This is a genomic window from Streptomyces sp. NPDC056738, from assembly GCF_042790435.1.
Lineage (GTDB): Bacteria > Actinomycetota > Actinomycetes > Streptomycetales > Streptomycetaceae > Streptomyces.
Window position 1 is genome coordinate 112,236 of record NZ_JBHTZF010000005.1, and the last position, 54,833, is coordinate 167,068.

The 54,833-nt window shown below is 71.5% G+C and carries 55 protein-coding genes and 1 tRNA gene (2 of these 56 cut by a window edge); 35 read left to right on the forward strand and 21 right to left on the reverse strand.

What is annotated here, in order from left to right:
- Window positions 1-85: the 3' portion of a maleylpyruvate isomerase family mycothiol-dependent enzyme gene (locus ACFRIC_RS14560; protein ID WP_382784560.1), read on the forward strand. Its footprint begins 707 nt before the window's first position; only the last 85 of its 792 coding nucleotides appear in the window; its start codon lies off the left edge, out of view; its stop codon occupies window positions 83-85.
- A 133-nt stretch (window positions 86-218) separates the two neighbouring features.
- The gene (locus ACFRIC_RS14565; RefSeq protein WP_382784562.1) at window positions 219-785 is read left to right on the forward strand and encodes a hypothetical protein; all 567 of its coding nucleotides are present in this window, start codon (window positions 219-221) and stop codon (window positions 783-785) included.
- A gap of 136 nt (window positions 786-921) precedes the next feature.
- On the opposite strand, the gene ACFRIC_RS14570 is transcribed toward ACFRIC_RS14565, so the two are convergent.
- From ACFRIC_RS14570 to ACFRIC_RS14580, 3 genes are all read right to left on the reverse strand, one after another.
- Window positions 922-2,133, reverse strand: coding sequence for a low temperature requirement protein A (locus ACFRIC_RS14570; RefSeq protein ID WP_382784565.1), 1,212 nt, complete (start codon window positions 2,131-2,133; stop codon window positions 922-924).
- A gap of 142 nt (window positions 2,134-2,275) precedes the next feature.
- On the reverse strand, window positions 2,276-3,016 hold the full coding sequence (locus tag ACFRIC_RS14575; protein WP_382784567.1) for a VOC family protein: 741 nt from the start codon (window positions 3,014-3,016) through the stop codon (window positions 2,276-2,278).
- A 10-nt stretch (window positions 3,017-3,026) separates the two neighbouring features.
- Window positions 3,027-3,356, reverse strand: a complete 330-nt coding sequence (locus ACFRIC_RS14580) for a DUF6191 domain-containing protein (RefSeq protein ID WP_382784571.1) — start codon at window positions 3,354-3,356, stop codon at window positions 3,027-3,029.
- A gap of 357 nt (window positions 3,357-3,713) precedes the next feature.
- Between ACFRIC_RS14580 and ACFRIC_RS14585 the strand changes: the two genes are divergently transcribed.
- Window positions 3,714-4,037 carry a hypothetical protein gene (locus ACFRIC_RS14585; protein ID WP_382784574.1) on the forward strand — a complete coding sequence of 108 codons (324 nt, stop codon included), beginning with the start codon at window positions 3,714-3,716 and terminating at the stop codon, window positions 4,035-4,037.
- A 175-nt stretch (window positions 4,038-4,212) separates the two neighbouring features.
- Here the strand turns inward: ACFRIC_RS14585 and ACFRIC_RS14590 are convergent, their stop codons facing one another.
- A complete protein-coding gene (locus ACFRIC_RS14590) occupies window positions 4,213-4,605 on the reverse strand; it encodes a winged helix-turn-helix transcriptional regulator (protein ID WP_382784577.1) in 393 nt (130 codons plus the stop codon).
- 148 nt (window positions 4,606-4,753) lie between these two features.
- On the opposite strand from ACFRIC_RS14590, the gene ACFRIC_RS14595 reads away from it, so the two are divergent.
- Complete coding sequence (locus ACFRIC_RS14595) at window positions 4,754-5,599, forward strand: NAD(P)H-binding protein (RefSeq protein ID WP_382784579.1); 846 nt, start codon at window positions 4,754-4,756, stop codon at window positions 5,597-5,599.
- Between the two features lie 40 nt (window positions 5,600-5,639).
- Window positions 5,640-6,281 carry an alpha-ketoglutarate-dependent dioxygenase AlkB gene (locus ACFRIC_RS14600; RefSeq protein ID WP_382784582.1) on the forward strand — a complete coding sequence of 214 codons (642 nt, stop codon included), beginning with the start codon at window positions 5,640-5,642 and terminating at the stop codon, window positions 6,279-6,281.
- 47 nt (window positions 6,282-6,328) lie between these two features.
- Here the strand turns inward: ACFRIC_RS14600 and ACFRIC_RS14605 are convergent, their stop codons facing one another.
- A complete protein-coding gene (locus ACFRIC_RS14605; protein WP_382784584.1) occupies window positions 6,329-6,949 on the reverse strand; it encodes a hypothetical protein in 621 nt (206 codons plus the stop codon).
- Window positions 6,950-7,253: 304 nt separating this feature from the next.
- Window positions 7,254-7,979 (reverse strand): siderophore-interacting protein, encoded by a 726-nt coding sequence (locus ACFRIC_RS14610; protein ID WP_382784586.1) that lies wholly within the window; start codon window positions 7,977-7,979, stop codon window positions 7,254-7,256.
- Between the two features lie 134 nt (window positions 7,980-8,113).
- Here ACFRIC_RS14610 and ACFRIC_RS14615 point away from each other — a divergent pair, with 134 nt between their 5' ends.
- On the forward strand, window positions 8,114-8,743 hold the full coding sequence (locus ACFRIC_RS14615; protein ID WP_382784589.1) for a GNAT family N-acetyltransferase: 630 nt from the start codon (window positions 8,114-8,116) through the stop codon (window positions 8,741-8,743).
- A 93-nt stretch (window positions 8,744-8,836) separates the two neighbouring features.
- Window positions 8,837-10,222, forward strand: a complete 1,386-nt coding sequence (locus ACFRIC_RS14620) for a DUF3500 domain-containing protein (RefSeq protein ID WP_382784592.1) — start codon at window positions 8,837-8,839, stop codon at window positions 10,220-10,222.
- A 109-nt stretch (window positions 10,223-10,331) separates the two neighbouring features.
- Here ACFRIC_RS14620 and ACFRIC_RS14625 read toward each other — a convergent pair whose 3' ends face one another.
- On the reverse strand, window positions 10,332-11,648 hold the full coding sequence (locus ACFRIC_RS14625) for a cytochrome P450 (protein WP_382784595.1): 1,317 nt from the start codon (window positions 11,646-11,648) through the stop codon (window positions 10,332-10,334).
- A 30-nt stretch (window positions 11,649-11,678) separates the two neighbouring features.
- Window positions 11,679-13,034, reverse strand: a complete 1,356-nt coding sequence (locus ACFRIC_RS14630) for a glutamine synthetase family protein (RefSeq protein ID WP_382784598.1) — start codon at window positions 13,032-13,034, stop codon at window positions 11,679-11,681.
- A 364-nt stretch (window positions 13,035-13,398) separates the two neighbouring features.
- Between ACFRIC_RS14630 and ACFRIC_RS14635 the strand changes: the two genes are divergently transcribed.
- The 8 genes from ACFRIC_RS14635 to ACFRIC_RS14670 all read left to right on the forward strand — a co-directional run bounded on the left by ACFRIC_RS14635 (window position 13,399) and on the right by ACFRIC_RS14670 (window position 21,374).
- Window positions 13,399-13,587, forward strand: a complete 189-nt coding sequence (locus ACFRIC_RS14635) for a ferredoxin (RefSeq protein WP_326783586.1) — start codon at window positions 13,399-13,401, stop codon at window positions 13,585-13,587.
- A 5-nt stretch (window positions 13,588-13,592) separates the two neighbouring features.
- Window positions 13,593-14,801 carry an NAD(P)/FAD-dependent oxidoreductase gene (locus ACFRIC_RS14640; protein ID WP_382784601.1) on the forward strand — a complete coding sequence of 403 codons (1,209 nt, stop codon included), beginning with the start codon at window positions 13,593-13,595 and terminating at the stop codon, window positions 14,799-14,801.
- Between the two features lie 22 nt (window positions 14,802-14,823).
- Complete coding sequence (locus ACFRIC_RS14645) at window positions 14,824-15,630, forward strand: acetoacetate decarboxylase family protein (protein ID WP_382784603.1); 807 nt, start codon at window positions 14,824-14,826, stop codon at window positions 15,628-15,630.
- A gap of 40 nt (window positions 15,631-15,670) precedes the next feature.
- Window positions 15,671-17,134, forward strand: a complete 1,464-nt coding sequence (locus tag ACFRIC_RS14650) for an aldehyde dehydrogenase (RefSeq protein WP_382784606.1) — start codon at window positions 15,671-15,673, stop codon at window positions 17,132-17,134.
- On the forward strand, window positions 17,127-18,062 hold the full coding sequence (locus ACFRIC_RS14655; RefSeq protein WP_382784609.1) for a 3,4-dihydroxyphenylacetate 2,3-dioxygenase: 936 nt from the start codon (window positions 17,127-17,129) through the stop codon (window positions 18,060-18,062). Before ACFRIC_RS14650 ends, ACFRIC_RS14655 begins: the two co-directional genes overlap by 8 nt.
- 9 nt (window positions 18,063-18,071) lie before the next feature.
- Window positions 18,072-18,917: a fumarylacetoacetate hydrolase family protein gene (locus ACFRIC_RS14660; RefSeq protein WP_382784612.1), complete on the forward strand. Its 846-nt coding sequence runs from the start codon at window positions 18,072-18,074 to the stop codon at window positions 18,915-18,917.
- A gap of 202 nt (window positions 18,918-19,119) precedes the next feature.
- Complete coding sequence (locus ACFRIC_RS14665; protein ID WP_382784615.1) at window positions 19,120-19,743, forward strand: TetR/AcrR family transcriptional regulator; 624 nt, start codon at window positions 19,120-19,122, stop codon at window positions 19,741-19,743.
- 170 nt (window positions 19,744-19,913) lie between these two features.
- Window positions 19,914-21,374 carry an APC family permease gene (locus ACFRIC_RS14670; RefSeq protein ID WP_382784617.1) on the forward strand — a complete coding sequence of 487 codons (1,461 nt, stop codon included), beginning with the start codon at window positions 19,914-19,916 and terminating at the stop codon, window positions 21,372-21,374.
- Between the two features lie 117 nt (window positions 21,375-21,491).
- Here ACFRIC_RS14670 and ACFRIC_RS14675 read toward each other — a convergent pair whose 3' ends face one another.
- Window positions 21,492-22,202 (reverse strand): type 1 glutamine amidotransferase, encoded by a 711-nt coding sequence (locus ACFRIC_RS14675; RefSeq protein WP_382784620.1) that lies wholly within the window; start codon window positions 22,200-22,202, stop codon window positions 21,492-21,494.
- A gap of 118 nt (window positions 22,203-22,320) precedes the next feature.
- On the opposite strand from ACFRIC_RS14675, the gene ACFRIC_RS14680 reads away from it, so the two are divergent.
- Window positions 22,321-23,811, forward strand: a complete 1,491-nt coding sequence (locus tag ACFRIC_RS14680) for an aldehyde dehydrogenase (RefSeq protein ID WP_382784623.1) — start codon at window positions 22,321-22,323, stop codon at window positions 23,809-23,811.
- Window positions 23,808-24,518, forward strand: coding sequence for a gamma-glutamyl-gamma-aminobutyrate hydrolase family protein (locus ACFRIC_RS14685; RefSeq protein WP_382784625.1), 711 nt, complete (start codon window positions 23,808-23,810; stop codon window positions 24,516-24,518). The genes ACFRIC_RS14680 and ACFRIC_RS14685 overlap by 4 nt, the downstream gene beginning before the upstream one ends.
- Window positions 24,519-24,673: 155 nt before the next feature.
- Here ACFRIC_RS14685 and ACFRIC_RS14690 read toward each other — a convergent pair whose 3' ends face one another.
- Window positions 24,674-25,246: a MarR family winged helix-turn-helix transcriptional regulator gene (locus ACFRIC_RS14690; RefSeq protein WP_382784628.1), complete on the reverse strand. Its 573-nt coding sequence runs from the start codon at window positions 25,244-25,246 to the stop codon at window positions 24,674-24,676.
- Window positions 25,247-25,365: 119 nt separating this feature from the next.
- Here ACFRIC_RS14690 and ACFRIC_RS14695 point away from each other — a divergent pair.
- The 4 genes from ACFRIC_RS14695 (at window position 25,366) to ACFRIC_RS14710 (ending at window position 28,233) form a co-directional block, all read left to right on the forward strand.
- A tRNA-Trp gene (locus tag ACFRIC_RS14695) sits at window positions 25,366-25,438 on the forward strand.
- Window positions 25,439-25,543: 105 nt separating this feature from the next.
- On the forward strand, window positions 25,544-25,945 hold the full coding sequence (locus ACFRIC_RS14700; RefSeq protein WP_382784631.1) for a YciI family protein: 402 nt from the start codon (window positions 25,544-25,546) through the stop codon (window positions 25,943-25,945).
- Window positions 25,942-27,219 (forward strand): RNA polymerase sigma factor, encoded by a 1,278-nt coding sequence (locus ACFRIC_RS14705; RefSeq protein WP_382784634.1) that lies wholly within the window; start codon window positions 25,942-25,944, stop codon window positions 27,217-27,219. Before ACFRIC_RS14700 ends, ACFRIC_RS14705 begins: the two co-directional genes overlap by 4 nt.
- A gap of 93 nt (window positions 27,220-27,312) precedes the next feature.
- Complete coding sequence (locus tag ACFRIC_RS14710; protein WP_382784636.1) at window positions 27,313-28,233, forward strand: phytoene/squalene synthase family protein; 921 nt, start codon at window positions 27,313-27,315, stop codon at window positions 28,231-28,233.
- A 33-nt stretch (window positions 28,234-28,266) separates the two neighbouring features.
- Here the strand turns inward: ACFRIC_RS14710 and ACFRIC_RS14715 are convergent, their stop codons facing one another.
- Window positions 28,267-28,836, reverse strand: coding sequence for a DUF6817 domain-containing protein (locus ACFRIC_RS14715; protein ID WP_382784639.1), 570 nt, complete (start codon window positions 28,834-28,836; stop codon window positions 28,267-28,269).
- Between the two features lie 123 nt (window positions 28,837-28,959).
- Between ACFRIC_RS14715 and ACFRIC_RS14720 the strand changes: the two genes are divergently transcribed.
- The 4 genes from ACFRIC_RS14720 to ACFRIC_RS14735 all read left to right on the forward strand — a co-directional run bounded on the left by ACFRIC_RS14720 (window position 28,960) and on the right by ACFRIC_RS14735 (window position 33,629).
- Window positions 28,960-29,538, forward strand: a complete 579-nt coding sequence (locus tag ACFRIC_RS14720) for a DUF4240 domain-containing protein (protein ID WP_382784641.1) — start codon at window positions 28,960-28,962, stop codon at window positions 29,536-29,538.
- A 192-nt stretch (window positions 29,539-29,730) separates the two neighbouring features.
- The gene (locus tag ACFRIC_RS14725; protein ID WP_382784643.1) at window positions 29,731-30,777 is read left to right on the forward strand and encodes a hypothetical protein; all 1,047 of its coding nucleotides are present in this window, start codon (window positions 29,731-29,733) and stop codon (window positions 30,775-30,777) included.
- A 148-nt stretch (window positions 30,778-30,925) separates the two neighbouring features.
- Window positions 30,926-31,996 carry a hypothetical protein gene (locus tag ACFRIC_RS14730; protein WP_382784645.1) on the forward strand — a complete coding sequence of 357 codons (1,071 nt, stop codon included), beginning with the start codon at window positions 30,926-30,928 and terminating at the stop codon, window positions 31,994-31,996.
- Window positions 31,997-32,267: 271 nt separating this feature from the next.
- Entirely contained in the window at window positions 32,268-33,629 is a 1,362-nt protein-coding gene (locus tag ACFRIC_RS14735) for a beta-1,3-glucanase family protein (RefSeq protein WP_382784648.1), read from the forward strand.
- 58 nt (window positions 33,630-33,687) lie between these two features.
- Here the strand turns inward: ACFRIC_RS14735 and ACFRIC_RS14740 are convergent, their stop codons facing one another.
- Entirely contained in the window at window positions 33,688-35,295 is a 1,608-nt protein-coding gene (locus tag ACFRIC_RS14740) for an FAD-binding oxidoreductase (RefSeq protein ID WP_382784651.1), read from the reverse strand.
- A 70-nt stretch (window positions 35,296-35,365) separates the two neighbouring features.
- Between ACFRIC_RS14740 and ACFRIC_RS14745 the strand changes: the two genes are divergently transcribed.
- From ACFRIC_RS14745 to ACFRIC_RS14760, 4 genes are all read left to right on the forward strand, one after another.
- Window positions 35,366-36,022, forward strand: coding sequence for a TetR/AcrR family transcriptional regulator (locus ACFRIC_RS14745; RefSeq protein WP_382784654.1), 657 nt, complete (start codon window positions 35,366-35,368; stop codon window positions 36,020-36,022).
- Between the two features lie 416 nt (window positions 36,023-36,438).
- A complete protein-coding gene (locus ACFRIC_RS14750) occupies window positions 36,439-37,740 on the forward strand; it encodes a PHB depolymerase family esterase (protein WP_382785897.1) in 1,302 nt (433 codons plus the stop codon).
- 186 nt (window positions 37,741-37,926) lie between these two features.
- Entirely contained in the window at window positions 37,927-39,372 is a 1,446-nt protein-coding gene (locus ACFRIC_RS14755) for a 3-hydroxybutyrate oligomer hydrolase family protein (RefSeq protein ID WP_382784657.1), read from the forward strand.
- A 129-nt stretch (window positions 39,373-39,501) separates the two neighbouring features.
- A complete protein-coding gene (locus tag ACFRIC_RS14760; RefSeq protein WP_382784660.1) occupies window positions 39,502-41,013 on the forward strand; it encodes a protein kinase in 1,512 nt (503 codons plus the stop codon).
- Between the two features lie 12 nt (window positions 41,014-41,025).
- On the opposite strand, the gene ACFRIC_RS14765 is transcribed toward ACFRIC_RS14760, so the two are convergent.
- Complete coding sequence (locus ACFRIC_RS14765) at window positions 41,026-42,270, reverse strand: MFS transporter (RefSeq protein ID WP_382784663.1); 1,245 nt, start codon at window positions 42,268-42,270, stop codon at window positions 41,026-41,028.
- Between the two features lie 160 nt (window positions 42,271-42,430).
- On the opposite strand from ACFRIC_RS14765, the gene ACFRIC_RS14770 reads away from it, so the two are divergent.
- Window positions 42,431-43,393, forward strand: a complete 963-nt coding sequence (locus tag ACFRIC_RS14770) for a LysR family transcriptional regulator (RefSeq protein ID WP_382784666.1) — start codon at window positions 42,431-42,433, stop codon at window positions 43,391-43,393.
- A gap of 20 nt (window positions 43,394-43,413) precedes the next feature.
- Here ACFRIC_RS14770 and ACFRIC_RS14775 read toward each other — a convergent pair whose 3' ends face one another.
- Together ACFRIC_RS14775 and ACFRIC_RS14780 are read right to left on the reverse strand one after the other, a co-directional pair.
- Window positions 43,414-44,283: an SDR family oxidoreductase gene (locus ACFRIC_RS14775; RefSeq protein ID WP_382784669.1), complete on the reverse strand. Its 870-nt coding sequence runs from the start codon at window positions 44,281-44,283 to the stop codon at window positions 43,414-43,416.
- Window positions 44,284-44,427: 144 nt separating this feature from the next.
- On the reverse strand, window positions 44,428-44,958 hold the full coding sequence (locus ACFRIC_RS14780; protein ID WP_382784672.1) for a hypothetical protein: 531 nt from the start codon (window positions 44,956-44,958) through the stop codon (window positions 44,428-44,430).
- Window positions 44,959-45,102: 144 nt separating this feature from the next.
- On the opposite strand from ACFRIC_RS14780, the gene ACFRIC_RS14785 reads away from it, so the two are divergent.
- Entirely contained in the window at window positions 45,103-45,624 is a 522-nt protein-coding gene (locus ACFRIC_RS14785; RefSeq protein WP_382784675.1) for a hypothetical protein, read from the forward strand.
- Window positions 45,625-45,771: 147 nt separating this feature from the next.
- Here the strand turns inward: ACFRIC_RS14785 and rph are convergent, their stop codons facing one another.
- Both rph and ACFRIC_RS14795 read right to left on the reverse strand, forming a co-directional pair.
- The gene (rph, locus tag ACFRIC_RS14790) at window positions 45,772-48,408 is read right to left on the reverse strand and encodes a rifamycin-inactivating phosphotransferase (protein ID WP_382784677.1); all 2,637 of its coding nucleotides are present in this window, start codon (window positions 48,406-48,408) and stop codon (window positions 45,772-45,774) included.
- A 298-nt stretch (window positions 48,409-48,706) separates the two neighbouring features.
- The gene (locus ACFRIC_RS14795) at window positions 48,707-49,834 is read right to left on the reverse strand and encodes a MerR family transcriptional regulator (protein WP_382784682.1); all 1,128 of its coding nucleotides are present in this window, start codon (window positions 49,832-49,834) and stop codon (window positions 48,707-48,709) included.
- Window positions 49,835-50,055: 221 nt separating this feature from the next.
- On the opposite strand from ACFRIC_RS14795, the gene ACFRIC_RS14800 reads away from it, so the two are divergent.
- Window positions 50,056-50,496, forward strand: a complete 441-nt coding sequence (locus ACFRIC_RS14800; RefSeq protein ID WP_382784685.1) for a hypothetical protein — start codon at window positions 50,056-50,058, stop codon at window positions 50,494-50,496.
- A 28-nt stretch (window positions 50,497-50,524) separates the two neighbouring features.
- Window positions 50,525-51,028 carry a hypothetical protein gene (locus tag ACFRIC_RS14805; protein WP_382784687.1) on the forward strand — a complete coding sequence of 168 codons (504 nt, stop codon included), beginning with the start codon at window positions 50,525-50,527 and terminating at the stop codon, window positions 51,026-51,028.
- A 40-nt stretch (window positions 51,029-51,068) separates the two neighbouring features.
- Here ACFRIC_RS14805 and ACFRIC_RS14810 read toward each other — a convergent pair whose 3' ends face one another.
- The 3 genes from ACFRIC_RS14810 to ACFRIC_RS14820 are packed head-to-tail and all read right to left on the reverse strand — an operon-like array spanning window position 51,069 to window position 52,706.
- The gene (locus ACFRIC_RS14810; protein WP_382784689.1) at window positions 51,069-51,374 is read right to left on the reverse strand and encodes a hypothetical protein; all 306 of its coding nucleotides are present in this window, start codon (window positions 51,372-51,374) and stop codon (window positions 51,069-51,071) included.
- A 40-nt stretch (window positions 51,375-51,414) separates the two neighbouring features.
- Entirely contained in the window at window positions 51,415-52,113 is a 699-nt protein-coding gene (locus ACFRIC_RS14815; RefSeq protein ID WP_382784691.1) for a VOC family protein, read from the reverse strand.
- A 50-nt stretch (window positions 52,114-52,163) separates the two neighbouring features.
- Window positions 52,164-52,706 (reverse strand): MarR family winged helix-turn-helix transcriptional regulator, encoded by a 543-nt coding sequence (locus ACFRIC_RS14820; protein ID WP_382784694.1) that lies wholly within the window; start codon window positions 52,704-52,706, stop codon window positions 52,164-52,166.
- A gap of 51 nt (window positions 52,707-52,757) precedes the next feature.
- Between ACFRIC_RS14820 and ACFRIC_RS14825 the strand changes: the two genes are divergently transcribed.
- Entirely contained in the window at window positions 52,758-53,669 is a 912-nt protein-coding gene (locus ACFRIC_RS14825) for an EamA family transporter (protein ID WP_382785899.1), read from the forward strand.
- A gap of 118 nt (window positions 53,670-53,787) precedes the next feature.
- Here the strand turns inward: ACFRIC_RS14825 and ACFRIC_RS14830 are convergent, their stop codons facing one another.
- Entirely contained in the window at window positions 53,788-54,504 is a 717-nt protein-coding gene (locus ACFRIC_RS14830) for a VOC family protein (RefSeq protein WP_382784696.1), read from the reverse strand.
- Window positions 54,505-54,659: 155 nt separating this feature from the next.
- On the opposite strand from ACFRIC_RS14830, the gene ACFRIC_RS14835 reads away from it, so the two are divergent.
- A protein-coding gene (locus ACFRIC_RS14835; RefSeq protein ID WP_382784698.1) for a hypothetical protein crosses the window boundary here: on the forward strand, window positions 54,660-54,833 show its 5' portion. It continues 732 nt past the right edge of the window; the window shows 174 of its 906 coding nt (coding positions 1-174); its start codon is at window positions 54,660-54,662; the stop codon falls past the right edge of the window.

Genomic DNA, 54,833 nt, shown 5'->3' on the forward strand with positions numbered 1-54,833 from the left:
CCGCCTCGGCCTCGAAGCCGAGACCGTCGGACACGACGGGGACGAGGATTTCCTGACCCTCTGGTTCGACAACTCGGCCTTCTGAGGGACCCGTCGGGGCGAACGGTCGGCGGGCCCGGGCGACAGCCCACGTTTCGGGGCGGTCCGTACAACCAAAACCGTGACCGTCATGTCGTACATGGCAGGCCATTCGAGAGCCGCGACCCCAAGGGGGAACCATGCGTACGAGACGATCCATGGCGGTGCTTGCCGCCCTGACGATGGCCGGTGTCGGCGCGGTCGTGGCCGCGCCCGCACCGGCCGGCGCGGCCACGGCGGCGGTCGTGTGTCCGACCGGCTGGGGCAGCCTCCCGAAGACCGCGGCGGACACCGACAACGGGTCGCTGACCGACATCAGGACCGGGCGGCACGACTGCTACGACCGCATGGTCCTCGACGTGCCCACCGCCGGCACCACGGGGATCGGGTACACCGTCCACTACGTCGACGCCTTCATCCAGGACCCGTCCGGCATCCGCATCCCGGTCTCCGGCGGGGCGATCCTCGAGATCCTGGTGTCCTCCCCGTCGTACGACCCCGAGACCAACACCGCGACCTACCCCGGCCGCGGCGGTCAGCCTCTTCCGGGGGTCGACCTGACCGGCTACCGTACCTTCCGGGACGCGAAGTTCGGAGCCAGCTTCGAGGGTGTCACCCAGGTGGGACTCGGCGTGCGGGCCCGGCTGCCGTTCCGGGTGACGCAGCTCTCCGGTCGCCTGGTGATCGACGTCGCGCACACCTGGTGAGGTGGCGTCGTCGGCCGGGTCCGGCCGGTGACATGACGCGAGCGGGGCGCGGGCGCGCGGCGCGCACCGGCGCCGGCGGCCCGCTCGCGTCCGATCCCTTCGCCGCCGTGGGCGAGCCCGGTGCGAACCACGGAACTCACGCGCCCGGTCGGGCCGCCGCCCGGACACCCCTGGCGCGCCGGCTCTCGTAGAACGTCGGCCACAACGTGACCGCCACGAGCAGCCAGACCACGGCCAGGGTCCCGAGCCCGCGGCCGAACCCCGCGATCAGCAGCGGCAGCGCGCAGCAGGGCACGACCACCGACAGCATCCAGCGGCGCACGCCGCCGGGCTGCCGCAGCGCGGCGATCCCGGTGAGCAGGAAGTACCCGGCCAGAGACGCGCACAACAGCCAGCGCGTGCTGTCGGGCAGCGTGTCCGGGTGCTCCGCCGCCGCGCCCAGCCCGGCCGCGAGCGCCGCCAGGCAGCCCGACACGAAGCAGTGCAGCGGGAGCGCCGCACGGGCCGGCAGGGAGCGCGCGGTGAGGTACGGAACTCCCGCGTAGCCGTGCCGGAAGGACAGCGACCACAGGGCCACGAGCAGGAAGAACGCGGCGCTCGCGAGGCCGTAGAGCCGTCTGTTCCACGTGGCCTCCGAGGCGGCCTCGATGACCTGGGCGACGCCCTCGCCGAGCACGATGATCACGAACAGGCCGAGCCGTTCGCTCAGGTGGTCGGCGTGCGGCGCGGCCACCGACACGGGCGGCACGGTGTCGCGGCGCCGGGAGCGCCTCTCCTCGCGCTCGTCGTGGCTCTTCCGGTTCTCGATGATGTCGCGGGCGGAGACGGTGAAGGTGACCCACAGGTCGAGGGCGATGCCCAGGGCCCAGAGCCAGTACCGGGTGGGCTCGTTCGCCCACAGGGAGACGATCCACGGGACCACGCCGAGGGACATCTGGGCGGCGGGCCAGTCGACGAGGAGCTCCCGGCGATGCCGCCAGGCACGGTGGGCGAGAACGCGGATCACGACATAGGCGAGCGCCAGCGCTCTGGCCTGACCGTCCTCGCCCTCGTGGACGCCGGGGACGGCGGCGGCCATGACGGCCATGCCGAACATCGCGGCCAGCACCGTGCGCGCGTGCGTGCCCTCGCCCGCCACGTTCCCGTACAGCGTGAAGCAGATCCAGGCGGTCCAGAACGCGAGGAACAGCAGCGCGTACAGCCCGAGATCGGCGGCGCCGGGCTCACCGTGCAGCAGATGCGCGATCTGGGCGACTCCGGCCACGGCGACCAGGTCGAAGAACAGCTCCAGCCACGTGGCATGCCGCTCCTCGCCGGAAGCGGGAACCGCGGGCGACACCTCGTTCACACCAGTCCCTGTGCTCTCACCAAGACGTCGGGGGTACCTCGGCCGTACGACCGGACGTTCGCCCTGTGCGAGGGCGCATCAGTACGCGAGGAACGGTCATGATTCCTCGGCGTGGCGTCCTTCGGTGGGGCGCCGCGCCGTGTCAGGGCGGGCTGAGCACGCAGAACTCGTGGCCCTCCGGGTCGACGAGGCACGTCCACGGCGCGTCGCCCTGGCCCACGTCGAGATCGAAGGCGCCGAGGGTCCGCAGCCGGGCCACCTCCGCTTCCTTGTCGTCGCCCGGGTACGGCAGCAGGTCGATGTGGACCCGGTTCGGCACGGTCTTCACTCCGGGCGTGCGGAGGAACTCGAGGTACGGGCCGACATCCTGGGCCGACCGCAGCGTCGCGTGATCGTCGGCCACCTCGCGCACGGTCCAGTCCGTCGCCTCGCCCCAGAAACGGGCCATGGCCCGCGGATCCACGCAGTCGACCACCACGGCGGCGATCGGCCCGGTGTCGAGGTAGACCTCCCGGGGCTCCAGCACACAGAACTCGTTGCCCTCGGGATCGGCGAGGACCGTCCACGGCACGTCGCCCTGGCCCACGTCGGCGGGCGTCGCCCCGAGCGTCCTCAGACGGTCGACCAGCTCCGTCTGGTGGGCGGCCGAGGTGGTGGCGAGATCGAGGTGCACACGGTTCTTCGTCGCCCTCTTGGGCTCCGGTACCGGAACGACGTCGATGCCGAGGGCCACCGGGTCCGGCCAGACCGGACCGCCGGGAGGCCCGACATAGGTGGTCACGCCGGGGCTGTACGCACTCCAGCCGAGCGCCTCCGCCCAGAACCGCCCGACGCCCGAGCTGTCGACGGCCTTGACGTTCACGTGAACGGGTCGCAGTGCCATGCCGGCGATCCTAGGGCCGAAGCGGGCCTGCGCCGGGGATGCGGATGACCGCCGTTCCTCCGTCCAGGTCCACCGTCGTCCGGTGCGGCGGTGCGCCGTCCTCCTCGTCGTCGCGGAGCAGCAGGGCCGACTGGCGTTCCTTGAGCTCGGTCTGCTTGCCCGGTGAGAAGCTCGCGTGCAACTGCTCGAATCCGGTCGCCGATATCTGCCCCTGACGTGCGGAATTGCGCCAAGGCAGCAGTCCGGCCCTGCTCGCGCGCAACAGAAGCTGATCGACGAAGGACAGCACGGTCAGCAGGATGACCAGTCCGGGCAGGGTCATGAAGACGAGGAATGCCATGCCCCGAGTATTCCCGCGGCTGCCGGCGGCGTCACCGTCGGGCCGAGGGCCGAGGGGGCGGTGTTCATGCGCCTCGCATGGACAAGGCCCTGTCGCGACTCGCAGTCGCACGCCCCAGCCGCGTACGAAGCGGTCCTGGGAGAGTGTCAGGTCCATCATGCCTGCTCGGGGGGCGTTCGCGGTAGGACGGAGCGCACGTCCTTTCGGTCTTGGCAGGGGTGGTGGCCTGCCCGCAGACTCGTCGTCATCCACTCATCGGCATGCGTGCCGGCACCCGTAACGGGCTGTCGGCGCGTTCATCGTGCTGTCCCGTCGTGTGCCGGGGCGGGCCGGGGGTGGTGGAGCGAAGGGGGATTGATGAATCAGGACATGGTGATGCGTGCGCGGGTCATGCTGCTGAGCGCCAACACACGTGTGGTGCGGGGGATCACGGGACTGTGGATCTACCGGATCCTTACACCGGTCGAGCCGGAGGTGTACGGGTCGAAGCTGGCGTACGTCCTGGTGGAGGCGAGCGCGTCCCCGTCGGTACGGGATCTGCCCGAGCGGCGGATGGCACTGCTGGACGAGGCGGTCGAGGTGGCGACCGCCCTGAGCCCCGCGAACCCCTTCCGCGACAAGGTCCTGAGGAAGGCGCTTGCCGCCAGGCGACGCGAGATCGAGGGACCTTCGGCGTCATAGCGGAGAGGGCAGGGAGGCTGGACGCTCAAGTGCCGTGAACGGTCGTCTGGTTCGCCCTTCGCCGGGCTCCTGGCTCCGGGGCTTCAGCCGGTCGAGTACGGACCGGCTGAAGCCCCGTCGGTGCATCGAGCCTCGGCGGCCGGCACCCGTCAGCGGCCACGAGGGTCGGCGCGCGCTACCGGGGCGGATCGGTGTCGTAGTCCTGCCGGGCCTGTTCGACCTTGTCCAGGTTGGCGGCGGCCCATCCGGCGAGGTGGGCGAAGAGCGGAGCCAGGCTGCGGCCCAGTTCGGTGATGTCGTACTCGACCCGAGGGGGGACTTCCGGGTGATACGTACGGACGACCATCCCGTCGCGCTCCAACTGCCGCAGCCGCTGGGTCAGCACCTTCGGTGTGATCGTGCCGATCCGTCGTTCCAGCTCGACGAAACGCAGCCGGCCATGGGAGTTGAGCGTCCACAGGATCGGTGTCGTCCACCGGCTGAACACGATGTCGACGACCGCGCTGGTCGGACAGGCGAGTTGAGGGTCGACGTCGGCGGCCGCCACCCAGTCGGTTGCACCGGTCATGCGCACCCCTCGGGATAGTCACTTTCCTCTAGGTACCTACTATATCGGCGGTGTTAGCGTCCCCGTGTCGCCCGGAGAACAAGGTTCTCCGCGGCGGTCCCGCCCGCTCGGGCGGGTCAACCATGCTGAATCGACAGGGGAGTTGTTCATGCTTGTAGTGACGGGGGCAACCGGCAACGTGGGACGGTCGCTCGTCCGGATCCTCGCGACCGGTGGCGCACGGGTGACCGCGACGTCCCGGGGAATCTCGGACGCGGATGTGCCGCGGGACGTCGAACACGTACGGGCCGACCTCGCCGATCCCGAGAGCCTTCGGCCCGTGTTCGACGGAGCCGAGGCGCTGTTCCTGCAGAACGGGGGCGCGGGCGCCCACCTGTTGAGCCCGCGGGACATTCTCGACGTCGCCAAGGCCGGCGGTGTCGGGCGAGTGGTCCTGTTGTCCTCCCAGGGAGTCGCGACCCGACCGGGCTCGGCCTCGCACGGGGACGTTGCCCGCTCCATCGAGGACGCCGTCCGCGAATCGGGCCTGGACTGGACGATCCTGCGGCCCGGAGGCTTCGACTCCAACGCGTACGCCTGGGCCGAGTCGGTCCGCACCGAACGGACCGTCGCCGCGCCGTTCGCGGACATCGGTCTGCCCACGGTCGACCCGGACGACATCGCCGAGGTCGCCGCCACGGCCCTGCGGGAGGACGGTCACGCCGGACGGATCTACGAGCTGACCGGGCCCGCGCTCAACACTCCTCGTCAGCGGGCCGAGGCGATCGCCGACGCGCTCGGCGAACCCGTCCGGTTCGTCGAGCAGACCCGCGACGAGGCCCGCGCGCAGATGCTGCGGTTCATGCCCGAGCCCGTGGTCGAGACGACGCTGGCGATCCTCGGCGAACCCACTCCGGCCGAACAGCGCGTCAGCCCCGACATCGAGCGGGTCCTCGGCCGTGCGCCCCGCACGTTCGCCGACTGGGCCCGGCGCCACGTCGCGGCCTTCCGCTGAGGCAGACCGGGATGTCAGTGGCGCTGGCTACGCTTCGAGCATGACCGAGGGGCCTGGGCAGTTGTCGTTCGACGCGGGGGACGAGGCGGCGTCCGTGGCGGTTCCGGGGCTGCGCTACATCGCCGGCTGGCTCGAACCCGAGGCGTGCCGGGAGCTGCTCGCGCGGATCGAGGCCGGGACGTGGTCGACGGAGCTCAGACGGCGGGTTCAGCACTACGGCCACCGCTACGACTACGGTCGGCGCTCCGTGACGGCGGACTCCCGGTCGGCGGACCCTCGGACGGCGACGGACGCCCCACCGCTTCCGTCATGGGCCCAGCGGCAGGCGGAGCGGCTGGCCCGGGAAGGGATCATGGAACCGCGGGCCGACCAGGTCATCGTCAACGAGTACGAGCCCGGCCAGGGCATCAGCGCGCACGTCGACTGCGTGCCCTGCTTCGGACCGGTCGTCGCCGCGATATCCCTCGGCTCCGGTTGCGTCATGGACTTCACCCACCCCGGAGACGGGACGAAGACCGGTGTCCTTCTCGCTCCCGGAAGCCTGTGCGTGATGACCGGCGCGGCCCGGTACGACTGGCGCCACGGCATCGCCGCCCGTAAGAGCGACCCGGAGGGCGCGGTCAGAGTGCCCCGTGGCCGACGGGTGTCGGTGACCTTCCGTACCGTCCTCGGCCCTGGCTGACGGCGACGGTGACGGCGGTGCCGGACCGCCAGGCGGTGGCCCGCGCTTCAGACACCGCGCGCGTCGGCCAGGATCGCGGCCTGCTCCAGCATGCGGGTGGGCTCGCGGCCGTTGCCCCAGGCGTCGTTGAAGGACGGCACGGACTCCACGTGCGGGCCGAACCGTCTGCGGATCGCCTCCAGCAGCACGTCCATGGCCTGCGTCTCGGCCTGGCGGTCACCGCCCGACTCCCTGCGGATCGCGCCCTGCGCGCACAGGTGGCCGTCCTCGTCGACCAGCGCTCCCGAGCACCAGCCGTCCGTCCGCAGCCGCAGTGAGGCGCGGTGCAGGAGGGCCGCGATGGGAGTGGCCTGCGGGCCCGGGCCCGGGGGAGTGGCGGGGACGGGTGCGACCGGAGCCGGTGGAGCACCGATGCGCGACCAGTCGACCGGCGGCGTCTCGATGTGCGCCGTGTTCACCTCGTAGGCGACGGCCGCCAGGGCGAGACGGGCGTCCATCTCGCCGTTGACCGCGGCCAGGCGGGCCTCCAGGTCGCCGCCGGGAGGTCCCTCGGGCTGCGCGGCGGCGGGTGGGGCGGTTCCTTCGGCGGGCCCGGCGGGTCCGGCCGTGGATGGTGTGGCGACGGTCCGTGGGGAGGGCCGTGCGGTGGACTGCGTGGGGGACTGCATGATGGATGGATTCCTGGCACGCCCCGCATTCAGCGCCGCCGAACGGGCGGTACCGGTCGCAGGGCGGCAGGGCGGCAGGGCGGCAGGGCGGCAGGGCGGCACAGCGTCAGAGCGGTACAGCGGCAGGATGGCAGGACGGCGGAACGGGTGGCCCGCGCCGCCCGCGCCGCGCCTTCTGCGCCCGAGCCTGCTGCGCCCCCGCTGCCCGCGCCGCGCCTTCTGCGCCCGAGCCTGCTGCGCCCGCGCCCGCTGCCGCCGCCCCGCGCCCGCGCCGCACCGGCCGCCCCCCGTCCCCCGCCTGAACTCAGCCCGCCCGCCAATACCCCAGCGCGTTCACCCTCTGCTTCGGTACGGACAGCTCCTTGCGGACGTGTGCCGACAGCGCCCGTGTGGTCGCCGTGTCGCACGCGATCCACACGTACGGCTGCGGGCTCTCCTTCAGCACCTCGGGCAGGGCCGCCTTCACCTCGTCGACCAGATGGCGTCCGGCATCCCTGCGCGCCACCTGTCGTACGTCGTGGTGCGGGGCGGCCCGGTAGGGCAGCCCCTCCAGGCTGCCCTCGAACCAGATCGTCGCGGGAACCGGGCCGAGCGCCGTGAGCAGGGAGTTCAGGGCCGGCAGCGAGGCGGGATCGGCCACGGCGACGACATGCGAGGGCGCGGGTTCGGGATGTTCGAATCCCGTGCCCTGGACCGTCGCCTCGATGGTGTCCCCCGGCTTCGCCGCCCTGGCCCAGTCGCTCGCGCAGCCCTCGTGCAGGGCGAACTCCAGACTGAAGGTACCGGCCGCCGGATCGGCGTCGACGAGGGTGTACGCCCGCTGGTGCGGCTTGCCCGCGTTGTCGAACCACAGCCGCACCCACATCGTCGGGTGGACGCCGGTCAACGCCAGCATGCCGCCGTCGGTGAAGCGGACCCGGCGGTACTTCGCGGTGACGTCCTCGGCGCCCGTCACGGTGAACACGTAGTCCTTCGCCCGCAGCAGTTTGAGAACCGCGCCTTCCCAACCCCGCCCCTGCGCCTGCCCCATCGCGTCCTCACCCTTCGTACGACCGCACCCTGTCAACCAGTTAGGTGAGCCTAACCTAATATGACCGCGTGACGCACAGGGTGATCACAGGAAGGCGCCGGGCGCACCCGTGGCCGGCTGAACGAGGGAGACCGATGTCCGACACATACGCCACGCGTGCCGCCCTGCACGAGCAGATCGTCGACGGCTACGGCACCGTCCGCGTCCTGCCCATGGACGCGGAGTTCGACGGTCCCGTGGTCCACGACTGGGTCGATTCGGACCGGGCCGCGTTCTGGGGCATGAGAGGCCTGACGAGAGATCAGGTGACCGCGATATACGCCCACATGGAGACTCTCGACACCCATCACGCCTACCTCCTCGTGAAGGACGGTGAGCCGGTCGCGCTGCTCCAGACGTACGAGCCGGCGGCCGACCGGGTCGGCGAGTGCTATCCGGTCGAACCCGGTGACATTGGCGTCCACCTGCTGCTCGCGCCGGCCGGACCCGGCGGCGGGCGTCCCGGCTGGACCACGGCACTGCTGAGCGCGGCCGCGTCGTACGTCCTGCTGGGCCTGGGACGCGATCGCGTCGTGGTCGACCCCGACGTGCGCAACGAGCGGGCCATCGCCCGTTTCCACCGCCAGGGATTCACCCCGGGCCCCGTGGTCGTACTGCCGGAGGTCGACCTCCCGGATGTCCGGCTCCCCGAGAAGCACGCCCAACTCGCCTTCCTCGCAAGGGAGACGGTCTTCCCCGGAAGCGTTCTGGACCGGTCGGCCTGAGCGCGTGCCGTCGCACAGGATCGTCCCCGATTCCTATGTCATGCACAGGCCGCTGCTACGGAGCGACAAAGTGTTGACGAAATCGTTGGTGGCATGGTCAACGAAACCCACGGACACAAGCCGCGTACTGAGGCGGCCCATCGGTCGCGCCGCTGGTTCATGAACAAGGCCCTGCTCACGGGGGGCGTCTCCGCCGTCGCGGTCATGGGCGGCTGGGCCGCCTCCTCGGCCGGCGCCGAGGAGACCGGCACCGAGGCGGCGGCCGCGGACGCCACGGCGAGCGCGTCCCCGTCGGGCCCGCCGCCCGGCGGCGGCTTCGGCCGGACGATCGCGTACGACGACTTCGTCGGCGTCACCACGGACGGCACGGTCCTCGGCGACCTGTACGCCGTCCACTCCACCGGCGTCTCCACCGTCCCGGTGGTCCGCGCTGCGCAAGCCTTCGTCGCCTCCCTCACGGACGAGCAGAAGGCGGCCACCCTCTTCGACGTCGACTCCGACCAATGGCTCGACTGGACGAACGTCGACTCCAACGACCGCGACGGGGTCGCCCTGCGCGATCTGACCGAGAAGCAGTACGCGCTCGGCATCGGACTGCTCAGGGCGTCCCTGTCGGCCCGCGGTCTCCGGCAGGCCGACAACATCCGCAAGCTCAACCAGTTCCTCGGCGAGTACGAGGGGGACACGTCGAAGGCGCTCAACGAGGACGCCTACTGGTTCACCGTCATGGGCACTCCCTCGGCGACCGAGGCCTGGGGCTTCCAGTTCGAGGGCCACCACCTCGTCATCAACTACTTCGTCCTGGGCGACCAGGTCGTGATGACCCCGACGTTCATGGGCTCCGAGCCGACGAAGATCACGTACGAGGGGAAGAAGTACCACCTGTTCCGGGAGGAGACCGTCGCGGGCCTCGAACTCCTCCGCTCCCTGGACGACACCCAACTCGCGCAGGCGCTGTCCACGGCCGAGAAGTCCGGCACCGACCTCCTCGCGGGCGCGGGCCAGGACAACGCGGTCATCCCCTACGCCGGGGTCAGGGGCGCGGCCCTGAACCGCCGGCAGCGGCGTCTGCTGCTCGACCTGGCCGAGGTCTACGTCGGCTATCAGGACGAAGGGCACGCGCGGGTGCGGCTGCGTGAGATCGAGAAGCACCTCGACGACACGTACTTCCACTGGATCGGCGCGTACGACGACGACTCGGCGTTCTACTACCGCGTGCACAGCCCCGTCGTGCTGATCGAGTACGACGCCGAGTCCCCGCTCGGCTACCACGAGAGCGACGGCGCCGGCTCGGCTTCGCCCTCGGCCTCCGAGTCCGCCTCGGCCTCGGCGTCCGCCTCCGCGAGCGCGGGGCCCGGCGGACCGGGCGGACCCCAGGGCACCCCGACGCAGCAGCACATCCACACCATCGTCCGCACACCCAACGGCAACGACTACGGAGTGGACCTGCTCAGGCTCCACCTGGAGACGGATCACTGACGCCGGCTTCCCGCACGGCTGTCCCTCCGGCCCGTGGGGCGGGGGGACAGCCGTGTCATGTGCGTCGTGCGGAGTGGGGACCGCGGAGCGCGGTCTGCGGGCGGCTTCGTCAGGCGAGCGTGACCTCGACCGGAAGCTTCTTGATGCCGTTGACGAAGTTGGACAGGACGCGGGGCGCGTCGCCGGCCAGCCTGATGTCGGCGATCCTCGGGATCAGCTCCTCGAACATGATGCGGATCTCGGTGCGGGCGAGCAGGTTGCCCAGGCACAGGTGAGGGCTGCCCTTGCCGAAGGTGATGTGGTCGTTGTTGGTACGCGTCACGTCGAAGTCGTACGGGTTGCCGAAGACCTCCTCGTCACGGTTGCCGGAGGCGAACCACATGACCACCTTGTCGCCCTCCTTGACCTGCTTGCCGCCGAGTTCGACGTCGCGGGTGGCGGTGCGGCGGAAGTGGTAGACGGGGGAGGCCCAGCGCAGGAACTCCTCGACGGCGCCCGGGATCAGGGACGGGTCGTCCTTGAGGCGGGCGAGCTGCTCGGGGTGCTGGAGGAGCGCCAGCATCGAGTGCGAGATGGTGTGGCGGGTGGTCTCGTTGCCCGCGACGACCAGGAGCAGGAAGTAGTTGTCGAAGTCCTGCTCGGTCAGCGGGATCCCGTCGCGCGGAACGGTGTTGACCAGCTTCGAGACCAGGTCCGTACCGTTGCCGCCGCGGCGCTGCCGGGCCAGTTCCCGTCCGTACTCGAAGACTTCGAGCGAGGCGGGCGAACGGAACGGCAGGTCGCGGTACTTGTCGCTCTCCGCGCTGTGCAGCAGCACGTCCGCGTAGTCGGGGTCGGTGTTGCCGATGATGCGGTTGCCCCAGTCGATGAGCTGCTGGTTGTCCTCCGGCGGCACGTCGAGGAGACGGGCGAGGACGTTGATGGGGAAGTCGGCTGAGACGTCGGCGACGAAGTCGAAGGAGCCCTTGGCCAGGGCCGCGTCCAGGGTCTGCGCCGTCAGACCGCGCAGGAAGTCGCTGTAGCTGTTGATGACGCTCGCGCCGAACTGGCGCTGGATGACGCTGCGCATGGCGCGGTGGCGGACCCCGTCGAGCTCCAGGATGGACGCCCGCTTCTTGATCTGGTCGTCGTCCAGCTCTTCGAGGTTGACGAACTTCGAGGAGGTGAACGTCTCCGCGTCACGGTCCACGGTGGCGATGTCCGCGTGCCGGGTGACCGCCCAGAAACCGGAGTTGGGGGCCTCCTCGGGCTGCCAGTGCACCGGGTCCTCGTGGCGCAGCGTGTGGAACATGCGCCACGGCTTGATGCCGTCGGCGAAGTTGTCGAGATTCGCCAGGTCGACCTCTTCGAGCGGCAGCGGCTCGGCGAGGGCGGCGCGCAGTTCGGCCTGGGTGGTGGGCGTGGCGGGAACGGTGGGGCTGGTCATGGTGGTTCTCCTGGGCCGGGCTTCGAAGGGTCAGAGGTGGTAGGCGTACTCGGTGAACTCCCAGTCGGTGACGTGCCGCCCGAAGCGCTCGACCTCGTCCCGCTTGTAGGTGAGGAAGGACGCGACGAAGTCCTTGCCGAGGATGTCGGTCAGGGCGGTGTCCGCCTCCAGGGCGTCCAGCGCGGCGGCCAGGTTCGTGGGCAGCAGGGCGGAGCGGGCGGTGTCGTAGCCGTAGCCCTCCAGCGGCGCCTCGGGCTCCTCTCCGGCCTGCACGCCGAGCAGCGCGGCGGCGATGGTTCCGGCGATCAGCAGGTACGGGTTGGCGCTGGCGTCGCCGAGCCGCAGTTCGAGGCGGGCCCCCGAGCCGCGCTCCGGCGGGATGCGGACCATGGCGCTGCGGTTGTCGAGCCCCCAGTCGATCAGCCAGGGCGCGAGGGTGTCGGGTCCGAAGCGCTTGTACGAGTTCACGGTGGGGTTCGCGAGCGCGGCGAGCGCGGGCGCGTGGGCGAGGATGCCCGCGATGGCGTGGCGGGCCGTCGCCGAGAGACCGTGGGCGCCCGACGGGTCGTCGAAGGCGTTGTGGCCCTCGGTGTCCTCGCAGGACAGGTGGAGGTGGAAGCCGGAGCCGCCGGCGTCGCCGAAGGGCTTGGCCATGAAGGTGGCGAGGTTGCCCTCCTGGCGGGCGAGCTCCTTGACGGCGGCCTTGAAGCGGAAGGCGCGGTCGGCCGCGTCCAGGGCCGCCGAGTGGGTCAGGTTGATCTCGTACTGGCCGCCGTCGAACTCGTGGTTGCCGGTGACGACGCCCAGGCCGAGATCGCGCAGCATGCGCAGGGTGCGCAGCAGATGGTTGCCGGGGTCCGCGCGCAGTCCGGCGGTGTAGACGGCGCCGGTGGTCTCCGGGGCGCGGCGCCAGCCGGTGGGCCTGTCGGGCGCGGGCTCCAGCAGGAAGTACTCCAGCTCGGGTCCGACGACCGGACGCAGCCCGTGCTCGGCGCACCGGGCCAGCACGGTCCGCAGCAGGTCGCGCGGTGATTCCGGCGCGGGGGCCGAGGTCGCCGGGTCGGTGACCTCGCCGAGGCAGGTCGCGACGCCGGGCTCCCACGGCAGCACGGCCGCGGTGGACAGGTCGGGGCGTACGGTCACGTCGGGCAGTCCGGCGTCCAGGCCGCCCGCGACGGGGACCACGTCGCCCTGCGGTGTCGTGTGGTAGACGGCGCGGCAGAAGGCCAGTCCGTGCTCGCCGGCCGACGGCAGGTGGTCGAGCAGGACGTCACGGGCGCGGTCGGTGCCGATCAGGTCGGGATAGACGACCCGGACCACGTCGACGCCCTCGGCGGCGAGCCGCTCCATGTGCCGGCGGATCTCTGGGGTGTCGGATGCGCTCACCGTTGTCTCCTTGGCGGAAGGGTGGGGTGTCCCCGTGGTCTGAGGCCGGGGACGCGTGGTGTGCAGAGAAACGGAAGCCGGGGTGCGGGGGAGGAGAGTCGAACCCCGAGTCGGTCGTTTGAATCCGAACGGTATGAGTCGCATTCAGGTCCCGCAAGGGGTCGGCGGTAAGAATTTATCCACCTGGACAGGTATTGACCAGGGTCGAACGGCTTCCTATGTTGTTTGAAGCCAAACGAGTCGGGGATGCGGTTCCGCGAGGTCCCGCATCCCCTTGGCCGAGGGGCCCGGTCCGACATCGGTCGGGCCCCTCTCTTCCCCTTCCCTCCCTGCTCCGACGCCCGTATCCACAGGAGGACCGGCCATGAAGGTCGTCGTCGACATGATCAAGTGCCAGGACCACGGCCAGTGCGTCTTCGCCGCCCCCGACGTCTTCTCGATGGACGACGACGGCCACCTCGCCTACGTCTCCGACGTGGACGAGGCGCTGCGCGACGAGGTCGAGGAAGCCGCCGACGTGTGCCCGCTCCAGGCCATCCGGATCGAGGGCTGATCCCGATGACGGGACACGTCGTCGTCGCCGGCGCCTCGATGGGCGGTCTGCGCGCCGCCGAGCAACTGCGCGCGGCGGGCTGGACCGGCGCCGTCACGGTCGTCGGCGACGAGCCGCACATGCCGTACAACCGGCCCCCGCTCTCCAAGGAAGTCCTCGCGGGCAAAGCCTCGTTCGAGTCCCTCGCCTTCACCCCGAAGGCGGCCGCCGCCGACGTCGCATGGCGGCTCGGGACGCGGATCACCTCGGCCCGCCTGGACGAACGCGTCGTCGAACTCGCCGACGGCGAGGCGATCCCGTACGACGGACTGGTCGTCGCCACCGGCATGCGCCCCCGCCGGCTCCGGTGCCCCGGCCCGCTCGTCGGACGCCACACCGTGCGCACCCTCGCCGACGCCCAGATCCTGCGCGACGCGCTGATCCGGCCCGGAGCGCGGGTGGTCGTCGTCGGCGCCGGATTCATCGGCTGCGAGGTCGCCGCCACCGCCGTGGGACTCGGCGCGGCAGAGGTCACGGTCGTCGACCCGCTGCCCCTGCCCATGGTGGGACCGCTCGGCGAACTGCTGGGCGGCGCGCTGCTCAAGCGGCACGAGGAGCGCGGAGTGCGCTTCGCGCTCGGAGCGGGAGTCGCCGGGTTCGAGGGCGGACAGCGCGTCACCGGAGTCGTCCTCGGCGACGGCACGGTCCTCCCGGCCGACGTGGTCGTGGAATCGGTCGGCTCGGTCGCCAACACCGAGTGGCTGGACGGCAACGGCCTCGACCTGACCGACGGCGTCCTCACCGACGAGCACCTGCGCGTCGGCGGCCGCCCCGAGGTCGTCGCGGTCGGCGACGTCGCCCGCTTCCCCAACGCCCGCTACGACGGCGCGCCCCGCCGGGTCGAGCACTGGTCCATCCCCACCGACACCGCCAAGCACGCCGCGAAGGTCCTCGCCGCCCATCTCGACCGCAGGGAGGCCGAGTTGGCTCCCTTCGCGCCGCTGCCCACCTTCTGGAGCGACCAGCACGAGTTCCGGCTCCAGTCCTTCGGCTCGCCCCTGCTCGGCAAGGACGACGTGCGGATCCTCGAAGGCGACCCGGACGGCGACGTCGTGGTCGGCTACCACGCCGGCGACCTGCTGGTCGGCGTGGTGGCCCTCGGCGGCCAGGCCGCCGCGCAGCGCGCGGCCCGCTACCGCGCCCACCTGCTGAAGCAGCCCGCCCTCACCGCGTAACGAAGCGTAAGGAATCCCCGCTATGTCCCCTGTCCGTGGCTTCTTCCACCCCAAGACGGCCGGCGGCACCTCGTCGCTCGTCCCGTCCCCGCCGTGGCGCTACTCGGGCGACCTGCTCACCGTCGAGTACCGCACGGACCCCGCCCGCGTGCGTGAACTCCTGCCCGAATCGCTGGAGTTGGCCGACGAGGACCCGGGTGCGGTCGCGCTGATCTGGGCGGACTGGCAGTCCTGCTCCGGCTCGGGCGAGGAACTGCTCGACCCCGTCCTCGCGCAGTACAAGGAGGCCTTCGCGGTCGTCCGCTGCAAGTACCGGGGCCAGACCTACACCCGCTGCGTGTACATCTGGGTCGACAAGGACTTCGCCATCGCCCGCGGACTGCACCAGGGCTACCCGAAGAAGCTCGGGTCGATCCACCAGACCCGCCCGCACCCCTACGGCCCGGCCCCGCGCATCGAGGCCGGCGCCCGCTTCGGCGCCACCCTCGCCGCCGCCGACCGGCGCCTGGCCCAGGCCGTCGTCACCCTGCGCGAGCCGTCCGAGACCAACGGCTTCGTCAACAGCCACCCCATGGCCCACCACCGCTGGCTGCCCTCCATCGAGAAGGGCAAGGGCCTCGCGCTCGACGAACTGATCGAGTCCGGCGCCGCCTCCTTCGAGGGCGGACAGGCCTGGACCGGCGACGCCGAGCTGGAACTGTTCGAGGCGCCCACCGAGGAACTGGCCCGGCTGGAGATCCGCGAGCCGATCGGCGCCTACTACCGGCAGGTCGGCGTCGTCTGGGACGGCGGACGCCTTCTGGAGTCCGGCATCTCCGGCGCCGAGTGACCGCGACCACCGTACCCACCACAGGACTTGGAGTCCGGACATGACCGAGCACACCCTCACGGTGGCCGGGGTCGCCGTCGACACCCGGCACTGGATCGGCGGCGAACGCGTCGCCTCCGCCGAGACGTTCACCGACGTCTCACCGATCGACGGCAGCGTCCTCGGCGAGATCTCCCGGGGCACCGCGGCGGAGGCCGAAGCCGCCGTCGCCGCCGCGAAGGCCGCCTTCCCCGCCTGGGCCGCCACCCCCCGCGCCGAGCGGGCCCGCATCCTGCACGCCGTCGCCGACGGCGTGGAGAAGCGGATCGAGGACCTGGCGATCGTCGAGACCACCGACAACGGTGCCCTCCTGCGCTCGCACCGCCGAGGCGTGATGCCGCGCGTGGCCCACAACTTCCGCTTCTTCGCCGACTGGCTCCTCAGCCTGGACCACGAGGACTTCGAGACCCGCGGCCACACCAACCATGTGAGCTGGGACCCGGCGGGCCCCTCGGTGCTCATCACCCCCTGGAACGCCCCGCTGATGCTGTCGACCTGGAAGGTCGCCCCGGCCCTTGCCGCCGGCAACACGGTCGTCCTCAAGCCCGCCGAATGGACCCCGCTGACCGCGTCCCTGCTCGCGGACATCGCCGCCGAGGCCGGACTGCCCGCCGGCGTCCTCAACATCGTCCAGGGGTACGGCTCCGAGATCGGCGACGCCCTCACCTCGCACCCCGACGTGCGCCGCATCAGCTTCACCGGTTCCGTGCCGACGGCCCAGCGGATCACCGCCTCGGCGGCCGCGAACCTCACCCCGCTCAGCCTCGAACTCGGCGGCAAGTCACCGCTGCTGGTCTTCGCGGACGCCGACCTCGACCTCGCCGTCGACCTCGCCGTGGAGCAGTACGACAACGCGGGCCAGGTTTGTCTCGCCGCCACCCGCATCCTGGTCGAGGTGTCCGTCGCGGAGGAGTTCACCCGCCGCTTCGTGGAGAAGGCCGCCACGATCGTGCAGGGCGACCCGCGCGACGAGGCCACCGACATCGGCCCGAACATCCACGAGCGCCAGCTCGAGAAGATCGACGGATTCGTGCGGCGGGCGATCGACGCCGGCGCCCGCGCGGTCGTCGGCGGTCACCGGGGCGAGGGCCAGTACTACGCGCCGACCCTCCTCACCGACGTCGCCCAGGACTCCGAGATCGTCCAGGAAGAGGTCTTCGGACCCGTCCTGACCCTCCAGACCTTCACCACCGAGGACGAGGCGGTCCGCCTCGCCAACGACACCCGCTTCGGGCTCGCCGCCACCCTCGCCACCGGCGACCGGGACCGCGCCGAACGCGTCACCCGGCAGCTCGTCGCCGGGACGGTCTGGGTCAACTGCTTCTTCGTACGCGACCTCCAGGCACCCTTCGGCGGCTCCCGGCACTCCGGCGTCGGCCGAGAGGGCGGCACCTGGAGCTTCGATTTCTACTGCGACCTGAAGAACACCGTGACCGCGCCGAAGGGATGGAAGGACCATGGGTGAGATCGTCGGGGCGGGACTGCTCGCCCACGTGCCCACCATCGTGCTGCCCGAGGAGATCCGGCTGGAGCTGAACGAGGGCAAGGAGATCACCCTCGTCACCGGTCTGGAACAGCTCCGCGAGGACGTCTTCGACCGCGACGACTACGACACCGTCGTCGTCCTCGACTCGCACTGGGCCACCACCGTCGAGTTCGTCGCCACCGCGCAGCACCGCAGGGCCGGCCTGTTCACCTCCGAGGAACTGCCGCGCGGCATGAGCCGCATGCCGTACGACTATCCCGGAGACCCCGAACTCGCCCACAACATCGCGAAGTTCGCGGACAAGCACGGCACCTGGATCACCGCGATCGACGACGACTACCTGCCCGTCTACTACGCCACCATCAACCTCTGGAAGTTCCTCGGAGAGGGACTGCCCGACAAGCGGTGGGTGACCATCGGGGTGTGCCAGACCGGCGACATGGAGGACCACCTGCGCCTCGGCCGGGCCCTCGCCGACGGCATCGCCGCCACCCCCGGCCGCCGGGTGCTGATCATCGCCTCGGGCGCCCTGTCGCACACCTTCTGGCCGCTGCGTGAACTGCGCGACCACGAGTCCAGCGACCCGGCGCACATCTTCACCCCCGAGGCGCGCGAGGCCGACCTGGAGCGCATCGCCTGGTTCAAGGAGGGCCGCCACGACAAGGTCCTCGACACCATGGACGAGTTCTTGAAGTACAAGCCCGAGGCCAGGTTCTTCCACTACCTGATGATGGCCGGCGCCCTCGGCGAACAGGCCTGCGTCGCGAAGGCCCGCCAGTACGGCTCGTACGAGAACTCGATCGGCACCGGCCAGGTCCACCTCTGGTTCGACCGCCCCGCCGACGGCTGGACCGGCGCGGGAGCCCCCGCTGCCGCCGCACCCCACAACCCGCACCGACGTTCCTAGGAAGCCGCCATGCCCGAATACCGCCGCATCCTCCTCGACGGCGCCGCCGTCCAGGTCACCGTCGACGGGGACGAACTCGTCGCCGGGGACGGCCGCCGCGTCAAGACCGAGGAGGCGCAGCACCTTCCCCCGGTGGTGCCCTCCAAGGTGATCGCCGTCCACCTCAACCACCGCAGCCGCGTCGACGAGTTCGGGATCACCCTGCCCGACACCCCGACGTACTTCCACAAGCCCACCTCCTCCCTCAACTCCCACAAGGGCGCCATCGTGCGTCCCGAGGGCTGCAAGTGGCTCAACTACGAGGGCGAGGTCGCCATCGTCATCGGGCGGACGGCACGCAACATCTCGCCGGCCGAGGCGGGGGAGTACATCGCGGGCTACACCGTCGCCAACGACTACGGCCTGCACGACTTCCGGGACACCGACGCCGGCTCCATGCTCCGCGTCAAGGGCTCCGACACCCTGTGCCCGCTCGGCCCCGGCCTGGTCACCGACTGGGACTTCCGCGGCAAGAGCCTGCGGACGTACGTCAACGGCGAGGTGGTGCAGGACGGTTCGACCGACGAGATGCAGTGGGACATGCACTACCTCGTCGCCGACATCGCCCGCACGATCACGCTGTACCCCGGCGACGTCCTGCTCTCGGGCACGCCGGCCAACTCCCGCCCCGTGCAGCCCGGTGACGTCGTCGAGGTCGAGGTCGAGGGCCTGGGCCGGCTCACCAACCACGTCGTGACCGGCCCGACCGCGATCCGCGCCGACGTCGGCGCCCAGCCCACCGAGTCCGAAGAGGTCCTGTCCACCGCGCTCGGCGGGGACTGGGAGTTCCGCGGCATCCGCCCGCCCCGGCGCTGATGCGGGCGACGCGACCGCGCCGTACCGGGTGTCACGGAGAAGGACGCCCGGTACGGTGCCCCAGCCCCAGCCCCAGCCCGGGCCCTCGGGGCGGGTACGCCGACACGGGCGGGAGCGGGTTCGCCGGCGGGCCCGCGGACCGGTTCCCGGCCCCGGTCGGGCCTGTGCCGGGCCCCGTGAACAGGCGGGTAGGGTCGCAGCCATGACCGAATCCGCCGAGACTCCCGAGGCCCGCAAGCCGCGCCGGCGCATGAACTACGGAGAGGGCCGCGAGGCCCTGCTCAACGCCGCCGTGCGCGTCGTGGCCAGGGGTGGGCTGCGCAGGCTCACCTACCGGGCCGTGGCGGAGGAGGCCGGCACCACGCACGGACTGGTCGTCCACCACTTCGGCTCCCGCGACGCGCTCATCGAGGAGGCCGTCGCGCACGCGATCCGCACCTCCCTCGACACCAGCGCGCTGGAGCCCGGCACCGGCAAGGTCGAGGACTTCTCGGTCGGAGTGTCCGACATGGTCACCGCTGACCCGGACATACAGTCCTTCCAGTACGAACTCCTGCTGGAGGCCAGGCGCCGCCCCGAACTGCTCCCGCATCTGCGCGCGTTGTACGACCAGTACTTCGACGCCACCGGGCGCGAGCTGTCCCGCATGCTGCCCGACGGATCCGGGCAGCCGCTCACCCGCCTCGTCTTCGCCGCCCTCGACGGCCTGGTGCTGCACCAGCTCGTCTTCGGCGGCCCCGAGATCACCGACGCCGCCATCGAGGAACTGCGCTCGCTGCTCCGGCTGGTGCAGGAGCGGCACACCGACGCCGAGGGCCGCGACTGAGGCTCCGGACGGCGCGTTGCGAGGCCCTGGACGCCGGTCGTCCGGGGCCTGTCGCGTTCCCGGGAGGGAAACCGGGCCCAGCCCCTTGTCAAACGGATAGTTCCAGCCCAGTATGAGGCAACTCGTTTGGCCTGAAACGAATCCCTCTTCCTCCCTGGCAGGTGATCCGAGTGGACAGTCAGACAGCGGTCGTGAACCAGACCGCGCCCGACGCCCCCACGGCAGGCAAGCTCAAGCCCAACTCGCTCGGCGTTCTGGGCATCCTTTTCTTCGTCCTCTCCGCACAGGCGCCGCTGACCGGCGTCGCGGGAGCCGTCCCGATCGCCGTCGGCGTCGGCAACGGCGCGGGGGCGCCCGCCGCCTACGTGGTGGCGGGTCTGATCACCCTGCTCTTCTCCGTGGGCTTCGTGGCCATGGGCCGGCACGTCGTCGACGCCGGCGCCTTCTACACGTACATCGGCAAGGGCCTCGGCCGGACCGTCGGCACCGGCTCGGCTGGCGTCGCCCTGTTCGCGTACTGCGCGATCCAGGCCGCCATGTACGGCCTGTACGGCGCGACCGTCAACGGACTGCTCGCGCACTACACCGGCCTGGACGTGCCCTGGTGGGCGTGCGCGCTGGTCACGATGGTGATCGTCCAGGTGCTCGGCAGCGCCGGCATCGAGATGGGCGCGAAGGTGCTGGCGGTCTTCGTCCTGGCGGAGTTCAGCATCCTGAGCGTCTTCGCGCTGGTCACCTTCTTCAAGGGCGGCGGGCCCGAGGGGCTGGCCTTCACGGAGTCCTTCTCGCCGAGCGCGGCCTTCGACGGCGCCCCGGGTGTGGCGCTCATGTTCGCCGTGGCGTCGATGATCGGCTTCGAGGCCACAGCGATCTACGGCGAGGAGGCGCGCGAACCCCGCAAGACGGTCCCGCGGGCCACCTACGCGGCCGTCGCCTTCGTCACCGGCTTCTTCGGCTTCGCCTCCTGGATGCTGGTCTCCTCCTACGGCCCCTCGAAGGTGTCCGCGGCCGCGGGCAAGGCCCTGGAGAGCGGCGACTCGACGAGCTTCGTGTTCGCGCCCATCGCCGACCTGCTCGGCACCTGGGTCAACGACGTCCTGCCCGTCCTGCTGGCCACCTCCCTCTTCGCCGGCATCCTCGCCTTCCACAACTCCGCCAACCGCTACCTGTTCTCGCTCAGCCGCGACGGACTGCTGCCCGGCAAGCTGTCGTCGATCAACCGCCGGCACTCGCCCAGCGTGGCCGGCTGGGTCCAGACGGCCGTCGCGGTCCTCCTGGTGGTCCCGTTCGCGCTGGCCGGCAAGGACCCGGTGCTCACCCTGTTCTCGTGGGGCAGCGGCGTCGCCGTCCTCGGCATCATGGCGCTGTACCTGCTGACCTCGGTCTCGGTGGTGGCCTTCTTCCGCCGCGAGCGCCTGGACACTCGGCCGTGGAACACCCTGATCGCCCCGTCCCTGGGGGCCCTCGGCGTGGCCGGGGCGATCTGGCTGATCGTCCAGAACTTCACCACCCTCATCGGCGGTGAGGGGAGTACGGCCCTCGTGCTGGAGCTGACCGTCCCGGTGGTCCTCCTGCTGGGCGTCTTGGCGGCACGGTTCACCCGCGACAAGGCGGGTGCCGCCCGAGGCTGACACAGGCCGGGCCGGGTGACCGGCCCGGCCCGTTCCGTCGTATGCCGGTCGCCCGGCCCGTCCCGTCGCATTCCGGGCGCGCGGACCGGTCCGCCGTACGCTCGTCAGCCGCTCCGGTCAGCCGACCGGGCTTGCTGTCCGGTCGAGGAACCTGTCGACCAGGCGGCGGGCGTTCGTCCGGGCCAGGGGTTCCATGGCCCGGCTTCGCGCCAGCAACGCGCCGGGGTCCACACCATGGCGTACGCACTGCTCCGCACCACCTGACTCGATCCAGCCCCGCACCATCGCCGTGGTGATCTCCGGATGGAACTGCACCCCCAGGGCGTGGTCCGTCCGGAACGCCTGGACGCACACCTCGTTGCGGGCCACCACCTCGGCGCCCGGCGGCAGGACGCAGCGGTCGAAGTGCCACTGGAACCAAGGACCCGGCACCACCAGGGACGGATCGTCCGTGGCGACCTCGACCCAGCCGATCTCCGGACGCGGCGACGCCTCCACGTGGCCGCCGAGCGCGGTGGTCAGCGCCTGGGCGCCGAAACAGACGCCGAGCACCGGGACGCCGAGATGGTGCGCCTTGCGCAGGAGCGCCAGTTCGCCGTCGATCCACGCACCGACAGCCGTCCGGTCGTAGACCGACCACGGGGCGCCGAGCGACACGATCACGTCCCAGTCGCCGGCGTCGGGGAAGTCGAACGCGACGTCCGGCGTCCGGTGGCGGTGCTCGGGGACGACCGTCACGACCGTGAGGTCGTACCCGCGCTCCTCCAGCCGGGCGCCGACCAGCCCCGGCTCCGTCACGTGGTCGTGCTGGACGACGAGTGCGCGCACCTGGCGCTCCCCTCCCCGACGGGTCCCCGGACCTGTCGGCAATCGAATCCTCGAGCCCTTGTGATGGCTCCGCCCCGACTCTATCGTTTGGGTTCAAATAATATTTGGGAGGTCTCGCATGACGGACGTCACCCACGAGGAGTGGCTGCTCCGAGCCAAGTCCCTGGAGCATTCCGGCGCCCATCACATCGACGGCGCCGACGAGGGCGGCTCGGGAGCCGCCTTCGCCGCCGTCTCGCCCCGTGACGGCCAGGTGCTCACCCAGATCGCCGACGCGGGCACCGCCGAGGTGGACGCGGCCGTCGCCGCCGCCCGCCGCGCCTTCGACAGCGGCCCGTGGCCACGCCTCGCGCCCGCCGAGCGCGGCGCGACGCTGCTGCGCATCGCCGACCTCCTCCAGGAACGCCGCGCCGACCTCGCGCTCACCGTCAGCCTGGAGATGGGCAAGCCCGTCACCGACGCCCACGACATCGAACTGCGCGCCCTGATCAACACCTTCCGCTGGTATGGGCAACTCGCCGACAAGGTCACCGACGAGTCCCCGCACACCGCCGCGGACGCGCTCGCCCTGGTCACCCGGGAACCGGCCGGAGTCGTCGGCGCCGTCGTGCCCTGGAACTTCCCCCTCACGCTCGCCGGCTGGAAGGTCGCCCCCGCGCTCGCCGCCGGCTGCACGGTCGTCCTCAAGCCCTCGGAGAACTCGCCCCTGTCCGCGCTCCTCCTGGGCCGCATCGCCACCGAGGCCGGACTGCCTCCGGGCGTCCTCAACGTCGTGGGCGGCACCGGCCCTGTGGCCGGCCGGGCGATCGGCCTGCACCCGGACGTCGACGTCCTCGCCTTCACCGGCTCCACCGCCGTCGGCCGCCACTTCCTGCACTACGCCGCCGACTCCAACCTCAAGCGCGTATGGCTCGAACTGGGCGGCAAATCACCGAACATCATCCTTCCCGACGCACCCGACCTGGAGAAGGCGGCCGCCACCGCGGCCTGGGGCATCTTCTTCAACCAGGGCGAGATGTGCACGGCACCCTCCCGGCTGCTCGTGCACACCTCGATCGCGGAACAGGTCACCGAGTCCGTCGTACGACGCGCACGAGAGCTGCGGATCGGCGACCCCCTCGACCCGGCCACCGAGATGGGCGCCCTGGTCGGCGAAGCGCACCTGGGACGGGTACAGGACCACATCGCCACCGGCCTCGCCGACGGCGCCCGGCTGCGCACCGGCGGCTCCCGCACCCTGACCGACACCGGGGGCAGCTACCTGGAGCCGACCGTCTTCGACCGCGTGGACCCCGGCATGAGGCTCGCCCGCGAGGAGATCTTCGGCCCGGTCCTGTCGGTCCTCACGTTCGACGACGTCGACGAGGCCGTACGACTGGCCAACGACACCGAGTACGGCCTCGCCGCCGGCCTCTGGACCTCCGACCTCTCCACCGCGCACCGGGTCTCCCGAGCCCTGAAGGCCGGCACGGTCTGGGTCAACTGCTACGAGGAGGGCGACCTGACCGTTCCCTTCGGAGGCATGAAGCAGTCGGGCAACGGCCGCGACAAGTCGGCCCACGCCCTGGAGAAGTACACCGAACTCAAGACCACCTGGATCCAGTTGTGACGCGCCCCCTGATCGCCGTACCGGCCCGCTTCTCCGCGACGACCTCCGCGCTGCGGTACGCCGCCGAGGTCAACGCCCGTGCCCTGATCGAGGCGGTGTGGCGGGCCGGCGGCGAACCGGCGACCATCCACCCGGCCGATCCCTCCGCCACGGACGTGACCGCGCGCCTCGCCCGCTTCGACGGTGTCCTGCTCCCAGGAGGCGGTGACCTCGCGCCCCACCGCTACGGAGCCGCCGACACCCACGACAGCGTCTACGACGTGGACGACCTCCAGGACGCCTTCGACCTCGAAGTCGCGCGGCGGACCATCGACTTGGGTCTTCCGTTGCTGGCCGTCTGCCGAGGTCTCCAGGTCGTCAACGTTGCTCTCGGTGGCACCCTGGAACAGGACATGGGCGGCCCCGAGCGCGAACACCGGCACGTCGTGCACCCGGTGGCCGTCGAGCGGGGAACCCTGCTGGAACGGGCCACCGGAGCGCAGAAGGTGGAGGCGTCCTGCTACCACCACCAGCGCGTCGAGCGCCTCGGCTCGGGCCTGACGGCCACCGCGCGCGCCGCGGACGGGACCGTGGAGGGCCTTGAACTCCCCGGCGCCGAAGGGTGGTTCACGGCCGTGCAGTGGCACCCCGAGGACACGGCCCACGAGGACTCCGCCCAGCAGGCGCTGTTCGACGCGCTCGTCCGGGCGTCCGGCGGGGAGCGTTGAGCCGGAGAGGGGCCTTGATCCGGTTGCGGGGTTGCGGGGTTGCGGGGTTGCGGGGTTGCGGGGTTGCGCCCGGGGCTACGGGCGCCGGGCTGGTGGTCTGCGGAGGAGATCCCGCAGCCGTCAGCCGTCAGCCGTCAGCCGTCAGCCGTCACCTGTCAGCCCTTCGCCCGGCGGCCGCTGCGGCGGGGTGCCGGTTCGGCGCCGTCGAGCAGGGTGAGGCGGCGTTCCTCGCCCTCCTCCTCGACCTGGCGTACGACCTGCCGCAGTCCTTCGGCGACGCTGTGGCAGTCCTCTTCGCTGAGCCGGGAGGCGACGAACGCCTCCTCCTCGTTGAACCGCGGGAACAGGCGCTGCATCAGCGCCTCGCCCTCGTCGGTGAGATCGAGCAGCTTCAGCCGGCCGTCGGAGGGATGACCCGACCGCGTCATCAGCCCCCGCCCCTCCAGGGTGCGCGAGACACCGGTGAGCGTGCCCTTGGAGATCCCGGCCTCCTCGGCGACGTGCCGGGTCTCGGACTCGCCCCAGATCCAGACCACCCAGAGCACGACGAAGGACGTCCAGGTCAGATCCGCGTCGCGCAGGACCGAGTTCTCCAGGTGCTGGCGGACCGCGGAGGCGGCCCGGTAGATGTTCGCGACGACCGCCATCTGCTCGCGGTGTACCGGTAGGCCGCCCAGCTTCGCAGCCGCCAGCTTTTCCGCTTCGGTGATGGACCGCTGGCCGGGCACGGGCACGCTCCCTTTGATCGTTCGGACCCAAATTGTACGGGACGTACCCCACCGGTCCCGAGGAGGCGGAAAACCGGTGGAGGGGGACCGGGCGGGTCGTGCAGGCCGGCACGTGTCGAAGGGGTGTAGCTCAGAGGCCAGAGCGCCGGCTGCCACATCCGGACGTCGCAGGTTCGACTCCTGCCTCCCCTGCTGTGGTTTCCCGGAATTTCCTTCCGGCGATGTAGAGAACCCGTAGGTGGCTCCGTTCGTAGGGGAGTGCGTCACACTGGGCGCGCCGAAGATCGAGGAGTTCACGTGCCGAAGTTCCTGCTGATGGTCAACCACGACGGTGGAGAGTTCGAGCAGCCCATGGACGAGTGGGCTCCCGACGACATCACGGCGCACTTCGACTACTACGAGGCGCTGACCGGGGAACTGGTCGAGAGCGGTGAGATGGTGCAGTTCACCGGGCTGGCCGACCCGCGTCTGGCCAGGATCGTGCGCTCGGACGGGGCCTCGGCGCCGGTGGTGACCGACGGTCCGTTCCCCGAGTCCAAGGAGGTCCTGGCCGGGTTCAACGTCGTCGACGTGGAGTCCGAGGCCCGGGCCCTGGAGATCGCCGCCAGGATCTCGGCGGTGCCCGGCCCCGGCGGCGTGCCGACGCGGCAGCCGGTCGAGGTGCGCCGGGTCATGGACGACGTCGCGTTCGACCTGTGACCGACGCTCCGACCGTCGAGGACCTGCTGCGCGAGCTGGCGCCGCAGGTCCTGGGCACGCTCGCGCAGCGGCTGGGGGACTTCGACGCGTGTGAGGACGCCGTCCAGGAAGCCCTGATCGCCGCCGCCCGGCACTGGCCCGCGCACGGGGTGCCGGAGAACCCGCGCGGCTGGCTGCTGCGCACCGCGACGCACCGGTACACCGACCGGATGCGCAGCGAGACGGCACGGCGGCGTCGTGAGGAACGCGTCGCCAGGGAGCCGTCCCCGGGCGCGGGTCCCGCCGACGACGACACGCTCGCGGTGCTGTTCATGTGCTGCCACCCCGCGCTCACGCCCGCCTCGGCGATCGCCCTGACCCTGCGGGCCGTGGGCGGACTGACCACCGCCCAGATCGCGGCCGCCCACCTGGTGCCCGAGGCGACGATGGCGCAGCGCATCAGCCGGGCCAAGCAGCGGCTGAAGGTGTCATCCGTGCGATTCGAGGTGCCCGTACCGGGTGCACCGGACTGGCCCGCGCGGCTCGGCTCCGTCCTGCACGTGCTGTATCTCCTGTTCAACGAGGGCTACACCGCCTCGGGCGGCCCGGTCCTGCACCGGGCGGACCTGTCCGGTGAGGCGGTCCGGCTGGCGCGGCAGGTGCACCGACTCCTGCCGGCCGAGGGCGAGGTGGCCGGGCTGCTGGCCCTGATGCTGCTGACGGAGGGCCGCCGCCCGGCGCGCACCGGCCCGCACGGCGAGCTGATCCCGTTGACCGACCAGGACCGCACGCTCTGGGACCGCCGCTTGATCCAGGAGGGTTCGGCGCTGCTGATGGGCACGTTCTCGAAGGGAGGCAGGCCCGGCACCGGCGCGAAGCCGGGGCGACCCGGCGCGTACCGGTTGCAGGCCGCCATCGCGGCCGTGCACGCCGCTGCCGTTCGCGCGCAGGACACCGACTGGCGGCAGATCCACGGTCTGTACGAGTTGCTCGAACACGTGACGGGCAATCCGCTGGTGACGCTCAACCGTGCTGTCGCCCTCGCGATGGTCGACGGTCCGGCCGCCGCCCTGGCGCTGCTCGACCGACTCGCCACCGACGGCCGTGGTGCCCTCGTGGACCATCACCGGATGCACGCGGTGCGGGCCCACCTGCTGGAGATGGCCGGGGATACGACACCGGCGACGCACCACTACCGCCTGGCGGCAGCCCTCACCACCAGCACTCCTGAGCAGCGCTACCTCACGACCAAGGCGGCCCGCCTGTACGAGAGTTCACGCCCGACGACCGGATGACCCCTGCGCGCGCGGGTGCTCGGCGGGGCGAACTCGTACGCTTCACCAGCACACCTCCGCCCCGGAAGTCACCGGCAGAGTAAGGAACGCGACATGCCCACGTGGACCCGCACGCTGCGCGAGGCCGGCATCACCGAGCCGGACCTGCGGACCGCGTACGACCGACAGCGGAGGTTCGTACGGCGGTTCAGGACCGCGGAGTATCTGACCGTCCGGCTCCTGCTCCCGGCGCGCCTGCATCCACCGGTCATCGCCGCTGTCGCCTTCATGCACGAGACGGACGAGCGCATCGACACCGGGACACGCGCGGCGCGCGGTGCGGCGCTGGAGTCGTGGGCCTCCGCCACGCGTGCGGCACTCGACGGCGCGACCGCCACCGATGCGACGCTTCGCGCGCTCGTCGACGCGGCGGACCGGCACCCCCAACTGAGGCAATCCGTCGAGGACTTCCTACGGGGAGCGCGACACGAGGTCGACTACACGGGCTTCGACACCGAGGACGAGCTCCAGTCCTACGTCGACGGATACTCCCTGCCCGGCTTCATGCTCCTGGTCTGTCTGCTGGAGCGAGCGGACACCGGGAAGGACGAGGTGTTCGTACGGCGTTGCCGTGATCTCGTCGAGGCGATGCAGCGCATCGACTTCCTCGACGATCTCGCCGAGGACGCGGGGGAGGGGCAGGTCGGCATCCCGGGCAAGGATCTGGAACGTCACGGCCTGTCCGTCGGGGTTCTGCGGAGCCCCACGGACGCCGTCCGCGCGCGTCTGGGGCAACTGGTCCGGGAACAGGTCGACTTGGCACGCCCGCGACTGTCCGTGAGCTATGAGTTGGCCGACTTGGTGCCACCAGGGACGCGCCCCTTCATCACCGCGCTTCTCCAGGTGCAGGAGCTCCGACTGGACGCGGTCAGCCGGAAGGGCGGGGGTCTGGTCGACGGCGGCGCGCGTCCTTCCGTGCCGGCGCTGTTGGGCGTACTGGCGCGTCAGTACCGCGCCGTACGGCGGACGAGGTAGCGGGCGGGTCGGTGCTCCGTCGCCCAGCCCGGTTCATTCGCTCAGTCCTGGGGAGCCGGCGGCGAGCACCGCTCGGCAGTCCGACCAGGCCGCCCGGCTCAGCAGGGGGCGGAATCGGGTGAACAGGGCGAGGAGTTCGGCTCCCCACTTCCGGCGGAAGGCCGGGTCGATGCGGGCGAGGTCGAGTTCGTTGGCGGCGGACAGCTCGGCGAAGTCCCGTAGGAGGTGGGGCTCCGGGGTCTCCGTACGTCCGGTGAACCGATTCCGGAAGCCCCCGTCGGCGTCCGCGAGCGTCGGATAGGTGGCCGTGCGATCGCATGAGGCGTAGAGGTACACGATGGCTTCGGCCTCGGCGCCGATGACGTCGCCGAGTTCGGAGCGCCTGTCCGGAGACAGCAAGGCGGTGGCGAACCCGTCGGTTCCGTAGAAGGCGTGGCAAAGACCCGCGAGTTGGAGCGCGGGACGAGCTCCCCACAAGGCGAGTCCGTCCTGGACACGTTGGCAGTGCGCCAAGAGCGTGCCGCCCGGATGCGCGATGTCCGCGGCGCCGAGCTCGCGCAGCAGGGCGACGGCCTGGTCGGCGGGGGCGGGAGAAGGAGGCATGCGGCGGTGCCCTTCGGTCTCGGGGAATCCACAGGTCGCGCCACCACCGTAGTCCCGGACATCAGGGCATGGGCGCGACCGTCGAGACGCTGTTGTCAGACCCGGGTGACACAGTGCCGGGCCATGGACATCTCCGAGTTCTGGACCACGATCGAGGCCGCGCGGTCGGCCGCCACGGCGGACAGGCCGTTCGCCGAAGTGCTGACCGACGAACTGGCCACCCGCACCAAGGAAGACATCCTGAGCTATCAGGAGCGCTTCGACGAGGCGAGCGGAGCGGTGTACCGATGGGACGTGTGGGCCGCCGCCTACCTGATCGGCGGAGGCTGCTCTGACGACAGCTTCATGGACTTCCGCGCGGGCCTCATCGCCCAGGGACGCGACTGGTACGAGAAGGCGGCATCGGCCCCGGACCGACTCGCCGAGCACCCGTCGGTGATCGCCGCGGCCGGGGCGCACCGCGACGAAGCGCTCTTCGACGAGGACGTCAACTACGTCGCCGCCCGGGCGTTCGGGCGCATCACCGGCGACGAAGAGGACTTCTACGCAGCTTGGACCGCATACGAGGCCTCACGCGCCCGCTCCCCTCAGGGCGACGACGACATGGGCGAGGACTTCGACTTCGACGACGCGGCCGAGATGCACAGCCGCCTCCCACGCCTCGCGGCCCTGTGCCTGGGCGACATCGCGCACCAGCGGTAGCCGGAACGAGGCACCCGCGGGGGCACACCTGAGCGGGAGCGGCATCCGCGCGGTGATCCCCGCGCCGACGGACCATCGTCGCCGTCGGCCGCACAGGGGCAACCGGGCGGGAGCCGGCCGGCGTTGGAGCACGCGGCCTGGAGGCGTCGAGGGATCTGCCCATTGTCAGACTCGGCTGGCAGCATCACCGCCATGACCGCCCACTTCACCACCCCACCGCGGCCGTTCGACATCACCGCGCTCTTCCCTCAACTGGCCCCGCTGGCACGGACGGCGACCCGGCTGCATCCGCGCCCCGGATCCCCGACCGTGCACGACAGCTCCGTGGGCGGGCCGCTCCTGTGGCCCGCCGACGAGCCGTGGCCGTACTGCGACGAGCCGCACGACAGCCGCGCGTCGCTGAGGGTCCTCTCCCCGGGCGACATCCGGTTCTTCCGCCGTGACCGCGCCGCGGCGGCCGAGCGGCTCCGCCATGACCCCGAGGCTCCCCAGTGGACCCCCGAGGAACGCGAGACCTGGAAGCGGATCGGCGCGGGCCGCCCGTGGTTCGACGGCCCGATCCCCCTCGTGTCCGTCGCGCAGCTCTACGCCCGCGACGTCCCCTTCCCCTGCCCGCCCGACGCGGACCTCCTCCAGGTCCTGTGGTGCCCCTTCGATCACGAGATGGCCCACCCGAAGACCGCGCTCTTCTGGCGTTCCTCCGCCACCGTCACCGACGTCCTCGACGCGCCGCCCGAGCCGCCGATCGTCCAGTCGGCGTGCTACCTCCCGGAGCCGTGCCTGTTCTCACCCGAGCAGGTCACCGAGTTCCCCAACCCCTCGGAGCTGAGCCAGGACCTTCAGGACCAACTGGACGACATGAGCCGCTGGGAGACGATCGATCCCGCGCGGTACGACGCGTACGCGGACGACCCCGGCGAGCTCTACCTGAACAACCTCTGCCACGCCCCCGGTTGGAAGACCGGCGGCTGGACCCGCTGGAGTCCCACCGACCCCGTCGACCGCTCCTGCCCCGAGTGCGGCATCGAGAGGGTTCCGCTCCTGACCATCGCCTCCTCGGAATGGGACGGCGGCAGCGAGACCTGGATCCCCGACGAGGAACGGGCGAACCCGACCCAGGTTCCCCTGGGCACCCAGGCCGGCGACTTCACCGGGATCGACATCACCGGCGGCAACAACCTCCAGCTCCATGTGTGCCGGGCGTTCCCGGACCATCCGCACATCGAACTGGTCCAGTGAGCCCTCGCGGACATGCGACCTCGCGCCCGCCGACTCCGTCACCGCGGCCGGGCCCGGCCGCGTCGGACCCGACCCGCCGGGCACCGACGTCACCGGCGCCGATCGAGGCGGCAGGGGACTGTCAGTGGCCGGTGGCAGGATCATCGACATGGTCTTCGTACGTACGACTCCGCCGCGGCCCGCCGATGTGGCCGCGGTCTTTCCCGAGCTGGCTTCGTCCGCGCGTCCTGCGATGCGGCTGCATCCCCGCCCGGGGTCGCCCTCGGTCAGGGAGAGCTCGGTCGGCGGGCCGTTGTTGTGGCCGGCCGACGAGCCGTGGCCGCACTGCGAGGACGCGCACCTGCACTTCGACAGTTGGTTCCGCGAGTCGCCTGCCATAGTGCGGCTCGAGAGGCGCCAACGGGCCCGGTGGCGCCCCGATGCCGGTGATGTCGAGCCGACGCCCGAGGAGGAGGCGCTCAAGGAACGAAGCGCCGCGAGGCTCGCGGCGCGCCTCGCCGTCAGCCCTCCGCCCGCGGACTGCCCCGTCCCCATGCTGCCCGTGGCCCAGCTCTACCTGCGTGACATACCCCTGCTGCGGCCGCCCGGCGAGGCCGATCTGCTCCAGATCCTCTGGTGCCCCTACGACCACGAACCGGACAACAAGCCGTCGACCGCGCTGTTCTGGCGGTCCGCCGCCGAGGTCGTCGACATCCTCGCCACACCGCCGGAGCCGTTCGAGGCGAACTATCCGGGCTATGTGCCGGAGCCGTGCCTGCTGGCACCGGAAGCGATCACCGAATACCCCGACAGCCTCGATCTGAGCCCGGAGATGCGGCTGATGGTGGAGGACATGAGCAGATGGGAGGCAGCCGGTGTCAGCGTCGACAGCGCCTACGGGGACTATCCGCGGGACTTCTACGACTGCGAGCTCGCCGACGCTCCCGGCTGGAAGGTCGGCGGCTGGCCTCCGTGGGGCCGCACCGACCCGTATCGCCGCCACTGCACTGTCTGCGAGGCGCAGATGGTCCCGCTGCTGACCATCGCTTCCTTCGAATGGAGCGGCGGTGAGGGATGCAGTTGGGCGCCGCGCGAAGACCAGGCCGCCGCCCACGCCGCCCGTCGCGGGGGCCAACGCCTCTCGCAGCCGACCGGGGTCGAAGTGGGGAGCACGGACAACATGCAGCTCTACGTCTGCCCGACGTCCCCCGAGCATCCGCACACCGACCTGATCCAATGAGCCGTGGGGGCGGCAGCGGATTCGTCTTCGTCTCTTGAAGACGAGGTCCGGCGCGGGGCCGGTCGCGTCGTCGGGGTTCGAACGCGGTGGCTCGCGGACGGGGCGGAAGCGGTGACGGATCGGGCTCCGGGAGGCTCGGCACGGGAACTCCTCTTATTTCAGCTTCAGTTGTTGACGTCTGGAACGTCCGGGGATACAACCCGGAGAGAGCGCTCTCCGTCTGCTGTTGCTCCGCCCCCACGCACGCCGACCCGGCATGAGGAGATCCCGCATGCAGTCCTTAGCCAGCGCCAGCGCCCTTCCCCGGCGATCGTCGAGCAGAACCGCACGGGCCCGTACCGCCCTCGGTCTCGTCGTCGTCCTGCTCGCCGCCTGCGTCGCCTTCCTGAGCCCGGCACCCGCGCACGCCGCCGATCAACTGCTGTCCCAGGGGCGGCCCGCCACGGCCTCCTCGGTCGAGAACGGCTCCTTCCCCGCGGGAGCCGCGGTCGACGGCAACACCGGCACCCGGTGGTCCTCGGCCTTCTCCGACCCCCAGTGGCTGCGCGTCGATCTCGGGTCGGTCCAGCAGATCACCCGCGTCACCCTGAACTGGGAGGCCGCCTACGGCAAGTCCTTCCAGATCCAGACCTCCACCGACGCGAACTCCTGGGCCACCGTCCACTCCACGACGACCGGCACCGGTGGCACCCAGAACATCAACGTCACCGGCAGCGGCCGCTACGTCCGCGTCCTCGGGACGACGCGCGCCACCCCGTACGGCTACTCCCTGTGGGAGTTCCAGGTGTACGGGCCCGGAAGCACCACCCCGCCGGACGACTTCTGGGGCAGCACGAGCGACATTCCCGCCGCGAACAACGCCGTCGAGGTCAAGGTCCTCAACCGCACCAACGGCAAGTACCCCGACAGCCAGGTGTACTGGAGCTTCAACGGCCAGGTCCACTCCATCGCCGAGCAGCCCTACCTCGACATGCCGGCCAACTCCGCGGGGCGCATGTACTTCTACCTCGGCTCACCGGCGAGCTCGTACTACGACTTCATCGAATTCACCGTCGGAAACGACGTGTTCAACGGCAACACCACACGCGTCGACGCCTTCGGGCTGAAGATCGCCATGCGGCTGCACTCCAAGGACGGGTACGACGTCGAGGTCGGTGAGAACCGGCAGACCTTCGCCGAGGACCGCGCCACGACCTTCCAGCGGTTCACGGCCGCCGTCCCCGACCAGTTCAAGGTGCTGGCCCAGACCCAGTCCCCGTACCGGATCATCGCGCCCGGCAGCGACCCGAGCTTCCGCGCGGGCGGCGCCAACGCCACCTACTTCACTGCCTACGCCCAGTCCGTGGGCGTGAACGCGGCGACCTCCGACATCTTCGGATGCGCGGCGGCCCTCGCGAGCAACCCGAACATGTGCGCCGCGCTCAACCGTCACGTGGCGACCCTGCCGGCCTCCCAACAGGGCGACCCCGCCCAGTACTACAAGGCCGCGCCCGCCAATTACTACGCCAAGTTCTGGCACGACAATGCGATCAACAACCTCGCCTACGGCTTCCCCTACGACGACGTGGCGGGCCAGTCCTCGTTCGTCTCCCACGGCAGCCCGCAGTGGCTCCTGGTCGCCGTCGGCTGGTAGCCGGGGGCCCGCGGTCACGGGGCGGCTCGGCCCCGTGACCGCGGTGAAGGGAACCGGTTCAGCGAAAGGGGTCGATCACGACTCCGGGATTGAGGATCCCGGACGGGTCCAGCACGGCCTTGCCCGCCCGCAGAGCCGCGGCGAACAGGTCCGGGCGCTGCCGGTCGTACCACGGCCGGTGGTCCCGGCCCACCGCGTGATGGTGGGTGATGGTGGCGCCGTGCGCGATGAGCGCCTCGGAGACCGCCTGTTTGATCTCGTCCCACTGCTCGACGGTCCTGCCCCACGTGCCCGCGGCGTAGACCCCGAAGTACGGGGCGGGGCCGTCGGGGTAGACGTGGGTGAACCGGCAGGTCACGACACCCGTGGCGCCGACCTGGCGCATGGCGTCCCGGGCCGCTGCGTCGACGGCCGCGCGGAGTTCGGAGAACCGGTCCCAGGTGCAGGCCGTCTCGAACGTCTCCACGATCATGCCCTGAGCCGCGAGGGCGTCCCGCTGGTAGGGCATCCGCAGGAAGGAGGCGCGCCAGGTGTCGGCGGCCGCGGTCCGCGCGGCCGTGTCCGCGGTGTCGGTGTGGCGCGGCGGCTCCGGAAGCGTGCCCCCGTGATCGCGGCACAGTTCCAGGGCGCGTTCCATCCAGGCGGTGACGGGATGATCGGCGGACTCGAAGCCGAGCACGAGGACCGCGCTCGGACTGCCCGCGTTGATGAACGCCTCCATCGGGTCCAGCAGACGGCAGTTGGCCGGATCGAGGCCGGACTGCGCCAGCGCCCGTACGGCCCGGACTCCCGCTTCGTAGTCCTTGAAGGCGACCGACGCCCCCGCCCGCCAACGTGGCCGGTCCTGAAGTCGTACCCAGGCCTGGGTGATGACACCGAGGCTTCCCTCGGAGCCGAGGAACATCCGGTCGGGCGAGGGGCCGGCACCGGAGCCCGGGAGGCGGCGGCTCTCCACGACACCGGCGGGGGTGACCACCCGCAACGACTCGGTGAGGTCGTCGATGTGGGTGAGGCGCGTCGCGAAGTGACCGCCGGCCCGGGTCGCCAGCCAGCCGCCGAGCGTGGAGAACTCGAAGGACTGCGGGAAGAAGCGGAGCGTGTAGCCGTGGGGCCTGAGCTGCTCCTCCAAGTGCGGGCCGAGGGCACCGGCCTGCACCAGCGCGGCCCGGCTGGTCCCGTCGACCTCCAGAACCCGGTTCATGGAGCCGAGGTCCAGGCTGACCACTCCGGCGTACTCCGCACCCGTACGGGCTTCGACGCCTCCCACGACCGAGGTGCCGCCGCCGAACGGCACGACCGCGATGCCGGCGCCGTCGCACCACTCCAAGGTCCGCACCACCTCGGCCTCCGACGTGGGCCGCACCACGAGGTCCGGCACATGGGGCAGCTTTCCGAGCAACGCCCGGACGACGTCACGGAACGCCTGGCCGTGACTGTGCGCCAGCCGGTCGCGGATGTCGTACGACGCCGAGGCGGCGAGCGCCGGGGGAGCCGTGACCCGGCTCGGTGCCACCTCGAACGACTCCACCGGAGGCGCCGGGTTCACGGTCAGGTCCGCGTCCGGAAGCAACTCGGCCGTGCGCCGGGTGAGTTCCGCCCGCTCCGCGCCGGTCACCGCGTCCTCGACGTTTCCCCAGCCCCACCACGAACGCGTCTTGCCGCTCATCGTCTCCCCAGGCGCTTGAATTGAACGTTGGGTAACTTACCGCCCGGTCACTTTGGCATAGGGTGGAGACATGAGCAAGCAGCCGAGGGCGACGCAGGGCGTGGGAACCAAGGGGATGCCGCGCAAGGACCGGGAACGGCTGATCCTGGAGGCCGCCGCCGAGGAGTTCGGCGCGAAGGGCTACGCGCGCGGGGCGACCGCGCACGTGGCGGCGCGGGCCGGCATCACCAAGCCGATGATCTACGAGTACTTCGGATCGAAGGACAGCCTCTATCTGACCTGCCTCGACCAGGCGGGCACCCGCCTCGTCGAAGCCGTCGGGTCCGCCCAGCGGGGGCCCTCCGACCTCTCGCGCGCCGTACGCACCCTGGAGGCCGTCTTCCGCGCGCTCGAATCGCGACTGCACGACTGGGAACTCGTCTACGACGGGACGCTCCCGGCCGAGGGTCCGCTGCACGACGCCGCGGCCGTGTACCGGAGGGAACTCAACCGGATGGGCGCCGTCGGCGTGTCCGAGTTCCTGCACACCTCCCCGGCCGTGGAACCCCTCGACGCCGACCTCGTCACCCATCTCTGGTACGGGACCGTGAGCGCCGCCGTCGCCTGGTGGCGGCACCACCCCGAGCAGACGGCCGACGAGATGGCCGCCCGCTTCGAACGCATCGTCGCCGTGCTCTGCCCGGATCTGTGGGCGACCCCGGAGAGCCCGGAGAGCCGTCCGAGGTGACACCCGGGGCATCCGGCACGCCCGGGGGATCATCGGACAACCGCTCGGCCTAGCAGACCGGGCGGCGCTCCCGCAATCCGCGCGACGCCGACTGACGTGCCGACGGTTGTGGTGTCGGACGCCATGTCACGGCGGTCACAGGCGGTCGACTCTGGGGTTCCGCAACGCCCCGCGCGCACGGAGTCAGGGACGGCTCCGTACGTGCGGGGGCCGGACACCCCAGACAAGGAGCCGCCGTGCAACGCCCCACTCCGCCCCGAACGCGCCGGAACAGGCCGGCCCCGCTGCTGAGCCGCCTCCTCACCGTCGTGGCCCTCGTCCTGGGGGTGGCCCTGACCGGCCCGGCGCCCGCGGCCCAGGCCGCCGTGCCGGTCACCCGGGTCACCGACTTCGGCTCGAATCCGGGCCAGTTGAACATGTACGTGTACCGTCCGGCGTCCCTGCCCGCGAAGCCGCCCGTGGTCGTCGCCCTGCACGGGTGCACACAGAGCGCTCAGGTCTACGCCGACAACTCCGGACTGCCCGCGCTCGCCGACCGTGACGGTTTCGTCCTCGTGCTCGCCGAGACGACCTCCTCGAACAACGTCAACAAATGCTTCAACTGGTTCCAGACGACGGACAACCGACGCGGACAGGGCGAGGCCCTCTCCATCAGCCAGATGGTGAGCCACGCCGTCGCCGCCTACGGGGCCGACCCCGGTCGGGTGTACGTCACCGGCCTCTCCGCGGGCGGCGCCATGACCTCCGTGATGCTGGCCGCCTACCCCGACGTCTTCGCCGCCGGCGCGGTCGTCGCCGGTCTGCCCTACGACTGCACCCGCGACAACAGCCCGTACACCTGCATGAACCCCGGAGTCGACCTCGCTCCGAGCGCCTGGGCCCAGCGGGTCCACGACGCCTACCCCTCGTACGGCGGTCCGTGGCCCCGTACGGCGATCTGGTACGGCGAGCAGGACACCACCGTCGTGCCGCGCAACGCCACCGAGCTGCGCGACCAGTGGACGGCGGTCCAGGGGCTGTCCCAGACCCCCACCCGCAGCTCCGTGATCGGGCCCGACTCCACCCGGCACGACGAGTATCTGGCGGCGGACGGCACGGTCGCCGTCGAGGTCGACGCGGTACCGGGCATCGGGCACGGCACCCCGGTCGAACCGGGCAGCGGTGCCCAGCAGTGCGGAGCCACCGGCGCCCCCTACTTCCTTGACTCGATCTGCTCCGGCTACTGGATCGCCCGCTTCTTCGGCCTCGAAGGCTCCGGATCCGGCGGCGGCTCGCTGCCCGCACCGACGGGACTGGCCACGACCGCGGTCACCGACACCGGCGTCGGCCTGACCTGGGGCGCGGTGAGCGGCGCCGCCGACTACGCCGTGTTCCGCGACGGCGACCCGGTCGCCACGGTGAGCGGTACGTCGTACACGGACAGCGGACTGAAGGCGGGCACGACGCACACCTACGCGGTCGCCGCGCGCGACAACACCGGTGCTGCGGGCCCCCGTTCGGGGACGGTCACCGTCACGACCACCGGCGGCGCCACCGCCGCCTGCTGGACGAGCAGCAACTACGCCCACGTCCAGGCCGGCCGGGCCGTCACCAGCGGCGGCTACACCTACGCCAAGGGCTCCCAACAGAACATGGGTCTGTACAACACCTTCGTCACCCACACCCTGAAGGAGTCACCCGTCGGCACCTACACCATCGCCGACGGCGGCTGTCCCTGACCGGACCTCAGGTTGCTTGAAGACGACCGAATGTGGACCGCCATGGTGGCCGACCCCGCTCCCGCCCCCGCCATCATGGCGGCCCCGCACATGTCCCCACCGGGCCTCGCCTCACTGGCCTCCGGCGCGTCCACCCCACTTCTCCCACCCCACTTCACCCCACCCCACTCGGATACGAGGTCCCTGATGCCGCAGCCCCGTACGGACGTCACCCCACCCGGCGGACGACCGCCCCGATGGCGGGCCGCGCTCTGCGCGCTCGTGCTCGCGACCGCCGGTTCGGGCGTCCTCGCGTCAGCCAGCCCGACGCCCGCCGTCGGCGGCCACGGCCCGCACACCGGGCCCTGCTCCGCCGGCGGCCATCCGCCGGTACCTGGCGCCGCCCACCAAGAGACCTTCTGCCTGGACGAGTTGACCACCGCCGGGACCGTGGCCTCAGGCCACACCGACCCCGCCGACTACGCGGGTCTGACGCCCAAGGACCTGCCGACGCCCAGCGGCGTGCCCGGGACCCAGATCGACGGCTACTTCCCCGACACGTCCACCACCAACACCAACCACGGCTGGAACCACGACGCCCAGTTCGTGATCCGGCTGCCCGACCACTGGAACGGCGGACTCGTCGTCGCCGGGACACCGGGCAACCGCGAGCAGTACGCCAACGACCGCGCGATCTCCGACTGGGTGCTCGCACGCGGCTACGCCTACGCCGCCACCGACAAGGGCAACACCGGTCTCGCCTTCCACCGCGACGGCAGCCGCCCCGGTGGCGCCGTGAGCGAGTGGAACACCCGGCTCACCCAGCTCACCCGGGCAGCCCGCACGGTCGTCAAGGAGCGCTACGGGAAGGCCCCGTCCCGCACCATCGCCACCGGCATCTCCAACGGCGGCTACCTGGTCCGCTGGCAACTGGAGAACCACCCCGAGCTCTACGACGGGGGAGTCGACTGGGAGGGCACGCTCTGGAACTCCGACGGCGGCCTGCTCGGCTTCCTGCCGGCCGCCCTGCGCGCGTACCCGGACTACGCGGCCGGCGGACCCGGCGCCGACGCGGCCCGGGACGCCCTGCACGCGGCCGGCTATCCGGCCGGGTCGGAGTTCCTGTGGCCGTACCACTACAAGACCTACTGGGACCTGACCCAGCGCATCTACCGCGAGGAACTGGACCCCGGCTACGACGGGGCGACCGAGGCCGGAACCCCCTTCTGCGCCTCCGGAACCCCCGGCTGCGACGCCGACTACGACTACGGCACGCGACCGCGGTCCGTGCACCGGGCCGTCGACCGCATCGCGCTGACCGGACGCATCGGCAAGCCCCTGATCACCCTTCAGGGAACGCTCGACGTGCTGCTGCCGATCAGCCGTGACGGTGACGTCTACGCCCGCATGGTGCGCGAGGCCGGGCGGGGCTCGTTGCTGCGGTACTACCGCATCGCGGACGGGACCCACACCGACTCGCTCGTCGACGCCTTCCCGGACGAGCTCCGCCCGATGACCCCCTGTCACCGCTCGGCCTTCGTGGCACTGGAACGCTGGCTGACCGGCGAGGAACGCCCTCCGGCCGGCCACACCGTGCCGCGTCCGGCCGACGCGGACGCCTCGGCGCTGCTGACCGAATGCCCCTTGGAATAGCCGCGTCGGGCCCGGTGGTGCCGTACCGCCTCATGGGGAGCCTCGGCACCGGCGTCCCCATACGCCGTCGGGCGTACCGGTGACGGGAACCGGGTCTCGGCCTTCGTCTCCTGCCTTAACCTGACGCGTATGAACGCACCGGGGGACATGATCGACGAGCGCTTCGAGTTAATCGATCGGCTGGGCAGCGGGGGTATGGGCACGGTGTGGCGGGCCCGCGACACCGTGCTGGACCGGGACGTCGCCCTCAAAGCCGTACATCCGGAGGCGGAGGCGTCCCAGGCGGTCCGCGAACGGGTCATGCGCGAGGCGAAGGCCCTGGCACGGCTCAGCAATCCGCACGTGGTGACCGTCCACCAGATCGTCGACACACAGCCCCACCCGTGGATCGTGATGGAGCTGGTGCCCGGCCGGTCGTTGCAGGAACGCCTGTCCGACGGGTTGTTGAGCCCGATGGAGAGCGCGCGCATCGGCCGGCAGGTGCTCGCCGCCCTGCGAGTCGCCCACGCGGCGGGCATTCAGCACCGGGACGTCAAGCCGGCCAACGTCCTGCTCTGTCCCGACGGCCAGGCCGTGCTCACGGACTTCGGCATCGCCGCGCTCCAGGGCGCGACCGCCCTCACGGTCACCGGTGAACTCGTCGGCTCTCCCGAGTACATGGCCCCCGAGCGCATCCGCGGCCACGGCGACGACCCGGCCTCCGACCTGTGGTCCCTCGGGCTGCTCCTGTACGTGTGCGTGGAGGGTGTCAGCCCGCTCCGCCGAGTGAGCACGCTCGCCACCCTGGCCGCCGTCCTCGACGACCCGGTTCCGCCGCCCGTGCGCTCCGGCCCCCTCTCCGAGGTCCTGCAGTCCCTCCTCGTACGCGACCCGGCCGCCCGCCCCGACGGCGCGCGCCTGGACGCGATGCTGGCGCAGGTCGAGTCGGGCGCCTCACCGCGGTGGGACCCGCCGACCCTGACCGCGGCGTCGATCCCGGCCCCGCCCGTCCTGACACCGCCCGTCCCCGCCCCATCCTTTCCGGCCCCGTCCTTCCCGGCTCCGCTCACCCTGCCGGACTCCCCGGTCCCCGGACCTCCGCACCGGAATCGCGGAGCCGTCCTCGCCGTCGCGCTCACCCTGACCGTCGTCGCGATCACCGCTCTGGTGCTCACCCTCGGCCCGTTCGGCGGCGACAAGCCCTCCGACCGGGCAGCGGGCTCCACGCCGAGCACGTCCGCCGCACCCGCCACCACACCGCAGAGTTCGCAGCCGCAGCGGAGTCCGAGTCCCGTCGCCGCGCCCAGTGACGTGGTGGCGTCGAGTCCCGCCCGTGGTGACGTGGTGGCGTCCACCCCCGCACGTCCCGAGGTGTCGTCGCCCGCTCCGGCGGCGTCCGGTCGCTGGATCGCCCAGCTCTCCTCCGAACCCTTCTCCGCGGGTACCGCGTCCCGCGACCGGCATCTCGCGGACATCCGCCTCTCGGTACCGGAAGCGCTCGTGCTGCGCAGCGACGACTACGCGCCCCTGCGCCCGGGCTACTGGGTGATCTACGCGCCCGGTCCGTTCGCCGACAACAGCGCGGCCCTCGCGTTCTGCGCGGAACGCGGCCGCACGACCACCAACAGCTGCATCGGCCGCTACATCAAGGGGCGTGGCTGAGCCGACACCGTTTCAGACGTGCCCCGGTGCCGCCTCCGTGGTCGCCGGGTTCGCCCGCGTGCGCCGGGGGAGGAGCAGCGGGGTCGCCAGCAGGAGCACGCCGGCCAGGGCGATGGCCGTGCGCGGGCCGAGCAGGGCGCCCAGTACGCCCCACAGCGCCGTCAGGAGCGCGGTCGCGCCCTTGGTCGTGACCGCCCAGGCGGTCAGCGTGCGGGCGGCCCGGTCCGTCGCGGTGCGTTCGAGGCGGTAGGTGGAGCACACGGGGTTGAAGACCCCGCAGCAGAAGATGAGCCCGAGCTCGACGCCCGTCACCAGCAGCAGTCCGCCGGTGCCCGGTCCGAGGAAGGCCAGGCCGAGCGGCCAGACGGCGCGCAGCGCCCCGGACGCGACCAGGACCCGACGCTGTCCGAACCGGGTGACCAGCGGCCGGGCCAGCCGTGATCCGAGCAGGCCGCCGATCGAGGGCGCGGCGAAGGCGAGGCCGTACTGCCAGGGCGCGAACCCGAGCCGGCCGAGCATCAGGACGGCCAGCAGCGGCTGGGCGGCCATCACCAGGCCGTTGAACAGGGCGGTGTTGAAGAACAGCGGACGCAGGGTGGGGTCGGCGAGGATGTATCGCCAGCCGTCGAGCAGGTCCGAGGCCCGAGGTCGCGCGGCCGCCCGGCGTTCGGGCCGCGGCTCGTGGCCGCCCGTCGCGCGGACGCCCAGGGCGGAGAGCAGGTAGCTGACCCCGTCGGCCACCACCGTCGCCACCGGACCGAGAAGCCCGATCGCCGCACCGCCCAGGGGTGGTCCCACGATCGTGGTCGTCCAGGCCGTCGACTCGAACCGGGCGCCCGCGACCAGCAGGTCCTCCGCCGCCACCAGCGTCTTCAGATAGGCGCCGGAGGCGGCACGGAAGGCGATGTCCGCCGCGGCGACGACGATCGAGACGAGCAGGAGCTGTACGAAGGTGAGCACACCGAGCGCGAACGCGGCGGGGATCGTCAGCAGCGCCGCGAACCGCACCAGGTCCATCGCCACGAGCACCGGCCGCTTGCGCCGGAACTCCATCCACGGGCCCAGCGGAACCGCCATGGCCGCGCCCACGGCCGCCCCCAGGGAGGCGAGCAGGGCGACCTCGGCCGCGCCCGCGTTCAGCACCCGGATGGCGATCAGCTCGAACGAGCCGAAGGCGAGCCAGGTGCCGAGCGCGCTCGTCCCGTACGCGGCCCAGAGCCACCCGAACGGCCGCCCCAGCCGATGCCCGCTCCTCATGCCCGACAGCCCTCGCACCGCGTCCCTCTCACCTCGCCCCTCGTCCCGCGCCGCACGACCGGTCCGCGTGCGAGGACATCAAAGCGAGCGCCGTGACCGGGGATCAAACAACCGCGTGACCGCGCGCCACAACCAACGGTTGTAGGGCTAGGGTGGGCCCGTGGACCTCGACACCGTCCGGACGTTCGTCGCCGTCGCCGACGCGGGGCAGTTCCAGGAGGCCGCCGCCGAGCTGGCGGTCACCCAGCAGGCCGTCTCCAAACGCGTCGCCGTGCTGGAGCGGACCCTCGGTGTGCGCCTGTTCACGCGCACACCGCGAGGCGCCGAGCTCACCATCGACGGCCAGGCGTTCCTGCCCCACGCGCGTGAGCTGCTGCGTGTCTCCGAACGCGCTGTCGCGTCCGTGCGCACCGGCCGCCGTCCCCTGCGCGTCGACATCATCGCCTCACGCGGGGCGGGCTCCGGCCTGATGCGCGGCTTCCACCGCACGCACCCCGAGGTCGACCTCGACGTGGTGATGCTGTTCGAGATCGACACGGCCGTCGCCGCCATCCGGTCCGGTGCGATCGACGCGTCCTTCCGCGCCGTCTCCGTGCCGGGCCGGCCCCTGCCCGAGGACATCGAGTCGGTACGCGTGCTCGACGAGCCGCTCCACCTGCTCACCGGCCCCGCCCACGCGCTGGCCGGGGCCCCTTCGGTCACCGTCGCCGAGCTCGCCGGTCACCGGATCTGGATGCCGGGCATCGTCCCCGGGACCGAGTGGGCCGCGTACTACGACGACCTCGCCGCCGAGTTCGGGCTCACCATCGAGGCGACCGGTCCCAACTTCGGCTCCGACGCGCTCCTCGACACCGTCGCCGACACCCCGGCGCTCGCCACGTTCATGGGCGAGCGCACCCTGCCCGGGCTGTCGCCGGGAGGCGCCCCCGGCACCTGGCGCGACGAGCGCGGTCTGCGGCTGATCCCGGTGACCGATCCGACCCCCGTCTACCCGCACTCGCTCCTGTGGCACCGGGACAATCCGAACCCGGCGCTCGCCACGCTCCGCGCCCACCTCGCCGCGCAGACGGCCGGTCACGACGCGGCCGGGACCTGGACGCCGGGCTGGGTGCTCCGGCGCTGAGCGCGGCGGCCGCGCTCGCCTCAAGCGGCAGGGGGTCCGTCGCCCGCCGCCCGCAGGACCTCGTCCAGCGATGTGGCCCTATGCCCGGTCAGGTCCTCGACAGCGGTGGTCACGGTGGCGAGGGAGCCGTCGGCGATCGCCGTGTAGGTGGACACCCATGCGTCGAGCTGCCAGTCGGGTGCCCCGTACGCCGCCCGGGAGGCGTACGCCTCCTCGGTCGTCTCCGGGACGTAGGTGACCGGGCGGCCGCCGACGGCGGTGAGGACACGGGCGACGTCCGTGAGGGTGAGTGCCTCAGGTCCCGTGAGTTCGTAGGCGCGGCCGGTGTGCGGACGCGGATCGCGCAGGACCGCCACCGCGGCGTCGGCGATGTCGTCCTGGGCGATCAGGGCCGCTCGGCCGTCACCGGCCGGTCCGCGGATCGCGCCGTCGGCGCCCACGAGAGCGGGCATGAAGTCGGCGTACAGGTTGTCGCGCAGGAAGGTGAAGGGGATCCCGGCGGCGCGGATGTGCTGTTCGGTGTGCCAGTGGTCCCGGGCCAGCGTGAAGGTCGCGTCGGGCGCGGCCCCGTAGAAGGAGATGTACACCAGGTGGGCGACCCCGGCCTGGGCCGCGGCGTCGATGAAGGTGCGGTGGTCCCGCAGCCGGTCGGGAGCCTCCGAGGCCGAGACCATCAGCACCCGGTCGGTGCCACGAAGGGCGGCCATGAGGGCTTCGCGGTCGTCGTAGGAACCCGGTACCGCGACCGCGCCGGGGAGCTGCGGCGCGCGGGAGGGGGTGCGGGACGGCAGGGTCTGGGCGATGCCGGCGGCGGCCAGCCGACGCGCGATGCGCCCGCCCAGGCGGCCGGAGGCTCCGGTGATCGCGTAGGTGGCATCGGTGGGAGCCAACGTTCTCCTCCTGGAGCGGGTACGGGGCGCCTGCCGCGCCGGGGGCGCCGACTGCGCCGAGAGGAAGGGGGCGAAGCGGTACGAGACGAGTGTGACGCCGGAGGCCGGCGGACGCGTACGACCCGACGCACGAGTCGCCTCAGGTCACGCCTCCGGCATGCTCAGCCATCGGCCCGGGTGTCCCGGGGGCAGTTGGAGATCCTCGCGTACGGCCGCGTAGAAGCCCTCGCGGCCGACGCGTTGACGCTCCAGGAGCGCCTGCCACGCCTGTGGGTCGCGGGTGCCCGCGCGCTGGAACCGTTCCATCTCCATCACCACGGTCACCCATTCCCGGGCCCGGTCCACCACTTCGCGGCTGCCCAGCATGAGCAGGGCCTCGCCCGGCGGATCGCGGTCGTCGGTGGCCCGGGCGAGCAGCGGTTCGGCCTCGTCCAGGGCCAACGGGTGCGGATGCGGGTCGTTGCCCAGGTGGGCGGCGACCCGGTAGGTGAGCGTCACCGACTTCTTCAACGACCGCGCGTACTCCGAGTACACGGCGAGGCGCCGCTCCTCCCACCGGCTCGCCCGGTCACGCTTGAACCGTTCGCGATCGCTGCGCACCAGGGCCAGATAGGAGCCGAGCGCGCCGATCACGACGCCTATGAGAGCCGGGAGTTGCTGAAGAAACGCGGACATGATCGAACCGTACCGAGCGCGGAGTCCGGGTGAGCGACGAGCGGCCGATGATCTCCGTCTTCGGCCCGGGGCCGCCCCGACGGGGGTTCGCTCCCGGGGAGTACACCTGGTGCGGCCGGGGCGGGATGGCCCAAGCTGGCCCGCATGGACTGGTTGCCACTGCTCTCCACCCTGGCCGGGGCCGCGATCGGGATCGGCTCCACCCTCATCGCCGACCGGAACCGGTGGAAGCGCGAGGACGTCAAGGACGGAGTCCGCCTCCGGCTCGACGTCTACACGCAGTACACCACCACCGTGAAAGTCCTCGGTGAGACCCTGCGGGCCCTGGCCGAGCGTCAGCACGCCTCCGACGACGAGCGGGCGCTCGCGCTGCGCGAGGCGTTCAGGGACTCCGGCATAGCCGTCGCGTCGGAACGGATGTGGCTCACGGCGCCCGAACCCGTCGTCAAAGCCTCCAACAGCGTGTTCCACTGCCTGCGCCACATCTGCGACGCCTACATCGACGGCACCGCCGTCAGCAGTCCGCAGGACCGCGCCCGCTGGGAGGCACGCGGAAAAGCGGCCGCGAGGATGCGCAAGCTGATGCGTGAGGACCTCGGAGTCGGCCCCCTCACCGAACGCCACAGCCCCCTGCTCGACGACTACACCGACCCCGTCGCGCCGTGACGCCGACGGTGGCGCCGACGCCGTGAGGTGACACGCCGGGAAGGGTGCCGTGGTCACTGACCGGGACCACGGCCCCCTGCGGGGAGAGCCGGCGAGGCCGGTGTTCCCCGCAGGGGCTCGGGTGGATGCACCCGCCGGCGATGTCGGTCAGGACAGGAGCTCGACGTATCCGTCGGTCCCGTGCACACGGATCCGCTGCCCGTCCCGGATCAGCCGGGTGGCCCCCTCCACGCCCACGACGGCCGGCAGCCCGTACTCCCGGGCGATCACCGCGCCGTGGGTCATCAGACCGCCCACCTCCGTCACCAGGCCCGCGACCGAGACGAACAGCGGTGACCAACTGGGGTCGGTGAAGGGGGTGACCAGGATGTCGCCCGGTTCGAGAACGGCGTCCGCCATGTCGAGGATGACGCGGGCCCTGCCCTCGATCGTCCCGGCGGACACGGGCAGGCCGACCAAGGAGCCGTCGGGTGCGTCGTCGCGCCGGTAGGCCCCGTTGAGTGCCTCACCGTCCGAGGTGAGCACCCGGGGCGGGGTGAGCGCCTGGTACGAGCGGAACGCCTCCTTGCGCCGCTGGACGAGCCGGTCGTCCACCCGGTTCGTCCGGACGACCTCGTGCACCTCCTGGAACGTGAGGTAGAAGACGTCCTCCCGCTCGGCGAGCACGCCCGCCCGTACGAGGCGCTCCGCCTCCTCCAGCAGGGCCCGCTTGTAGACGAAGGAGCGGCTGACGATGCCGTACTTCGGGTACTCCCGGTATCCGGCGAAGGCCCGGACCTGGTCGATCATCCGCTTGGTCGCGTCGGCCCTCCGGTCCCCGTCCGGCAGGGCCCGCAGGCGTGAAAGTACGTCCTGTTCCTTTTCCCGCGCCCGGTGCCGCCCCTGCTCGAAACGCCGTTCGGCGGCGCCCTGTTCGAAGTTCCTGACGTTGTCGAGGATCACGGGTACGAGCGTGGCGGGGCGCTCGCGCCAGCGTGGCCGCGTGATGTCGATCTCGCCGACGCAGCGCATGCCGTACCGGTCGAGGTAGGTCTCGATGGCGTCGCGGGCCTCGGTCCCGCCGGGGAGCTTCGGCAGCTCGTCCAGGAAGCCGTCGTCCTCGACGCCTCCCAGGAACGCCACCACCTCCGGCCGTGCGCGGATCACGTCGGCGACGTCGAGCAGGTCCAGGCCCATCTCGGAGGTGATGTTGTCGGGAGCGGACAGGGTCAGCGTGTCGGCCGCGTTCTTCTCGCCCAGCCACTCCAGCAACTTGTCGTTGAGCCACCAGGTGGCCTCCATCCCCGCCATGATGGCCCGGATGTTCAGCGGATCACCGAGGACCCGCTTGTGCTCCTCGAAGGCCTCCAGCAGGAAGTCGAACAGCGCCGGTCCGGTCTTCGCGCGGATGTCGCGCTCCAGGGTGGCGATGGACACCCGGCTCCGCTCGACGAGTTCGGTGACGATCGCGGGATCAGCCTCGGCCGGGGTGGACTCGGCGCCAGCCGGGGGCCCGCCGGGAGCTGTGTCGGGGAGCGAGGGAACGAAGTCGTCACGTTCGAGGACGGTCTCCAACGCGTTTCTGACCAGCGGGTCCCCCTTCCCCATGAGGTCCAGGAGGGCGGTCCGGCCGGCGGGCGAGGCCAGGCGCGGGGTCACGTCGACGAAGAGTCTCCCGCCGGCCTCGTGCATGGGCACCATGGCCGTGAGCTGCCACATGGAGTACCCCAGCGGCTTCATGGCGTCGGTCATCATCTGCTGATGGCCGACGGAGACGTAGACGTGGTTCTCCCGGTCGTCGGCCTTCGGGACGGGGAACAGCGTCGTGACGGGCCGGCTCTGCACGATCAGGAAGTCGTCGTCGGCCAGGCACCATTCGATGTCCTGGGGGCAGCCGAAGTGTGCCTCGATCCGCCGTCCCAGGCGTACGAGCCGTACGACCTGCTCATCCGTCAGCGCCGGTCGCTCCTGCCGCCGTGCGTCGATCGCCACTTCCCGCGTACCACCGGCGGGCAGCGCTTCGACGGCACGCTGCTTGGTGCCGATCGTCCTCTCGACGACCTCGTCGTCCCGCACCTTGAAGACATCCGGGTTCACCAGTCCCGAGACCAGTGCCTCGCCGAGACCGAACCCGGCGTCCACGGTGGAGACCTTCCGGTCGCCGGTGACGGGGTCGGCCGTGAACAGGATCCCGGACGCGTCGGGGAACACCATCCGCTGGACGACCACGGCCATGCGGACCGCGCGGTGGTCGATGCCGTTCCGCCGGCGGTAGGTCACCGCCCGCTCGGTGAACAGGGACGCCCAGCACCGGCTGATGTGCCGCAGGATCTCCGCCGGTCCCACCACATTCAGATACGTATCCTGCTGACCGGCGAAGGAGGCCGTCGGCAGGTCCTCCGCCGTCGCGCTGGACCGGACGGCGTACGCGGCCCGCTCGTCGCCGTGCCAGGCCAGCGCGCGGGTGATCTCCGCCGCGAGGTCACCCGGGACGGCGATCTCCTCGACGGTCCGGCGGATCCGCGCGCTGAGCGTACGGATCGCCTCCCGGTCGTCCGGTTCCACACCCGACAACGCGTCGAGCTGGTCGTCGAGCGACGGCTCCGCCGCCATGATCCGGCGGAACGCGTCCGTCGTCACACAGAAGCCGGCCGGCACACGGACGCCTTCGATGTCCCACAGCCCGCCCAGATGCGCGCCCTTGCCGCCGACGACCGCGATGCTTGTCCGGTCCGCCTCTCGAAGATCCAGCACGTACCGCTCGTGCCGTTCGTACCGCTCGTGTCGTCCGAGCTGCTCTGTCATCGTGATGCCTCCGGGGCGGCCGTGCTGTGTCGTCCTGCGTCGTCCGGTCACTGGCGCCCCCGCTCTGTCGAACCTCTTGCCGAACACGTCGTCATCCCTCGTTGCCTTCCCGCTGACGCGGCGTCCGGCCGCTCCGCCAGTCGGGCGGCGCGCGCCCCGCGCCTTCGCGGGCCGGGGCACAGAGCGACGATTGTGCGCGCCGACCGGGGCCTTGCCGCAAGCCCCCCAGTGCGCTATACCTTGAGACAGGCAAGGAGAGGGCTCTCCTTGCCTTTGTCGTTTCCGCGCTCCCGTCGTCTCAGGCCACGAGCAGGCGGAGTCCGAGTTCCGCCGCGTCGAGGGCGACGAGGTCGTGGTTGCGTTCGGCCCACCGGCCCGAGGACAGGTCGTCGCGCAGTCGTGTCACGGCCCGCCGCTCGGCCTCCGGCCCGACCCTGGTCCATACGGACACCGCGCGGCGCACGGACTCCTCCAGATACGCCTCGGGCCTGCGCCAATACGCCTCGAAGAATCCGTCGGCACAGTCCCACGGGATGAGCACCGGCTCCGCCCGGCCCCCGATCGCGTCGGTCAGGTCGGCCAGCGACGGCCAGTCGGTCAGCAGGTCGGCGAACTCGGGCAGATAGTCGCGGATGAGCCAGAACCGCTCGCGCCAGGCCGGGCTCCCGGCGTCGTACGTGACCACCACCACGCGCCGGGCCACGCGCCGCATCTCGCGCAGCCCGGCGATCGGGTCCCGCCAGTGATGGACGGTGCTGAACGCCATCGCCGCGTCGAAGGATCGGTCCTCGAACGGGAGGTTCTCCGCGCTCGCGGCCACACAGGGCGCGGCGTCCGCGGGGCGCTGGGCCCGCATGACCGCCGACGGTTCCACCGCGGTCACATTGCGGTCCGAGGGTTCGTACGAGCCGGTGCCGGCGCCGACGTTCAGTACCGTCCGGGCGTCCCCGAGCGCCTCCCAGACCCGTGCGGCGATCCGCGGCTCGGTCCGCCGGGTCGCCGGGTACGCGGACCCGATGACGTCGTACAACGTGGCTCCGAACATGGTCAGTTGGTCCTCCGGTGTCGTCCTGATCCCCATGGCCCGTGCCTCCAGTTCCCTGTCTATCGCCGTCACCATGGCCGCCGCGCGGTCCCGTTGATCCAGCAGCAGGCCGCGCAACCGGTGCAGGTGCGCGACCGTGTCGGTGGCCGGGTCGTCGACCAGATCCGCGATCTCCCGCAGTCCGAAGCCCAGCCGCCGGTAGGCGAGCACCTCGCGCAGCCGCTCCACGTCGGCCGCCGCGTAGGCCCGGTATCCGACCGCGGTCCGCGCGGACGGCCGTACGAGGCCGATCTCGTCGTAGTGATGCAGCGTGCGGACGCTCACGCCGGCCAGCTCCGCCACGCGTCCCACGGTCAGGTGTTCCTCCACGCCACCGACCATGCGGCATCACGTCGCGTGAGGGTCAAGACCGGGGCGACGGATACGGTCTTGTCAACGCGGGTGCGGGGCTTGATAGTTGACCCGTTCCACGCTGATCCGCTCCATCGGGGCGGTACCGATGACCGTGGGAGTGGTGGCGACGACCGGGGGGCAGCATGACGCGGGGTGCCGGGATCACGGCGGAACTCGGTGACAGACGGGGGAGTTACCCGATAGCCGGTGTGACGGGCGCTGTTCTGCAGATGTTCCGGCGCCTGACCGTGCTGTTCGTTCTCGTCTTTCTGGGATTCCTGATCTTCAAGCGGCCTCATGGCGGGCTCTCCAAGGGGCTGATCGCGACAGCCGTGATCCTGGGCCTGATCGGGCTGCGGATCGCCTGGGGCCGGCTGTCCGCGCGGGCCGGGTTGCGCCTGTGCCACATCCACACCGGCGGTCTCGCCGTCACGGGACTGTTCGGCCAGGTGAAGCACGTCGTTCCCTGGGACCGGGTCACCGTGCTGACGCACATGTCGAACCTGTCGCCCCTGCTCACCTTCCACCGGTTCGAACTGGTGCGGCGCGACGCCAGGACCGTGGCGATCCTTGTCCTCCAGGCGAATCCGGAGTTCGTCCCGGCCCTGAAGCGAGCCTCCGAGCTGGGCGGCCTGCGCCAGGGCCGATGAGCCGGTCATGGAAGTGGGAGTCGGGCGCATGGAAACCATCCCGCTGAGCCGAGGCGATCTGCGGTGGGTCTTTCCGGAGGTGCCGGAACCCGAAGCGGTCCGCGGAGCCCTGGCCGAGGCCGACGCACGTGTCCGGGACCTGGCCCGGCACCTCGGTGCGCGCGAGGGCGGGACCGGCGACGGCCTCGTGTTCCGGCGGACCGAGGGCGTCGTGGCGGCGGGGCTCTTCGCAGCCACCGAGGCGGAGGGAGTCGGATTCACCGCCGACCTGTGCTTTCCGCGCCGGTGCCTCTGGGACCTGACATGGGGTCCGCCGTGGGAGGTCGAGGCGGAGATCATGGTCCTGTGCGACCAGGTGCCGGACTGCGGCGGCCATACGCTCGCCGCGAGGGCCGAAACCTTCACGACGCCGCTCGAAGCCGCCCGAGGCCTGGCGGAGGCGACCGCCTGGCTCCTCGAACACGGACGCGCCGCGTCCCCGGCCTCCTGGCGGTCCCGGGACGACGCCCGTTGCCAGGAGGTCGGGCCCTAGCCTGCGGGCCGACGGTCGGGTCGATCCCGGCCGATCCGTGTCAGGAACGCGTCGGCAGCGAGGCGTCGGGCGTCCGGTCGACGAGGAAGAGTCTGAGGCGGCACTCGTCCTCCGCCTCGACGCCCACCTGCAGGCCCCAGTGGGCGGAGAGGCGCTGCGCCACGTCGACCAGCCGACGGCGGTCCTGACGGGTATGGGCGGGGTATCTGGCCCATCCCACGTCGGCGATCCTGTTGCCGAGCTCGGTGAACAGCAGGGCCCGGAAGCGCGCCTCCTCCTCGGCGGAGAGCGGTTCGGGCGCGTCCTTGGCGGGCCGCGTCCGGACGTTGTACAGGTCTCGTATCACCGCTGGGCTCGCCCTTCGCTCCGGATCCGTTCGCGCGAGACTATCGCTGACCGGCGGCCGGCTCGGGGGGACCGGCCACGCCGACGCAGGCCTCGTTGCCCTCGGGGTCGGCCAGTACCCGGTTCGAGGGGGCGTCGACGTCGCTCACCAGGCGCCCGCCCGCCGCCAGGGCCGCGGCGATCCGTGCCTCGGCCTCGTCGTACGGCAGCCATACGTCGACGTGGACCCGGTTGCGCTGCGGCCTCGGGGCGTCCATCGCCTGGAAGTAGAACGGCGCTCCGCGGCCGCCCGGGTCGACCAGGTCCTCGCCGCTGCCCGCGCGATCCCGGTAACCGAGCAGGGCACGCCAGAACGGCACCACGCCGGGAACGGAGAGCGCGTCCACGGTGACCTGCACGGTCTGGACGGCGGAGGGGTCGGCCGCGATGTCCAGCGAGCGCGCGAGCGCGGAGATCTGCCCGGCGAGGTCGATGTGCCGCTCGGTCAGTCCGTAGTAGTCGTCCGTGAGCGTGATCAGCCGTACGGTCACACCCTCCCGGCGCAGGTCGACGTCCGGGTGGTCGTCAAGGACTCCCGGCAACTCGCCGATGGCCCGTACGAGTTGGGCGCCGACCGCGAACGACCCGGTCCGGAAGTAGGCGCACGCCCCCTCGCCGACCACACGCCAGTCCTCGAGGCCGGCGGTCTCGTGGAAGCGCTGCGGCCTGATGGGTCCGGTCCTGTTCTCACCCTCGATCATGCCGCCAACGTAGCGTGCGGCGCCGACAGTCCCCGCCCGGCGGCCTCCCCTCACTCGTCGACAGGAGCGCGCGGATCGTCCATACGGGCGAGCCAGGTGGCGAGCAGCGTCTCCAGCGACGCGGCCTCGGTCGCCGTGAGCGCGTCCAGCAGCTGCCGTTCGTTGCGCATGTGGTCGGTGAAGGCCTGGTCGATCAGATCGCGTCCGGGTCCGGTGAGGGCGACGATCCGGCCGCGCTGGTCGTCGTCGGAACGGCGGCGGGTGACGAGCCCGGCCCGCTCCAGGCGGTCGATCCGCTTCGTCATCGCGCCGGTGGTGACCATGGTGTGGGCGGCGAGTTCCCCGGGCGCCCGTTCGTAGGGCTCACCGGCCCGGCGCAGTGCGCACAGGACGTCGAACTCGCCCTCGCTCAGTCCGTAGCGGTCGTACACGAGACGCAGCTCCTCGGTGAGCCGGCCGGCCAGGCGGTGCAACCGGCCGATCACTCCCTGTGGCGTGATGTCGAGGTCGGGTCGCTCGCGGCGCCATTCCGCCTGGATGTGGGCCACGCGGTCCCGGGATCCACCGTGCTCGTGAGATTCATCATGCTCCATGGCTTCATATTAGCTTCCCGGGAAGTTATATTAGCTTCTATGGAAGCTAATATGCGGTGGGTGGCCCTGACCGCGGTCGCACCAGTGGCCTGGGGAGCCAATTACTTCGTGACGCACGAGTTCCTGCCGGCCGACCGACCCCTCTACGGGGCCGCCCTGCGGGCTCTGCCCGCGGGCCTCGTTCTGCTCGCCCTGTGCCGACGACTGCCGCACGGCGCGTGGTGGTGGCGGTCCGCGGTGCTCGGGCTGCTCAACATGAGCGTGTTCTTCGTCCTCGTCTACGCCGCTTCCCAGCTCCTGTCGACGAGCGTGGCCTCGACCGTCATGGCGGTGGCCCCGCTGACGATGATGCTCATGGCCTGGCCCCTGGTCTCCGAGCGGCCCCGGGGCGCCCATCTGGCCGGCGCCGCGATCGGACTCGGAGGGGTCTGCCTCATGCTGCTCTCCGGCGTGGGCGCGGTGAGCGTCCCGGGAGTCCTCGCCTCGGGCGCCGCGATGCTGGTGTCCTCCTTCGGGTTCATCCTGGCCAAGCGGTGGAGCGCCGGTGTCGACGTGCTCGACTCCACCGCCTGGCAGCTCACCGCCGGAGGCCTGTTCCTGCTCCCCGTCGCCGCGGTCGTGGAAGGCACCCCTCCCGCGCTCTCCGCACCGACGGCCCTCGCGTACGGCTACGTCACCCTGATAGCCACCGCGCTGGCCTTCGCCGCCTGGTTCACCGGGCTGCGGCATCTGCCCACCGGGACGGTCGGACTCGTCGGACTGCTCAATCCCGTCACCGGCGTCCTGCTCGGCACGGTGGTCGCGAACGAGGCGATGACCGTGCAGCAACTGGGCGGCCTGGTCCTGGTCCTGGCCGGCGTCGTCCTCGGCCGGCCCCGGCGCGCCGCCCGGCAGATAGCGGTTCAGGGGTCACCACAGGCGAGCCCCGCGAGGGATCCGCGACCGGGGGCGGTCCGCCGGTGAGCCGGCCGGAACGGTGAGGGGCGTACGCCGCGCGGTGCGGGGTCGGCGAACGCCCCACGCGGGGAGCCGGAAGACGAACAGCGGCTCCGGGTCGTTGCCGTTGCCGCTACGGCTGCCGCTACCGCCGTACGACGAACTCGTTCCCGTCGGGATCGAGCAGCAGGACGGGGTCGCCGGGGCCCTCGCCGGTGGACGTCCGTGTCGCGCCGAGCGAGACGAGACGGGCGACCTCGCCTTCCAGGTCGGTGCCCGCGGGGAGCGCGAGCTCGAAGAACAGCCTGTTCGTGCCCGTCTTCGGTGCCACCGGGGGACCGCCCCAGGTGATCTTCGTACCACCGTCCGGCGACTGGATCGCGGTCTCCTGGTCCTGGTCCCAGACCAGGGGCCACTGCAGCACCTCGCTCCAGAAGTAGCCGACCTCCTGGGTGCCGTCGCCGGCGAGCGCGCCGATGACTCCGGTGTCGGCGAGGAACTTGTTGCCCGCCTCGATGACGCAGAACTCGTTGCCGTCGGGATCGGCCAGCACCACGTGTCCCTCTTCCGGGAGTTGGCCCACGTCGAGGTGATCGCCACCGAGTTCCAGAGCCCGAGCGACCGTCCGCCGCTGATCCTCCGGGGTGGCGCTCGTCAGGTCGAAGTGCGCCCGGTTCCGGCCGGTCCTGGGTTCCTGGCTCGGCAGGAAGCGGATACGGAACCCGGTTCCGTCGGGCGGCAGGATCGCGACGTCGTCGTCCTGGCCGTCGGCCGGCCGCCAGCCCAGGACGCCGGACCAGAACCGCGCCAGGTCCGAGGGCCGGGTGGCGTTGAAGCAGATCGCGAACAGTCGACTGGTCATACGTGGGCAACTCCGATTCGCTGACGGTCGATTGGACGCGCTGCGCTCCGCGCGCGTGCAGCATAGGGAGGACCGTGCGGGAACCGCATCCGAGTTTTCCGTACGTCGTGGCCGGCCGAAGCGGGCCGGTCGCGACGGTGTGACACCATCCCACCGTGGCCGATCACCTGGAAGACGTGCACTGGTCCGGGCTCTTCCATGCCGAGGGGCGGGCCTCCGACACCCCGCGCCGCCTGTCCGCACTCCTCGCCGACGACGCGGCCGCGTTCGTCGACGGGTACACGCACCTGTGGTCGACGACGCTCCGCCGGGAGGGCAAGGCCTGGCCC

What these genes read in the sequence shown, in the direction of transcription:
- ACFRIC_RS14785 (WP_382784675.1), top strand. Translation starts at nt 45,103, where the DNA reads ATGGACTGGTTGCCACTGCTCTCCACCCTGGCCGGGGCCGCGATCGGG.
- ACFRIC_RS14730 (WP_382784645.1), top strand. Translation starts at nt 30,926, where the DNA reads ATGGTCTTCGTACGTACGACTCCGCCGCGGCCCGCCGATGTGGCCGCG.
- ACFRIC_RS14765 (WP_382784663.1), bottom strand. Translation starts at nt 42,270, where the DNA reads ATGAGGAGCGGGCATCGGCTGGGGCGGCCGTTCGGGTGGCTCTGGGCC.
- ACFRIC_RS14755 (WP_382784657.1), top strand. Translation starts at nt 37,927, where the DNA reads ATGCCGCAGCCCCGTACGGACGTCACCCCACCCGGCGGACGACCGCCC.
- ACFRIC_RS14780 (WP_382784672.1), bottom strand. Translation starts at nt 44,958, where the DNA reads ATGTCCGCGTTTCTTCAGCAACTCCCGGCTCTCATAGGCGTCGTGATC.
- ACFRIC_RS14565 (WP_382784562.1), top strand. Translation starts at nt 219, where the DNA reads ATGCGTACGAGACGATCCATGGCGGTGCTTGCCGCCCTGACGATGGCC.
- ACFRIC_RS14750 (WP_382785897.1), top strand. Translation starts at nt 36,439, where the DNA reads ATGTACGTGTACCGTCCGGCGTCCCTGCCCGCGAAGCCGCCCGTGGTC.
- ACFRIC_RS14720 (WP_382784641.1), top strand. Translation starts at nt 28,960, where the DNA reads ATGGACATCTCCGAGTTCTGGACCACGATCGAGGCCGCGCGGTCGGCC.
- ACFRIC_RS14590 (WP_382784577.1), bottom strand. Translation starts at nt 4,605, where the DNA reads ATGACCGGTGCAACCGACTGGGTGGCGGCCGCCGACGTCGACCCTCAA.
- ACFRIC_RS14725 (WP_382784643.1), top strand. Translation starts at nt 29,731, where the DNA reads ATGACCGCCCACTTCACCACCCCACCGCGGCCGTTCGACATCACCGCG.
- ACFRIC_RS14660 (WP_382784612.1), top strand. Translation starts at nt 18,072, where the DNA reads ATGCCCGAATACCGCCGCATCCTCCTCGACGGCGCCGCCGTCCAGGTC.
- ACFRIC_RS14655 (WP_382784609.1), top strand. Translation starts at nt 17,127, where the DNA reads ATGGGTGAGATCGTCGGGGCGGGACTGCTCGCCCACGTGCCCACCATC.
- ACFRIC_RS14635 (WP_326783586.1), top strand. Translation starts at nt 13,399, where the DNA reads ATGAAGGTCGTCGTCGACATGATCAAGTGCCAGGACCACGGCCAGTGC.
- ACFRIC_RS14605 (WP_382784584.1), bottom strand. Translation starts at nt 6,949, where the DNA reads ATGCAGTCCCCCACGCAGTCCACCGCACGGCCCTCCCCACGGACCGTC.
- ACFRIC_RS14585 (WP_382784574.1), top strand. Translation starts at nt 3,714, where the DNA reads ATGAATCAGGACATGGTGATGCGTGCGCGGGTCATGCTGCTGAGCGCC.
- ACFRIC_RS14760 (WP_382784660.1), top strand. Translation starts at nt 39,502, where the DNA reads ATGAACGCACCGGGGGACATGATCGACGAGCGCTTCGAGTTAATCGAT.
- ACFRIC_RS14825 (WP_382785899.1), top strand. Translation starts at nt 52,758, where the DNA reads ATGCGGTGGGTGGCCCTGACCGCGGTCGCACCAGTGGCCTGGGGAGCC.
- ACFRIC_RS14595 (WP_382784579.1), top strand. Translation starts at nt 4,754, where the DNA reads ATGCTTGTAGTGACGGGGGCAACCGGCAACGTGGGACGGTCGCTCGTC.
- ACFRIC_RS14575 (WP_382784567.1), bottom strand. Translation starts at nt 3,016, where the DNA reads ATGGCACTGCGACCCGTTCACGTGAACGTCAAGGCCGTCGACAGCTCG.
- ACFRIC_RS14615 (WP_382784589.1), top strand. Translation starts at nt 8,114, where the DNA reads ATGTCCGACACATACGCCACGCGTGCCGCCCTGCACGAGCAGATCGTC.
- ACFRIC_RS14805 (WP_382784687.1), top strand. Translation starts at nt 50,525, where the DNA reads ATGGAAACCATCCCGCTGAGCCGAGGCGATCTGCGGTGGGTCTTTCCG.
- ACFRIC_RS14715 (WP_382784639.1), bottom strand. Translation starts at nt 28,836, where the DNA reads ATGCCTCCTTCTCCCGCCCCCGCCGACCAGGCCGTCGCCCTGCTGCGC.
- ACFRIC_RS14820 (WP_382784694.1), bottom strand. Translation starts at nt 52,706, where the DNA reads ATGGAGCATGATGAATCTCACGAGCACGGTGGATCCCGGGACCGCGTG.
- ACFRIC_RS14830 (WP_382784696.1), bottom strand. Translation starts at nt 54,504, where the DNA reads ATGACCAGTCGACTGTTCGCGATCTGCTTCAACGCCACCCGGCCCTCG.
- ACFRIC_RS14640 (WP_382784601.1), top strand. Translation starts at nt 13,593, where the DNA reads ATGACGGGACACGTCGTCGTCGCCGGCGCCTCGATGGGCGGTCTGCGC.
- ACFRIC_RS14610 (WP_382784586.1), bottom strand. Translation starts at nt 7,979, where the DNA reads ATGGGGCAGGCGCAGGGGCGGGGTTGGGAAGGCGCGGTTCTCAAACTG.
- ACFRIC_RS14735 (WP_382784648.1), top strand. Translation starts at nt 32,268, where the DNA reads ATGCAGTCCTTAGCCAGCGCCAGCGCCCTTCCCCGGCGATCGTCGAGC.
- ACFRIC_RS14625 (WP_382784595.1), bottom strand. Translation starts at nt 11,648, where the DNA reads ATGACCAGCCCCACCGTTCCCGCCACGCCCACCACCCAGGCCGAACTG.
- ACFRIC_RS14710 (WP_382784636.1), top strand. Translation starts at nt 27,313, where the DNA reads ATGCCCACGTGGACCCGCACGCTGCGCGAGGCCGGCATCACCGAGCCG.
- ACFRIC_RS14580 (WP_382784571.1), bottom strand. Translation starts at nt 3,356, where the DNA reads ATGGCATTCCTCGTCTTCATGACCCTGCCCGGACTGGTCATCCTGCTG.
- ACFRIC_RS14680 (WP_382784623.1), top strand. Translation starts at nt 22,321, where the DNA reads ATGACGGACGTCACCCACGAGGAGTGGCTGCTCCGAGCCAAGTCCCTG.
- ACFRIC_RS14650 (WP_382784606.1), top strand. Translation starts at nt 15,671, where the DNA reads ATGACCGAGCACACCCTCACGGTGGCCGGGGTCGCCGTCGACACCCGG.
- ACFRIC_RS14740 (WP_382784651.1), bottom strand. Translation starts at nt 35,295, where the DNA reads ATGAGCGGCAAGACGCGTTCGTGGTGGGGCTGGGGAAACGTCGAGGAC.
- rph (WP_382784677.1), bottom strand. Translation starts at nt 48,408, where the DNA reads ATGACAGAGCAGCTCGGACGACACGAGCGGTACGAACGGCACGAGCGG.
- ACFRIC_RS14665 (WP_382784615.1), top strand. Translation starts at nt 19,120, where the DNA reads ATGACCGAATCCGCCGAGACTCCCGAGGCCCGCAAGCCGCGCCGGCGC.
- ACFRIC_RS14745 (WP_382784654.1), top strand. Translation starts at nt 35,366, where the DNA reads ATGAGCAAGCAGCCGAGGGCGACGCAGGGCGTGGGAACCAAGGGGATG.
- ACFRIC_RS14620 (WP_382784592.1), top strand. Translation starts at nt 8,837, where the DNA reads ATGGTCAACGAAACCCACGGACACAAGCCGCGTACTGAGGCGGCCCAT.
- ACFRIC_RS14795 (WP_382784682.1), bottom strand. Translation starts at nt 49,834, where the DNA reads ATGGTCGGTGGCGTGGAGGAACACCTGACCGTGGGACGCGTGGCGGAG.
- ACFRIC_RS14600 (WP_382784582.1), top strand. Translation starts at nt 5,640, where the DNA reads ATGACCGAGGGGCCTGGGCAGTTGTCGTTCGACGCGGGGGACGAGGCG.
- ACFRIC_RS14815 (WP_382784691.1), bottom strand. Translation starts at nt 52,113, where the DNA reads ATGATCGAGGGTGAGAACAGGACCGGACCCATCAGGCCGCAGCGCTTC.
- ACFRIC_RS14645 (WP_382784603.1), top strand. Translation starts at nt 14,824, where the DNA reads ATGTCCCCTGTCCGTGGCTTCTTCCACCCCAAGACGGCCGGCGGCACC.